50 protein-coding genes, 1 tRNA gene and 2 pseudogenes (2 of these 53 running past the window's edge) are annotated in these 56486 nt (G+C 55.9%); 19 read left to right on the forward strand and 34 right to left on the reverse strand.

The genetic code is table 11. The features are described from left to right. Together ACQUTP_RS19100 and ACQUTP_RS19105 are read right to left on the reverse strand one after the other, a co-directional pair. Positions 1 to 216, reverse strand: the 5' portion of a protein-coding gene (locus ACQUTP_RS19100; RefSeq protein ID WP_004206382.1) for a zinc ribbon domain-containing protein YjdM. It extends 120 nt beyond the left edge of the window; the window shows 216 of its 336 coding nt (coding positions 1-216); it begins with the start codon at positions 214 to 216; its stop codon lies beyond the left edge, outside the window. An 87-nt stretch (positions 217 to 303) separates the two neighbouring features. Then, positions 304 to 573: pseudogene (locus ACQUTP_RS19105) on the reverse strand (hypothetical protein). Positions 574 to 760: 187 nt separating this feature from the next. Here ACQUTP_RS19105 and proP point away from each other — a divergent pair. Next, positions 761 to 2263 (forward strand): glycine betaine/L-proline transporter ProP, encoded by a 1503-nt coding sequence (proP, locus tag ACQUTP_RS19110; RefSeq protein WP_023291673.1) that lies wholly within the window; start codon positions 761 to 763, stop codon positions 2261 to 2263. Between the two features lie 49 nt (positions 2264 to 2312). Here proP and melR read toward each other — a convergent pair whose 3' ends face one another. Beyond that, positions 2313 to 3251, reverse strand: a complete 939-nt coding sequence (melR, locus tag ACQUTP_RS19115) for a transcriptional regulator MelR (protein ID WP_004206385.1) — start codon at positions 3249 to 3251, stop codon at positions 2313 to 2315. A 239-nt stretch (positions 3252 to 3490) separates the two neighbouring features. On the opposite strand from melR, the gene ACQUTP_RS19120 reads away from it, so the two are divergent. The 4 genes from ACQUTP_RS19120 to ACQUTP_RS19135 all read left to right on the forward strand — a co-directional run bounded on the left by ACQUTP_RS19120 (position 3491) and on the right by ACQUTP_RS19135 (position 7964). Next, positions 3491 to 4843, forward strand: coding sequence for an alpha-glucosidase/alpha-galactosidase (locus ACQUTP_RS19120; RefSeq protein ID WP_285755499.1), 1353 nt, complete (start codon positions 3491 to 3493; stop codon positions 4841 to 4843). Between the two features lie 92 nt (positions 4844 to 4935). Further along, positions 4936 to 6351 (forward strand): melibiose:sodium transporter MelB, encoded by a 1416-nt coding sequence (gene melB, locus ACQUTP_RS19125; protein WP_285755497.1) that lies wholly within the window; start codon positions 4936 to 4938, stop codon positions 6349 to 6351. 275 nt (positions 6352 to 6626) lie between these two features. Then, complete coding sequence (parM, locus tag ACQUTP_RS19130) at positions 6627 to 7583, forward strand: plasmid segregation protein ParM domain-containing protein (RefSeq protein ID WP_049004453.1); 957 nt, start codon at positions 6627 to 6629, stop codon at positions 7581 to 7583. Between the two features lie 9 nt (positions 7584 to 7592). After that, positions 7593 to 7964 (forward strand): plasmid partitioning/stability family protein, encoded by a 372-nt coding sequence (locus ACQUTP_RS19135; RefSeq protein WP_049004452.1) that lies wholly within the window; start codon positions 7593 to 7595, stop codon positions 7962 to 7964. 209 nt (positions 7965 to 8173) lie between these two features. Here the strand turns inward: ACQUTP_RS19135 and cbpM are convergent, their stop codons facing one another. From cbpM to ACQUTP_RS19150, 3 genes are all read right to left on the reverse strand, one after another. Then, complete coding sequence (gene cbpM / locus ACQUTP_RS19140; protein WP_002885324.1) at positions 8174 to 8479, reverse strand: chaperone modulator CbpM; 306 nt, start codon at positions 8477 to 8479, stop codon at positions 8174 to 8176. Next, the gene (cbpA, locus tag ACQUTP_RS19145; protein ID WP_023319528.1) at positions 8479 to 9396 is read right to left on the reverse strand and encodes a curved DNA-binding protein; all 918 of its coding nucleotides are present in this window, start codon (positions 9394 to 9396) and stop codon (positions 8479 to 8481) included. Before cbpA ends, cbpM begins: the two co-directional genes overlap by 1 nt. A 145-nt stretch (positions 9397 to 9541) precedes the next feature. Then, positions 9542 to 10225, reverse strand: a complete 684-nt coding sequence (locus ACQUTP_RS19150; protein WP_004206393.1) for a TerC family protein — start codon at positions 10223 to 10225, stop codon at positions 9542 to 9544. 225 nt (positions 10226 to 10450) lie between these two features. Here ACQUTP_RS19150 and ACQUTP_RS19155 point away from each other — a divergent pair, with 225 nt between their 5' ends. Further along, positions 10451 to 11236: a DsbA family protein gene (locus ACQUTP_RS19155; RefSeq protein WP_126065747.1), complete on the forward strand. Its 786-nt coding sequence runs from the start codon at positions 10451 to 10453 to the stop codon at positions 11234 to 11236. Positions 11237 to 11283: 47 nt separating this feature from the next. Here ACQUTP_RS19155 and pgaD read toward each other — a convergent pair whose 3' ends face one another. The 4 genes from pgaD to pgaA are packed head-to-tail and all read right to left on the reverse strand — an operon-like array spanning position 11284 to position 17525. Next, the gene (pgaD, locus tag ACQUTP_RS19160; RefSeq protein WP_032456868.1) at positions 11284 to 11733 is read right to left on the reverse strand and encodes a poly-beta-1,6-N-acetyl-D-glucosamine biosynthesis protein PgaD; all 450 of its coding nucleotides are present in this window, start codon (positions 11731 to 11733) and stop codon (positions 11284 to 11286) included. Beyond that, a complete protein-coding gene (pgaC, locus tag ACQUTP_RS19165; protein ID WP_102005085.1) occupies positions 11730 to 13061 on the reverse strand; it encodes a poly-beta-1,6-N-acetyl-D-glucosamine synthase in 1332 nt (443 codons plus the stop codon). The genes pgaD and pgaC overlap by 4 nt, the downstream gene beginning before the upstream one ends. Then, positions 13054 to 15069: a poly-beta-1,6-N-acetyl-D-glucosamine N-deacetylase PgaB gene (gene pgaB, locus ACQUTP_RS19170; protein WP_100098486.1), complete on the reverse strand. Its 2016-nt coding sequence runs from the start codon at positions 15067 to 15069 to the stop codon at positions 13054 to 13056. The genes pgaC and pgaB overlap by 8 nt, the downstream gene beginning before the upstream one ends. 8 nt (positions 15070 to 15077) lie before the next feature. After that, a complete protein-coding gene (gene pgaA, locus ACQUTP_RS19175) occupies positions 15078 to 17525 on the reverse strand; it encodes a poly-beta-1,6 N-acetyl-D-glucosamine export porin PgaA (protein ID WP_168429903.1) in 2448 nt (815 codons plus the stop codon). A 633-nt stretch (positions 17526 to 18158) separates the two neighbouring features. Between pgaA and ACQUTP_RS19180 the strand changes: the two genes are divergently transcribed. Together ACQUTP_RS19180 and ACQUTP_RS19185 are read left to right on the forward strand one after the other, a co-directional pair. Continuing rightward, a complete protein-coding gene (locus ACQUTP_RS19180; RefSeq protein ID WP_004206400.1) occupies positions 18159 to 18725 on the forward strand; it encodes a helix-turn-helix transcriptional regulator in 567 nt (188 codons plus the stop codon). Between the two features lie 311 nt (positions 18726 to 19036). Then, complete coding sequence (locus tag ACQUTP_RS19185; protein ID WP_004153693.1) at positions 19037 to 19327, forward strand: PerC family transcriptional regulator; 291 nt, start codon at positions 19037 to 19039, stop codon at positions 19325 to 19327. Positions 19328 to 19861: 534 nt separating this feature from the next. Here the strand turns inward: ACQUTP_RS19185 and ACQUTP_RS19190 are convergent. From ACQUTP_RS19190 to aspA, 7 genes are all read right to left on the reverse strand, one after another. Beyond that, positions 19862 to 19937: transfer RNA gene (locus ACQUTP_RS19190), tRNA-Phe, on the reverse strand. 115 nt (positions 19938 to 20052) lie between these two features. Next, positions 20053 to 22140 (reverse strand): DUF1176 domain-containing protein, encoded by a 2088-nt coding sequence (locus ACQUTP_RS19195; RefSeq protein WP_148390331.1) that lies wholly within the window; start codon positions 22138 to 22140, stop codon positions 20053 to 20055. Between the two features lie 67 nt (positions 22141 to 22207). Then, the gene (locus tag ACQUTP_RS19200) at positions 22208 to 22783 is read right to left on the reverse strand and encodes a transcriptional regulator (RefSeq protein ID WP_032426201.1); all 576 of its coding nucleotides are present in this window, start codon (positions 22781 to 22783) and stop codon (positions 22208 to 22210) included. A 35-nt stretch (positions 22784 to 22818) separates the two neighbouring features. Beyond that, positions 22819 to 24615, reverse strand: coding sequence for a protein-disulfide reductase DsbD (locus ACQUTP_RS19205; protein ID WP_285755491.1), 1797 nt, complete (start codon positions 24613 to 24615; stop codon positions 22819 to 22821). After that, positions 24591 to 24914, reverse strand: a complete 324-nt coding sequence (cutA, locus tag ACQUTP_RS19210; RefSeq protein ID WP_004206404.1) for a divalent cation tolerance protein CutA — start codon at positions 24912 to 24914, stop codon at positions 24591 to 24593. Before cutA ends, ACQUTP_RS19205 begins: the two co-directional genes overlap by 25 nt. 124 nt (positions 24915 to 25038) lie before the next feature. Next, positions 25039 to 26340: an anaerobic C4-dicarboxylate transporter gene (locus ACQUTP_RS19215; protein ID WP_017900073.1), complete on the reverse strand. Its 1302-nt coding sequence runs from the start codon at positions 26338 to 26340 to the stop codon at positions 25039 to 25041. 114 nt (positions 26341 to 26454) lie between these two features. Continuing rightward, positions 26455 to 27891, reverse strand: a complete 1437-nt coding sequence (aspA, locus tag ACQUTP_RS19220; RefSeq protein ID WP_002885424.1) for an aspartate ammonia-lyase — start codon at positions 27889 to 27891, stop codon at positions 26455 to 26457. 337 nt (positions 27892 to 28228) lie between these two features. On the opposite strand from aspA, the gene ACQUTP_RS19225 reads away from it, so the two are divergent. After that, positions 28229 to 28705 (forward strand): FxsA family protein, encoded by a 477-nt coding sequence (locus ACQUTP_RS19225; protein ID WP_004206407.1) that lies wholly within the window; start codon positions 28229 to 28231, stop codon positions 28703 to 28705. A gap of 50 nt (positions 28706 to 28755) precedes the next feature. Here ACQUTP_RS19225 and yjeH read toward each other — a convergent pair whose 3' ends face one another. Beyond that, positions 28756 to 30006: an L-methionine/branched-chain amino acid transporter gene (gene yjeH / locus ACQUTP_RS19230; RefSeq protein WP_004206408.1), complete on the reverse strand. Its 1251-nt coding sequence runs from the start codon at positions 30004 to 30006 to the stop codon at positions 28756 to 28758. Positions 30007 to 30239: 233 nt separating this feature from the next. Between yjeH and ACQUTP_RS19235 the strand changes: the two genes are divergently transcribed. The 3 genes from ACQUTP_RS19235 to ACQUTP_RS19245 all read left to right on the forward strand — a co-directional run bounded on the left by ACQUTP_RS19235 (position 30240) and on the right by ACQUTP_RS19245 (position 32829). After that, a complete protein-coding gene (locus ACQUTP_RS19235; protein WP_004152420.1) occupies positions 30240 to 30533 on the forward strand; it encodes a co-chaperone GroES in 294 nt (97 codons plus the stop codon). Positions 30534 to 30570: 37 nt separating this feature from the next. Next, the gene (gene groL / locus ACQUTP_RS19240) at positions 30571 to 32217 is read left to right on the forward strand and encodes a chaperonin GroEL (protein ID WP_002885441.1); all 1647 of its coding nucleotides are present in this window, start codon (positions 30571 to 30573) and stop codon (positions 32215 to 32217) included. A gap of 258 nt (positions 32218 to 32475) precedes the next feature. Then, positions 32476 to 32829: a DUF4156 domain-containing protein gene (locus tag ACQUTP_RS19245; protein ID WP_004206410.1), complete on the forward strand. Its 354-nt coding sequence runs from the start codon at positions 32476 to 32478 to the stop codon at positions 32827 to 32829. 54 nt (positions 32830 to 32883) lie between these two features. Here the strand turns inward: ACQUTP_RS19245 and yjeJ are convergent, their stop codons facing one another. The 8 genes from yjeJ to ACQUTP_RS19285 form a co-directional block, all read right to left on the reverse strand. Continuing rightward, positions 32884 to 33747: a YjeJ family protein gene (gene yjeJ, locus ACQUTP_RS19250; protein ID WP_264976764.1), complete on the reverse strand. Its 864-nt coding sequence runs from the start codon at positions 33745 to 33747 to the stop codon at positions 32884 to 32886. A gap of 13 nt (positions 33748 to 33760) precedes the next feature. Beyond that, positions 33761 to 35884: a peptidase domain-containing ABC transporter gene (locus ACQUTP_RS19255; RefSeq protein WP_017900070.1), complete on the reverse strand. Its 2124-nt coding sequence runs from the start codon at positions 35882 to 35884 to the stop codon at positions 33761 to 33763. Beyond that, positions 35877 to 37166: an HlyD family secretion protein gene (locus ACQUTP_RS19260; protein ID WP_065802834.1), complete on the reverse strand. Its 1290-nt coding sequence runs from the start codon at positions 37164 to 37166 to the stop codon at positions 35877 to 35879. Before ACQUTP_RS19260 ends, ACQUTP_RS19255 begins: the two co-directional genes overlap by 8 nt. A 102-nt stretch (positions 37167 to 37268) precedes the next feature. After that, positions 37269 to 37634 carry a hypothetical protein gene (locus tag ACQUTP_RS19265; protein WP_017900068.1) on the reverse strand — a complete coding sequence of 122 codons (366 nt, stop codon included), beginning with the start codon at positions 37632 to 37634 and terminating at the stop codon, positions 37269 to 37271. Between the two features lie 312 nt (positions 37635 to 37946). Further along, positions 37947 to 38981: a fimbrial protein gene (locus tag ACQUTP_RS19270; protein WP_017900067.1), complete on the reverse strand. Its 1035-nt coding sequence runs from the start codon at positions 38979 to 38981 to the stop codon at positions 37947 to 37949. 22 nt (positions 38982 to 39003) lie between these two features. Further along, positions 39004 to 41547, reverse strand: a complete 2544-nt coding sequence (locus ACQUTP_RS19275) for a fimbria/pilus outer membrane usher protein (RefSeq protein ID WP_117146371.1) — start codon at positions 41545 to 41547, stop codon at positions 39004 to 39006. A gap of 35 nt (positions 41548 to 41582) precedes the next feature. Further along, positions 41583 to 42269, reverse strand: coding sequence for a fimbrial biogenesis chaperone (locus ACQUTP_RS19280; protein ID WP_004206417.1), 687 nt, complete (start codon positions 42267 to 42269; stop codon positions 41583 to 41585). 59 nt (positions 42270 to 42328) lie between these two features. Next, the gene (locus tag ACQUTP_RS19285; RefSeq protein WP_004206418.1) at positions 42329 to 42889 is read right to left on the reverse strand and encodes a fimbrial protein; all 561 of its coding nucleotides are present in this window, start codon (positions 42887 to 42889) and stop codon (positions 42329 to 42331) included. Positions 42890 to 43365: 476 nt separating this feature from the next. Between ACQUTP_RS19285 and ACQUTP_RS19290 the strand changes: the two genes are divergently transcribed. After that, a complete protein-coding gene (locus tag ACQUTP_RS19290; RefSeq protein ID WP_285755483.1) occupies positions 43366 to 44010 on the forward strand; it encodes a winged helix-turn-helix domain-containing protein in 645 nt (214 codons plus the stop codon). A gap of 129 nt (positions 44011 to 44139) precedes the next feature. Here ACQUTP_RS19290 and epmB read toward each other — a convergent pair whose 3' ends face one another. Further along, on the reverse strand, positions 44140 to 45168 hold the full coding sequence (gene epmB / locus ACQUTP_RS19295; RefSeq protein WP_004206420.1) for an EF-P beta-lysylation protein EpmB: 1029 nt from the start codon (positions 45166 to 45168) through the stop codon (positions 44140 to 44142). Between the two features lie 41 nt (positions 45169 to 45209). Between epmB and efp the strand changes: the two genes are divergently transcribed. The 4 genes from efp to sugE all read left to right on the forward strand — a co-directional run bounded on the left by efp (position 45210) and on the right by sugE (position 46746). Further along, complete coding sequence (gene efp / locus ACQUTP_RS19300) at positions 45210 to 45776, forward strand: elongation factor P (protein ID WP_004206421.1); 567 nt, start codon at positions 45210 to 45212, stop codon at positions 45774 to 45776. A gap of 73 nt (positions 45777 to 45849) precedes the next feature. Beyond that, positions 45850 to 45981, forward strand: a complete 132-nt coding sequence (locus tag ACQUTP_RS19305; protein WP_004206422.1) for an entericidin A/B family lipoprotein — start codon at positions 45850 to 45852, stop codon at positions 45979 to 45981. A gap of 157 nt (positions 45982 to 46138) precedes the next feature. Further along, a complete protein-coding gene (gene ecnB, locus ACQUTP_RS19310) occupies positions 46139 to 46285 on the forward strand; it encodes a lipoprotein toxin entericidin B (protein WP_004206423.1) in 147 nt (48 codons plus the stop codon). Positions 46286 to 46428: 143 nt separating this feature from the next. Next, positions 46429 to 46746 carry a quaternary ammonium compound efflux SMR transporter SugE gene (gene sugE / locus ACQUTP_RS19315; protein ID WP_004206425.1) on the forward strand — a complete coding sequence of 106 codons (318 nt, stop codon included), beginning with the start codon at positions 46429 to 46431 and terminating at the stop codon, positions 46744 to 46746. On the opposite strand, the gene ACQUTP_RS19320 is transcribed toward sugE, so the two are convergent. The 5 genes from ACQUTP_RS19320 to frdA all read right to left on the reverse strand — a co-directional run bounded on the left by ACQUTP_RS19320 (position 46743) and on the right by frdA (position 50683). Next, positions 46743 to 47276: a lipocalin family protein gene (locus tag ACQUTP_RS19320; protein WP_004206426.1), complete on the reverse strand. Its 534-nt coding sequence runs from the start codon at positions 47274 to 47276 to the stop codon at positions 46743 to 46745. The two genes, sugE and ACQUTP_RS19320, sit on opposite strands and share 4 nt — an antisense overlap. A 113-nt stretch (positions 47277 to 47389) precedes the next feature. Next, a complete protein-coding gene (frdD, locus tag ACQUTP_RS19325) occupies positions 47390 to 47749 on the reverse strand; it encodes a fumarate reductase subunit FrdD (RefSeq protein WP_002885526.1) in 360 nt (119 codons plus the stop codon). A gap of 10 nt (positions 47750 to 47759) precedes the next feature. Further along, positions 47760 to 48155, reverse strand: a complete 396-nt coding sequence (gene frdC / locus ACQUTP_RS19330) for a fumarate reductase subunit FrdC (protein WP_002885530.1) — start codon at positions 48153 to 48155, stop codon at positions 47760 to 47762. Positions 48156 to 48165: 10 nt separating this feature from the next. Beyond that, entirely contained in the window at positions 48166 to 48900 is a 735-nt protein-coding gene (gene frdB / locus ACQUTP_RS19335; RefSeq protein WP_004177729.1) for a fumarate reductase iron-sulfur protein, read from the reverse strand. Further along, positions 48893 to 50683, reverse strand: coding sequence for a fumarate reductase (quinol) flavoprotein subunit (frdA, locus tag ACQUTP_RS19340; RefSeq protein WP_017900930.1), 1791 nt, complete (start codon positions 50681 to 50683; stop codon positions 48893 to 48895). The genes frdB and frdA overlap by 8 nt, the downstream gene beginning before the upstream one ends. 274 nt (positions 50684 to 50957) lie before the next feature. Between frdA and epmA the strand changes: the two genes are divergently transcribed. Both epmA and ACQUTP_RS19350 read left to right on the forward strand, forming a co-directional pair. After that, positions 50958 to 51935: an elongation factor P--(R)-beta-lysine ligase gene (epmA, locus tag ACQUTP_RS19345; RefSeq protein WP_004206428.1), complete on the forward strand. Its 978-nt coding sequence runs from the start codon at positions 50958 to 50960 to the stop codon at positions 51933 to 51935. A 149-nt stretch (positions 51936 to 52084) separates the two neighbouring features. Beyond that, positions 52085 to 52291: pseudogene (locus tag ACQUTP_RS19350) on the forward strand (glutamate/gamma-aminobutyrate family transporter YjeM); the annotation flags it as partial. 37 nt (positions 52292 to 52328) lie between these two features. On the opposite strand, the gene mscM reads toward ACQUTP_RS19350, so the two are convergent. Beyond that, the gene (gene mscM / locus ACQUTP_RS19355) at positions 52329 to 55658 is read right to left on the reverse strand and encodes a miniconductance mechanosensitive channel MscM (RefSeq protein WP_004206430.1); all 3330 of its coding nucleotides are present in this window, start codon (positions 55656 to 55658) and stop codon (positions 52329 to 52331) included. A 23-nt stretch (positions 55659 to 55681) separates the two neighbouring features. Then, positions 55682 to 56486: the 3' portion of an archaetidylserine decarboxylase gene (gene asd / locus ACQUTP_RS19360; protein ID WP_004206431.1), read on the reverse strand. It continues 158 nt past the right edge of the window; the window shows 805 of its 963 coding nt (coding positions 159-963); its start codon lies beyond the right edge, outside the window; the stop codon is at positions 55682 to 55684.

A 56486-nucleotide genomic window follows, 5' to 3' on the forward strand; every position in this document is an offset into this window, starting at 1 on the left:
CATCGAAGAGCTGCCTTTAACCTTCAGATCCTTCACTACCGTGACGCTGTCGCCATCGGCCAGTAAATTGCCGTTGGCATCTTTAACGATCAGAACGTCGGTTTCTTCCGTGGCTTCGGCAGGGTTCCACTCATGGGCGCATTCCGGGCAGATGTACATGCCGTTGTCTTCATAAGTGTAAGTCGAATCGCATTTTGGGCAGTGTGGCAGTTGCATGACGTTCCTCGTGATGTCGTCGAAAAACAGGACGTTGGTCCTTTAAACAGTGGCTGAGAGCCGAAAGTGGGTGTGATTATAGCGCAATCACCCACTTTTGTCGGGTGTTTTTTTGATAAAAAATAGCCGTGGTGTTATTCCGGGAAGAAGCGAATAAACGCTGAAATTAACCGCCCGAGGTGGAGCAAAATCGACGAAATAATTTCCGGGCGATCGGCAGGAAATGAACTTATTTATTTTTCGACACTCTGTAATTAGGCGGTAAATTTATGTGAAGTTGATCGCAGATATAAACACTGTTAGGGTAAAAAAGGGGAGCAGGTCAATTTCATCAATTATCACGATGAGCCGCTCTATTTATTCACCAGTAGTCAGAGCAGGCGTCAACAGGTTCGGTTGTACATTCTGTCAGCAGACAGTGCAGGCAAACCTGCTACGCTTGAAATGAGGAGCACAGCAATTCACCGCTCCTGACGCACGATGCGAATGGCTTTGCCATTCGGCGAAGAGGCGTGCACTCAAGGCGGAGTAGCAGAGGAAAAATATGCTTAAAAGGAAAAAAATAAAGCCCATCACCCTTAAGGATGTGACCATCATCGACGATGGTAAACTGAAAAAGGCGATCACCGCGGCCTCCCTGGGCAACGCGATGGAGTGGTTCGATTTCGGCGTCTACGGCTTTGTGGCCTACGCCTTAGGTAAAGTCTTCTTCCCCGATGCCAACCCAAGCGTGCAGATGATTGCCGCACTCGGCACCTTTTCCGTTCCATTTTTAATTCGTCCGTTAGGCGGCCTGTTCTTCGGGATGCTGGGCGATAAATATGGTCGGCAGAAAATTCTCGCGATAACTATCGTGATCATGTCGATAAGTACTTTCTGTATCGGCCTTATTCCTTCGTATGCCACGATAGGTATCTGGGCGCCGATCCTGCTGCTGCTGTGTAAAATGGCGCAGGGCTTCTCGGTCGGTGGTGAATATACCGGGGCATCGATCTTCGTCGCGGAATACTCCCCTGACCGTAAACGCGGGTTTATGGGCAGCTGGCTGGACTTTGGCTCCATCGCCGGGTTTGTGATGGGGGCTGGCGTGGTGGTCCTGATCTCCAGCGTAGTGGGGGAACAGAACTTCCTTGAGTGGGGTTGGCGTATCCCGTTCTTCCTGGCGCTGCCGTTAGGCATCATCGGGCTCTATCTGCGCCATGCGCTGGAAGAAACCCCGGCGTTCCAGCAGCATGTGGACACCATGGAGCAGGGCGACCGTGAAGGTCTGCAGGACGGGCCGAAGGTCTCCTTTAAAGAGATTGCCACTAAGCACTGGCGCAGCCTGCTGACCTGTATCGGTCTGGTGATTTCCACTAACGTGACCTATTACATGCTGCTGACCTACATGCCGAGCTACCTGTCGCATAACCTGCACTACTCGGAAGACCATGGGGTGCTGATCATCATCGCCATCATGGTCGGGATGCTGTTTGTACAGCCGGTTATCGGCATGCTCAGCGACCGCTTCGGCCGCCGTCCGTTTATCCTGATTGGTAGCGTGGCGCTGTTTGCCCTGTCGATCCCGGCCTTCATTATGATCAACAGCAACGTGACGAGCCTGATCTTCGCCGGTCTGCTGCTGCTGGCGGTGGTGCTGAACTGCTTTATCGGCGTGATGGCCTCATCGCTGCCGGCGATGTTCCCGACCCACATCCGCTTCAGCGCTCTGGCCAGCGCCTTTAACATCTCGGTGCTGATTGCCGGTCTGACGCCAACCCTGGCGGCGTGGCTGGTGGAGACCACCCAGAACCTGATGATGCCGGCATACTACCTGATGGTGATCGCGGTGGTGGGTATGGCGACGGGCCTGTCGATGAAAGAGACGGCTAACCGTCCGCTGAAAGGGGCGACCCCGGCGGCGTCGGATATTCAGGAAGCGAAAGAAATCCTTGGCGAGCACTACGATAACATCGAACAAAAAATCGAAGATATCGATCAGGAGATCGCCGATCTGCAGGCAAAACGGTCGCGTCTGGTGCAGCAGCATCCGCGTATCAACGACTAACTGTTTTCACTGCTAATCATGCCGCCTGGGGAAACCCCGGCGGCATTTTTTATGCCTCCGGCAAGGCCAGACCGTGACGACGCTGTTGGCTAAGTTTACGGTACTGCTGCGGCGGCATCCCCACGTAGCGGGTAAAGGTGCTGTAGAAACGGCTGCTGGAGCGGAAACCGGCGGTGAGGGCGATATCCAGGATGGTCTTGTCGGTATCGCTCAGCAGCGCCCGCACGTGATTGATACGCATGGCGGTAATGTACTGCTTCATGGTTTGCTGCATCACTCTCTGGAATACCCCCATCGCATAGTTCGGGTTGAGCTTAACGTGCTCGGCGACGGCATTGACGGTCAGCGCCTGGTCGTAGTGGGCGGCGATAAATTCCAGCATCTGGCTGACATAAAACTGCGCATGGCGCGAGACGCTGTTCTTATGGGTGCGCGAGGTTTTGTTGACCAGAATCGGCTGCCAGCCGGCGAGGCTCAGCCGCTTCAGCATCAGGGCGATTTCATCGATCGCCAGCTGGCGAATCTGTTCATTGTCGTGGTTCAGCTCCTGCTGCCAGCGGCGCACCTCGAAGGCGCTCAGCTGCTGGGCGGCGAGGGATTTAATCACCATCCCGTGAGTGACGTGGTTGATCAGCTCCCGGTCCAGCGGCCATGAGAGAAACAGATGCATCGGCAGGTTAAAGATCGCCATCTGCTGGCAATCCCCCGGGCGGGTCAACTGATGCGGCGTACAGGCCCAGAACAGAGTGATATAGCCTTTCTCTATGCGCACCACTTCGTTATTAATCAAATATTCCACGTCGCCATCGAACGGCACGTTGACCTCCACCTGGCCATGCCAGTGGCTGGTAGGCATGGCGTGCGGCGGGCGCAGCTCGATATCCATACGCTGATACTCAGAGTAGAGCGCCAGCGGGCTGCGGCTCTGCTTTTCATCGCTGCTGCACATAAAGGGATCGGGGGGCAGGGAGGTGAAGCGGTATTCCATCGTTAGCGTATTCCTGAATTGTCAGAGTGGCTGCATTTTTCGCCAGAACTGACGACAGCTTAGCGGAAGAATCGGCCCATTTTCTCTCCTTTTTGCGCAATCTGTTCCCGAAAACTCAGATTTTGTGGCGCTTAATGGCCGATCTGAGCTTTCGGGAATGCTCCGGTTGGAACAGGGCAGCGCAACGCTGAACGGCGTGCCACTCTGCAAGGGTTCAATGACCTGATGGAGAGAGCGTAATGACCGCCCCAAAAATTACCTTTATCGGCGCCGGTTCGACGGTGTTCGTTAAAAATATTCTCGGTGATGTTTTCCAGCGCCCGGCGCTGAAATCGGCGCATGTCGCGCTGATGGATATCGATGACACCCGACTGGAAGAGTCGCATACCGTGGTGCGCAAGCTGATGGATTCCGTCGGCGCGAAGGGCGAAATCAGCTGCCATCGCGATCGCAAAACCGCCCTGCAGGGCGCTGATTTCGTTGTGGTCGCCTTCCAGATTGGCGGCTATGAGCCCTGCACCGTCACCGATTTTGAGGTCTGTAAACGCCATGGCCTGGAGCAGACCATCGCCGATACGCTGGGCCCGGGGGGCATTATGCGCGCCCTGCGCACCATACCGCACCTGTGGGCCATCTGCGACGACATGACCGAGGTCTGCCCGGACGCCACCCTGCTTAACTACGTCAACCCAATGGCGATGAACACCTGGGCCATGTACGCCCGCTACCCGCATATTAAACAGGTTGGCCTGTGCCACTCGGTGCAGGGAACGGCGGAAGAACTGGCTCGCGATCTTGACCTCGATCCGGCGGATTTACGCTACCGCTGCGCCGGGATCAACCATATGGCGTTCTATCTGTCGCTGGAGAAAAAGCTCGCCGACGGCAGCTACGTCAGTATCTATCCCGACCTGCTGCAGGCCTACGCCGACGGGCGGGCGCCGAAGCCTAACCTGCACGGCAACCCGCGCTGCGAAAACATCGTCCGCTATGAGATGTTCAAAAAGCTCGGCTACTTTGTGACCGAGTCGTCGGAGCATTTTGCCGAATACACGCCATGGTTTATCAAGCCGGGCCGCGAGGACCTCATCGCCCGTTATAAAGTGCCGCTGGATGAATACCCGAAACGCTGCGTCGAGCAACTGGCCAACTGGCATCAGGAGCTGGAGAGCTATCAGCGCGGCGAGCGCATCGAGGTGAAGCCATCCCGCGAGTATGCCAGCACCATCATGAACGCCATCTGGACCGGCGAGCCAAGCGTGGTGTATGGCAACGTGCGCAATGACGGCCTTATCGACAACCTGCCGCAGGGCTGCTGCGTGGAAGTGGCTTGCCTGGTGGACGCCAACGGCATTCAGCCGACCAAAGTGGGCGCGCTGCCGGCGCATCTGGCGGCGCTGATGCAGACCAATATCAACGTGCAGACGCTGCTTACGGAGGCGATCCTCACCGAAAATCGCGATTACGTCTATTACGCCACGATGATGGACCCGCACACCGCCGCGGTGTTGGGGATCGAAGAGATCTACGCGCTGGTGGACGATCTGATCGCCAGCCACGGCGACTGGCTGCCGTCCTGGCTGCATCGTTAATCTTCTCATGCCGCCGGGGGCAACGACCCGGCGGCGTCCTGCATGCTCTATCAAACACTGAAGGAGGCGCTGGCGACAGCGACCTGTACCCTATGAGTATTTCAATGACAACAAAGCTCAGCTACGGATTTGGTGCCTTTGGTAAAGATTTCGCTATCGGTATCGTCTACATGTATCTGATGTATTACTACACCGATATTGTTGGACTGTCGGTTGGGGTGGTCGGCATCTTGTTTCTGGTGGCGCGGATCCTCGATGCGATAGCCGATCCGATCATGGGTTGGATCGTGAATTGTACGCGATCGCGATGGGGGAAATTCAAACCGTGGATCCTGATTGGCACGATAACCAACTCGGTAGTGCTGTATATGCTGTTCAGCGCCCATTACTTCTCCGGCGGGGCGCTGCTGGCATGGGTGTGGCTGACCTATCTGCTGTGGGGGTTCACCTACACCATCATGGATGTGCCGTTCTGGTCGCTGGTGCCGACCATTACCCTTGATAAACGCGAACGTGAACAGCTGGTGCCGTATCCACGCTTTTTCGCCAGCCTGGCGGGATTCGTCACTGCCGGCGTCACGCTGCCGTTTGTCAGCGCCGTGGGCGGCGCCGACCGCGGTTTCGGTTTCCAGATGTTCACCCTGGTGTTGATCGCCTTCTTCGTGGTTTCCACCCTCGTCACGCTGCGCAACGTCCACGAGGTTTACTCCTCGGATAGCGGCGTGAGCGAGGATGCCAGCCATCTCTCACTGCGCCAGATGGTGGCGCTGATCTATAAAAACGATCAGCTGGCCTGCCTGTTGGGCATGGCGCTGGCCTATAACACGGCGGCGAATATTATCGCTGGCTTTGCGATTTACTACTTTACCTACGTGATTGGCAGCGCGGAGATGTTCCCGTATTACATGTCCTACGCCGGCGCGGCGAACCTGCTGACGTTAGTGCTGTTTCCGCGGCTGGTGAAAGGGCTGTCGCGACGTATTCTGTGGGCGGGAGCCTCGATCATGCCGGTGCTGGGCTGCGGCGTGCTGTTGCTGATGGCGCTGAGCGGGGTCTATAACATCGCGCTTATTTCGCTGGCTGGGGTGCTGTTGAATATCGGTACCGCGCTGTTCTGGGTGCTGCAGGTTATTATGGTGGCCGATACCGTCGACTACGGCGAATATACGATGAACATCCGCTGCGAAAGTATCGCCTATTCGGTGCAGACGCTGGTGGTGAAAGCGGGCTCGGCGTTCGCGGCCTGGTTTATCGCCATTGTGCTCGGTATCATCGGTTACGTGCCGAATGTGGCCCAGTCGTCCCAGACGCTGCTGGGGATGCAGGCGATTATGATTGCGCTGCCGACGCTCTTTTTTGCCCTGACGCTGTTGCTCTATTTCCGCTATTACAAGCTCAACGGCGATATGCTGCGTCGCATTCAGATTCACCTGCTGGATAAATATCGCCGGGTACCGGAAAATGTGGCTGAGCCGGAACGGCCCATTGTGGTACCCAACCAGGTGTAAAAAGCGTTCGAAAACAGCTGACGAAAGAGGGGAGGGATGCTCTCTTTTTTGGACAAAAATGAGCGTTGAAAGCGGACGAAAAGAGAAAACGTATTTCTCTAATTTGTCTCAAAATATTCTCTCTTTAGGTTCATGTGGTTGTTATTTGCTCCAATTATTCTCAATTAAAACTCAGAATTGTCTCTTTTTCGTGCTCTTGCGCTGCTTTTTAACTCTTGCTACTCTTTTTGGGTGTTACATTTTTCTCTTATTTGTCTCAGTGATGGAGCAATGCGATGCGCATTTTTATCGATGATGGTTCAACCAATATCAAAATGCTGTGGGAGCAAGATGGCGAAACTTTCACCCATATCAGCCCCAACAGTTTTAAACGCGGCTGGTCTGCCACCTTCGGTTCCGGGAAGCCCTTTAACTACACCGTGGATGATGAAAAGTACTCATTCGACCTGATCACTCCCGATGCGCTCCCGACCAATAATATTGACTGGCAGTACAGCCCGTTGAACTCCATCGCTGTCCATCACGCGCTGCTGACCAGCGGTCTTGAGCCGCAGGACGTCGAAATCGTCGTGACGCTGCCGCTGACTGAATTTTATGACGAGGATGCGCAATATCGCCTCGACAACATTGAGCGCAAGAAAAAGAGCTTGCTGCGCGACGTTAAGCTGAATAAAGGCGTGGTCTTCAACATCACCAAAGTCACCGTGCGCCCGGAATCGATTCCGGCGGGCATTAGCCTGTGTGATGAACTCAAGCCCTCCCATTCGGTGTTGATTATCGACCTCGGCGGCACCACGCTCGATATCTCGATGGTAGCCGGGCAGATGACCTCGGTATCGCGCATTTACGGCGACCCGAAGCTGGGCGTATCGCTGGTGACCGACGCCGTTAAGCTGGCGCTGGCGCGGGCTAACACCGATACCTCAAGCTATAACGTCGACCAGATCATTATCAATCGCCATGACGAAGCGTACCTGACCGATAACATCAACGATCCGGATGCGGTTTCTGAGGTGAAAAAGGTGATCACTAACAGCATCGAACGTCTGACCACCCGCGTCCTGACGGCTATCGATAGCTTTAAAGGCTACTCGCATGCCATCGTGATTGGCGGCGGCGCGCCGCTGGTGGCCGATGCCATTCGTGAACGTATGGGCCTGCGTGAGGACCGTTTCGTGGTGGCTGAAGAGCCGCAGTTCGCCCTGGTGCGTGGTCTGAAAATTATTGGCTAAGGAGCGTCTATGACTCTGGAACGCAGAAAAGTGCTGATTTACCTGCGCCCGGATATCAGCGCCAGCGAGCGCTTCGCGGACGCAAAAATTGAGGCCCACCATCGCGGCGACCGCGGCGATATGTCGCGCACGGCGCTGCTGGCGGGGCTGGCGTTAGGGGAAGTCGATAGCCGCTTGCCGTCGATGCTGGCGGCGCTGCTGGCGGAAGACACGAAACCGGAAACGCTGCGCAAGATGCTGGCCTCGTTCCTTGAGATCCAGCCGGCCTCTTCCGCCCCGACAGCCGCACCAGCGGCCGCCTCGGCTAAGGCGCCGGAGCCGCCCGCGCCGGTCAGCGAGAGCGTTTCGGCGCGCAACCTCGCCGGTTCGCTGCCGGACTAAGCGCTATTCGCGGTTTGCGCTATCCGGGAAACTCCCCGGCTTGCGCTGCGCTTAGCCGGGCTACTGTTTACACTGTCCGGTAGCCCGGGTAAGGCGGAACGCCGCGACTGGGAAATTCCCCGGCTTGCGCTGTGCTTAGTTTGTAGGCCGGGTCAGGCGTAGCCGCCACCCGGCAGTAAGACGGTACGCCGCCACCCGGGATGTCGCCCCTATCCGTGGGCGAGAAAGCGGGCCAGGCGCTGCTGCAGCAGGCGATTTTCGCGGGTCAGCCGCGCGTTCTCATCCAGCAGGGTCAGCGCCACCGCGATCCCCGGCCAGTCCAGCTCCAGCTCGTTACGCAGGCGCACCGCGCGATGGACAATCGTCACCGCGCTGTCGTCGAACAGCCAGGTGTCCGCCTGCGGCTGGTGCGGTTCAATCATGCCTAAGCCGACAATCTCCGTCAGCTCCTCTTCCGACACCCCGGTACGCAGGCACAATTCGGTAATGGTAAACGTCACTGTTACTGTAGCCATCAGGCTTTCCCCCATGTCTTACGCGGATCGAAGCTGGCTTCGGCGGTCGCCAGCTGTTGCCAGATCTCACGCGCTTTTTCATCTGGTTTTGGTGGCATCACAATTTTAATAACGGCGAACAAATCGCCGGTGTGGGTTTTGCTCACCAGCCCTTTGCCCTTGATGCGCAGGCGCTGCCCTGCCTGGCTACCCGGCGGCACCGTCAGCAGAATGCTCTCTTTCAGGGTGGGCACCGTGACTTTGGCGCCCAGCGCGGCCTCCCACGGCGCCAGCGGCAGGACGATCTCCAGGTTATGTCCCACGATGTCGAACAGCGGGTGCGGGGCGATGTGGATCACCAGCCACAGATCGCCGTTCGGGCCGCCGTTTTCGCCCGGCGTCCCCTGGCCTTTCAGGCGGATGCGCTGTCCATCGGCCACCCCGGCGGGGATCTTCACATTCAGCGTTTTCGGCGTCTCGCTTTCGATCATGCCGAACACGTTATACACCGGCAGGTTATAGCTGATGGTGCGGGTTTGCTCGGCCAGCGTCTCTTCAAGGAACACCGCGACCTCGATCTCCAGGTCGTGGCCGCGCGCCGCGTGCTGGCGGCGACGCTGATGCGCCTGCTGGCCAAACATGGAGGAGAAGATGTCGTCGAAATCCTGCTGGCTGTAGCTCTGCTCGTGGGTCTGCTGCTGGCGACCGAACCCGGGATCGTTGCGATGCTGCCAGAGCTGATCGTATTCCGCGCGCCGTTGCTCATCTTTCAGGACTTCCCAGGCTTCGGCGAGATCCTTAAATTTGGCTTCGGCATCGTTTTCTTTACTGACGTCGGGGTGGTACTTGCGCGCCAGGCGGCGGTAGGCGGTCTTGATGGTTTTCAGATCGTCGGTTGGTTGCACCCCGAGAATGGCATAATAATCCTTCAATTCCATGCTGTTATCTCATCTATGCTCAGTGCGGTGGTTACATATTCCCTGGATCAGGCGTCTGTATAAAGCGTAGGGCAAATGCGCCCTGAAGGAGAAGAAAAGTGGCGGAAACTTGACGCCGTCGGGGTCAACGGCGTCTTAGGCAAGGCTAGTCTTTCGCCTGCGGCCGCTGACGACGGCGCCAGCCTGCGAACAGCACCAGCAGCGCGCCGATGGCGCCGGCCAGGCGCGCCATGCCCTCGCCGGCAGTGGGAAACAGCTGGCGGAGGGTAGGGTCGCTGACTAGCATTGAGCCGGCAATCCAGCCGATGAGCATCCCGCCCAGCAGCACCACCGCGGGAAAGCGGGTGAGCAGGGCCAGCACCAGTTTGCTGCCGGCGACGATAACCGGGATGCTGATCGCCACGCCGAGGGCGACCAGCGCAATGTGTCCTTTGCCTGCGGCAGCCACCGCCAGCACGTTATCCAGCGACATGATCACATCCGCTACGGTGATGGTGATTGCGGTGCGCCACAGGCTGCCTGAGCTGGCAACCTCGCTCTCGTCCTCCTCATCACTGACCAGCTTGATGCCAATCCACAGCAGGAGCAACGCGCCGACTATTTTCAGCCACGGCAGCGACAGGAGATACAGGGCGATCGCCAGCAGCAGGATGCGCGCCAGAATGGCTCCTACGGTGCCGATGACGATCGCTTTGGTGCGTTTTTGCGGCGGCAGTTTGCGACAGGCCATGGCGATCACCACGGCGTTATCGCCGCCCAGCAGTAAGTCGATGGCGACAATCTGCAGCATAATCACCGCCATGTCCCATTGTTGAAGAAACGCATACATATTGAGAGAAACCACCTGAAATAAATACCACGAAAAGCCGCTGCGCAGGGGACTCCGCCCGGTGAGCGTTGACCGCTGGCGCCGGCCCGCGCCAACGCGCGTGGAACCTGAGCCTGAAAAATAAAGTTACGAATCAACGCGCCGTCGGGCAAGGCTTCGGCGAAAAAGGGTGATATTTTGTCATACAGACACACCTGCCGTTCACTTATCGCAAGGATCCCCACTATGTCTGGCTACAAGAAATACCTCTCTGTCGCCCTGCTGAGCGCTGTTTTATTGCCGGCGATGGCCTCTGCCGCTGACTCGCCGGCGACCTTCACCCCGGAACAGGAGGCGCAAATCGGCAAAATCGCCGCCGATTACCTGGTCGCCCACCCGGAAGTTCTCCTGCAGGCAAGCCAGAAACTGCAGCAAATTCAGGCTGAGCAACAGGCCAGCGCGGCTACCCAGGCGGTGCTGAAGAATGCCGCCTTGCTGACCCAGGATAAAAATACCCCGACTTACGGCCCGGCCAACGGCAAAGTCACGGTGATTGAGTTCTTTGACTACCAGTGCGTCTACTGCAGCCGGCTGGCGCCGGTGATGGAGCAGGTGATTAAAGCGCATCCGCAGACCCGCTTCGCTTTTAAAGAGTGGCCTATCTTTGGCGGCCGCTGGGAAAGCTCGCTGGAAGCAGCGAAAACCGGCCTGCAGATCTATCAGCAGAAAGGGGCGGATGCCTATCTGACCTACCATAACGGGATCTACGCCACCGGACATAACGAAGGCAAGCTGACGACGGCGGATATCCAGCAGCAGGCGAAGAAAGCCGGCTTTGATGCGAAGAAGGCCAGCGACGTCGAACCGGTACTGCAGAGCATTAACGACCTGGCGCAGGAGATTGGTCTTAGCGGCACGCCGGGCGTGATCGTGATGCCGACCACCGGCGCCACGGAAGCCAGCATCACCGTCTTCCCGGGACTGGCGGATAAAGCCTCGCTCGAAGCCGCGATTAAAAAAGCCGGCGGCTGATCGGCGGCGTCGTTACCCGGTCAGGGCCGCCGAGGGCGGCTCTGCTATCATTCATGATCCCTTTCCTCGTTCGGCGGCGGCAGCGCGTGGCTTTTTAAATCAATAATCTGGCCAATGTGATCGTGGTAAACGGTCAGCAAATTATAGCGACTCATCTCGGAGATGATCTGCGGGGCGACGTTAAAGCTGCTGGCCAGCTCCTCATCCCGCAGAGTAAGCACCGCGGTGTGACGCCGGGTGTGGGCGCGGCGTCGGTTATAGTGATACCAGAGGATCAACAGCCAGCCGTTCAGCGCGGCAAGCAATAAATACACCAGCGCCGTATTCAGGGAGTCCATCAGCGACGACCAGCGCGGGGAGGGCGGCGCGATGAACTGCATCAGCAAATTGGCGTAAAGAAAGAACAGAAAACCGAGCCAGGCCAGCAGCGTTAAGCCGGCGTCCACCAGCCGGGGCAGCACGCGGTGTTCGGTTAAGATGAGCGTATTTTCATTCATCGCAGGCTTCCTTTTCCCCGGTCCGGGCTCACCCAGCGCGCGCGGGAACGTTGACGTTTCAACATCACCTTCGGAAAAGCGACCAGCGTGGTCAGCAGGCCGATCATCCAGTAAACCATCGGGAACCAGATCACCCAGAACAGGGATTTGGCCACCTTTTTCTCATAGCGCCGTTCGATATACAGGCTGGCGACGAACTGCAGCAGGCACATCAGGCCGAGCAGCATGCCGGTGAACTCAGGCGGAAACAGACTGTGCACGGTCAGGTTGTCCGGCAATGGCATCAGGCGGCTGAGGATAAACAGCAGGATGGTGACCGCGTAGGCAAAGGCCCACAGCGTGGAGCAGGCATACTCCAGAAACAGCGGCCACATCCGATGATGCTGCCAGTGAAACAGACGGCGCAGGTTGACCAGAAAGACTTCGGCCCCGCCCTGGGCCCAGCGCAGACGCTGCTTCCATAACCCTTTGAGGGTCTCTGGCATCAGGATCCAGCACAGCGCCCGCGGCTCGAAAAAGATGTCCCAGTGGCGGAGCTGAAGCTTCCAGCTGATATCAATATCTTCAGTGATCATATCCGGGCTCCAGTAGCCGACGTCCGCCAGCGCCTGACGCCGGAAGGCGGCGATCACGCCAGAGACGGTAAAGACCCGGCCATAGATCCGCTGCGTCCGCTTGATAAGCCCAATGATCGACGAGAACTCCCCGACCTGAATGCGGCCGATCAGCGTGGATCGGGTGCGGATCCGCGGGTTGCCGGTGACCGCCCCGACGTGCGGGTAGTGGATGAGCGGGGCGACCAGCCAGGCCGCGGTATCCCGGTCCAGCAGGGCGTCGCCATCGATGCAGACCAGCAAATCGCCGCGGGCGGCGGCGGCGCCCGCTTTGAGCGCCACCGCTTTTCCCTGATTGGCGGCCAGGTGTATCACCCGCAGCCTCGGCTCCTCCTGCGCCAGCTGCTGCAGCACCTGGGCAGTGTTGTCGGAAGAGCCGTCGTTAATCGCGATCACTTCGAGATTGGCGTAACGCTGGGCCAGCGCTGCGCTGATGGTCTCCCGGGCGTTTTTCTCCTCGTTAAAGCAGGGGATCAGTATCGAGATCAGCGGATTGCCCGGCAGCGTCGGCGGCGGGGTATCCTCGCCCCACGGCCAGTGGCGCTCCAGCTGAAACCAGAAGTACAGACCCCCGGTGATCCATAGCACCGACATAAACAGCGGCCAGAAAAAGACAAAGTCGAGGATAAGCTCGCCGGTAAACGCCGCTGCGACGCCTAACGGCAGCCCGAAAACGAGGCATAAAATGCACAATGCGATAATGCGATCAGTCATGGTCAGGGTACCACCAGGAAGAGAATTGCGGTCTGATACGGGAGATATCAGGCTGATTGTTAATGAAATCGTCTGGGTAGTAGCCGTAGTTTTTGACGCCGTTTAGCCGCAGCAAACGCATCCAGTCCGCCAGCTGTTGGTCAGGAATGGCGTTGTGCTGGCGTCGGCTCCAGTCTCTGGCCTGTAGCTCAAAGATGGTTTTCTTCAGCGCGCCCGGGTGGCGGGCAACGGTCTGCACCAGCCGCGTCAGCCAGGCCTGGCTGGCGTCGATCGGCACGGACTCCATCAGCGGCATCGCCATGGGCACCGTCCAGTCATAGGCGGCAAGGAAGTCATCCAGATTTTGCGCAAACCAGGCTTCGCTCTGCGGCTCCAGGATCGGCAGGGCGAAGAGATTACGCGCCGTTTTTACCTGCGGGCCGCGGATGGCCTGCACCGCCTGGCGCAGCTGCAGAGTGAAGCGGGTCAGGGTTTGGCTTTTGAAACGCATCCATGCTTCACGCTCCTGCGGACGCTGGGGCACAGGGCCGGCATCGCGCGCCAGGCCACTCTGCCGCCAGGCGGCGACCGCCTCCGGGCTCACGTCTTCAAAATCGGTCAGCACGGCGTCGTCGTGGAACAGAATCCCGCTGAAGCTGGCGTGTCGGGCCAGATCCTCATAGATGTCGGTGATCTGCTGGCGAACCCGCGGATCCCAGGGCGACAGGCGAACATAGGGCTGATGGGCAAGCAACGCCTTCCCGGTTTGCGGATCCCAGCGCTGAACGCGCGGCAGATCGGACGAGAGATCGAAGGCCAGCACCGGCATCCAGGCATAAACCTTCACCCCGCCGCGGGTCTGCAGCTGCCAGGAGACGAAGTTAAACAGGTCGGCGCGCATCGGCAGCCAGCGGTTGGGGAAATAGAGCGACTTGACCGTGCCGTCGCCCTGCGGGTCGGAGAAGGCCTGCAGAAAGACGTGGCTGATTTTCATGTCATAGACGCGCTGTATCAGCTTATCGATATTCTTTGCCTGCTGGACGGGATTGGGGTCATAGACATAGTCCAGATCGACATGCATCACCCGAACAGGATCGGCTTCCTGAATCTGCGTCACTGCGTTGGCAAAGGCCTTGATCGACGGGTTACCGGCGATCAGCATGCGCGGAATATTGTCCAGATCCTTCACGTTGCCCAGGCCGTCGTTCAGCGTAAACGCCAGCTGATACCCCTGCTGTTTGGCGATGGCCAGAGTGCTGCCGCTGGCGGCGCCGTAGGGCCACACCCAGGCGCGCGGCGCTTTCCCGGCGACGTCGTGGATTTTCGCCGTTACTTTCTGCACGTCATCGGTCATTCGCCGGGTAAACTGCGCGTCGCTTTCATAGCGGCCGGTGGTTTTATCCCAGCCTCGGTTGGCGGCGGCGGGCTCGCGGCTGCCTTGCGGATTGGCCGGCAGGCCGTAATGCGAGGCCCAGGTGTGCGCGCCGATCTCCACCAGCGGCGAGTGGCTGAGCTCGCGCACCATCTCCCAGGTGGCGAAGCGATCGCGCGGCGTCATCAGGCCACCAAAATTAACGGGCTGGTTGGCGGGGGTGTCCACCCAGCTGCCCACCGGCGCCCACAGCGCCGGAACGTTCCAGGCTTTAAGCAGCGGCCAGACGCGGGTATAAAAACTGCTATAGCCATCGTCGAAGCTGAGAAGAAAAGCCTTAGGCGGAAGCGACTTAAGGCCATGATGCGCGTCCAGAATGTCCTGAACGCTCACGGCATGGTAGCCATGATGCAGCAGCCAGGCGATCTGCTCATTAAGCGCGCTGGTCCGCACCGAAAGATAACGCTGGTCGGCGGCGTCGTCTTCGACGTCATGATAGGCCAGCACCAGAAAGCGATCCGCCGGCCAGGGTTTATTGGCCTCCAGCTGGGGTCGTTGCTGCGGGGCGAGGAAGGGGACCTCCTCAGCACGCACGCTGAAGATAAGGCACAGCCAGCCGAGAAGCATCAGGCCGTTGCGCAGGGTCGTGTTCAGCATGGTCATCCTTAAAACCGTATGTTTGCATCAACAGTGATGGCGAGGTTGTTTTCACGTTTACCGTCGTAGGGGCGTTTGTCCCAGTTCAGCATCACCCCGGCATCGACGAGGTTGTTCCAGCGCAGACGCTGGCCGTAGCCCAGCGTCGTTATCGCGCCGGCGGCGTGATTTTTTTGCCAGTAGCTGCCGCCGCCGGCGAGCAGCTGCTGACTCCAGACAGTGTCATACCGCTGGTAAAGCGTGTGATCGACGGTCAGCGCTGCGGTGGCCGCGAGGTCGCGGGCCGGACTGTAATACGCGGTGTCAGTGCGGCTATTGGCGCTGGCCGCCAGACCGGGCTGCAGATCCAGCGTTAACCACGGCGTCTGCCAGAGGCGCTCTTTACCAGAGAGGGTGTACTCCTGACGACGGTTGTGGTCGGTAAAGCGGCTGGCGGCCACGCTGACGCGGTACTCCCGGCGCTCGTTTTGATACCATCGCAGCCAGCCTTCGCCGCGGTTGGCGCTGACGCCGTTGCGTAACGCGCGCAGCGGCGTCTGCTGCGAAATCCGCTCCAGTTCGCCGCCCAGCTGCCAGCGATCGTTGACGTCGTGCGCGGCGGAAAGGCGGACGCCGGGCTTATTCTCGCCGTGAAAATTGACGCTGGAGAGTTCAAGTTCTCCCCAGGCGTCGCGCGGGCGCCATTCAATACCGGCGAACAGCTGGCGACGGCTGCCTTTCCCCTCTTCAAAATTGCCTTTGGCAAAGCGGTGGCCGCCAAACAACCGCCAGCTGTCGGCTATCGGCGGGCTGTAGATCGCCGTCTCAAAACTGAGGTCGTGGGTACCGCTCACCGGGTTGTCGGAATGCAGCCCTTTGCCGACGCTCAGGCGCAGCTCGGAGAAATGATGGATTTCGCGGGCTTTGGCCAGGCGTTGGGTATTTAGATCCCGTGGCGAGCGGGCGATAACGTCGTCGGTCAGCAGATCCATCTGCCGCCACTCCTGCAGATCGAGAGCGACCCAGGCCTGCTGGCGCTCCAGCTGCAGGCTGGCGGGCTCCAGGGCTTCCGCCGCTTTCAACTGGCGTTCGGCAGCCCGCGGCAGCCCTCTGTCCTGCAGCACGGCGGCATAGTCGATCTGCAGCCCCTGGTTGCCGGGGGCCGTCGCCGCCAGGCGCTGCATGCGGGCTTCGGCCTGCGGCAGGGCGTTGGTGGCGGAAAGATAGTGCACGTTAAGCGTCTGCGCGGTGAGCCAGTCGTCGTTCGGCTGGGGCGTCGGCGAGCCGTAGAGATGACGAATATAGGGTGCATTCCGGGTGAGTCTGGCGACATACCGTTGCGCCGCTGGGTACTGAGCGGTGTCCAGCAGGGCGTAGAAAAGCTCATGTTCTTCATTCTGTTGGCTTGTCAACCACGAGGGATGCTGATGAATGAGCGTCAACGCAGGTTCAATCTGCTTGAGGGCGATATAAGAGGAGATGACCCAGCCGATGGCCCAGTCGGGAACCACCTGCTGCTGCGCGAGCAGGCTTTGGTATTCGCGGATGATCTGCGCGTAGTCTGCGTTGGCGTACAGCGCGCCCAGACGGTCAATGCGCGCCCGGGTGATGTCCGGGGCGGCCTGCGGATCGGGACGCCAGGCGGCGATCATCGCGTCGTATTGCGCCAGTGCCGTGCGGGCCAGCGCGTAACGCGCATTTTCTTCACGGGAAGGCGTATCGGCAAGGCGCACCAGCTCGGCGGCGGCGTTCAGCTGCAGGTTGCGCTTTTCCGCGGGCGTCAGTTCGACGCTATTCGCGAGGCCGAAGGCGGGTGAGTCGATCCGGTTGCGGGTCAGGGTCGCCATCAGGCTGGCCAGCGCGGCTTTGTTCTGCGGTTCGCGATCGAGGATCTGCGTGTCCACCAGCAGCTGGTCCCAGCTTTTGCCAAGCCGCAGGTAGACATAAGAGAGGGTCTGCAGGTGAGCCACGCTCGCCTGCTCCGCCACCAGGCGACGCGCTTCGCTGAGCGCCTCGCCGTCCTTGCGGGCATCGGCCAGCGTCTTGATATAGCCGATACGATAGTCGTCACTGTCAGGGGACTGGCTGAGAGCCTGCTGCCAGAGGAGGAGCGAGGCTTGCCACTGTTTCTGGTTGCGCAAAGCCTGCGCGGCGGCGGCGGTGCCCCGTGCGGGAAGCGGCATATAGACCTGATAGCGTCGCCAGATTTTCACGACCTCATCGTCCTGGCCGGCCCAGAGGGCTACCTGCAGCCAGTCGGCTACCTGAGAAGGGGTTAACGCATGCCGTAGCTGGTACTGCTGAAGATATGAGAGAAAGGGGGCGTACTGGCCCTGACGCGCTTGCAGGATCTGCTGGTCATAGAGCGAGTCCGCTCCCTGAACCAGCGTCGGGAAGAGCAAAAGCACGCCGATTGATAGCGAGAGTTTCGTGTTGCGATTAAACAATAACGTATTTGAATAAGGTGATCTTTCCATTTCTATTTGCCATATGTTCATCAAGAATCCATTGCACAACACGACCGTCCTTTGACGGTGAGTGAAAGGATGAGGATGGTCCCATTTAGCTGACTGGCACTGCGGGTGAAGGACTTATTGCAAACTAATAAACCTATCTCCTGTGGATAATTGAATGGATAATTTATACCCGATACCGCGGCGGATAAATATGGTTAAATGACGAGCTGAGTTTTAAGATAAATCTGTAAAAATGGTTTAATTCGAATCGCCATGTTGAAGTCAATGTCTTTAACTTACTGAAATAAATAAAAAATGAATCTGGCTGGAATTTTGTTTCAAATTTTCCTGGTGGCTTATATTGCTGTGAGGGGAAAGATTTTATATAGATATTTAAGATGATTTCTGACAAAAATTCTTAATAGCAAAAAAAGCATCTTTTCTGTGGGATTTTTTTATTTATAATTAATCCGTTTATTTTCTGTCCGAACCCTGGGAGGTTTTTCACAGCCAGATTCAGATGCCGCGCTAATGATAAATCACAGATCTCGTTATTTTTACCGCCATGCGGAGCGATCCACAGGGGCAAGGATAATGTCTGGTTGACGAGAATTTGTTGATTAAATGTTAAAGGGACGACTTGTGGCAAATTCAATGATATTAGTTACCCAGGATCACTATCTTTTTCAAGGTGTTAAGAATTTCTTCCCTGATATCATTCAGTTAGATTCTAGCGGAAAAGCGATTTTAGATAATGAGGTTGATGAACTCTCTCTGCTGGTTGATAGCCGTTCGCCGCTTTGTCATTACGATTATCTGGTGATGGAGGCGGCACAATCCAGAAAGCGAATATGCTGTATTGTCCTCGATATGCGCCATCGGGAAGAGCATTTACTCAGCCTGAAATCGTTTTTAAACATGTCATTATCACCCGCCGATATGGCGACCTTATTTGGGCTTTTCCTGGAGATGAAGAGTAATCGGCTGACCAAAGAGTGGTTCGACAATCTGCGCTTAAGTATGACAGAGCAGCTGATGCTGCGTTTTCTTGGGGCGGGGATGACAATGGAGGAGGTGGCGTTGAATCTTAATACTTCGCTAAAAAGCCTTTACCGCAAGCGGACCGCACTTTATGAACGACTGGGGTTAGATAATTTTAATGAAGCCTGCTTATTTATCTTCAAAAATAAACTGCTGGACCAGTCCGGTCGATCGCCATGAGGGCTGGTTGTACAGGAAATGGGTGATATCGCAAGGTATGTAATGATGGAAATGTAATAAATTAAATAGATATTGATAGGTACAACCGTCGATACCGGTCGGTATCCAGGGTGGCGCCCGGCATATAATTCCGGAGCTCTTTGGAAGTAATTACCGCCATGGCGGTTTGCTATGCACAGCGATTATTATAATGAATATATTCCTTGCGCCGCAGAGGAATAGTTTTGTCATAAATTAACTTTACCATGGTATTCCGGCTCACGTGTCGGAATACCATGAGATATCGTGAAAGCATCAGAGGAGCGAGGTGGATGAGAATAAGGGACAGTATTGCGGAGCGGTTAGAAGCCTGCGGGCTCTACCGTCGGGCGGCATCCAGATGGATTGAGGTGATGCAGCGTTGTCTGGACGATGAGGACCGAGAGTGGATCCGTCACCATCGCAATCAGTGTCTGAAAAAGGCGCAACGTCCGCCGGCGCCGAAAGAGGAGTTTGCCGATCTCCACCAGGCGGCTAAAGAGACGCAATATCGCATGGGCATTGCTAAGCCTTATGGCGAAGCGTTCAGACTACCCGGCAAAGGGAAAACCGCCGCCGAATAATACCTTTCTTTATTGCGTTTGCCTGACGGCCTGCGTTTGCGCAGGCGTTTCATTGTCCGTAGGCCCACGCAAGCGCAGCGCCGCCTGGCGATATGCATCAGACGCCGTACCCGCGGTTGTGCCGGATGGCGGCATAAATGCCTTATCCGGCCTACGGGTCCTCCCGCAGGCTCAAACAGCGTAGGCCCGCGCAAGCGCAGCGCCGCCGGGCGATATGCATCAGACGCCGTACCCGCGGTTGTGCCGGATGGCGGCATAAATGCCTTATCCGGCCTACGGGTCCTCCCGCAGGCTCAAACAGCGTAGGCCCACGCAAGTACAGCGCCTGGCGATATACATCGGATGCCGTACCCGCGGTTATGCCGGATGGCGGCATAAATGCCTTATCCGCCTACGGGTCCTCCCGCAGGCTCAAACAGCGTAGGCCCGCGCAAGCGCAGCGCCGCCGGGCAGGGATCATAGAGTGGAGTTCGATGAAAAAGTCCGGATGTAGAAAAGCAAAAACCCAGCCATAGGCTGGGTTCTCTGAATAAGTGGTGCCCGGACTCGGAATCGAACCAAGGACACGGGGATTTTCAATCCCCTGCTCTACCGACTGAGCTATCCGGGCAACGGGGCGCATTAAACCGTAATCCGCCCACCCCGTCAACCAAATTTCTTAAATTACTTGTCGATTGCTTATCTTTGCGGCAATTCCGCGTTCAAAGGCGCATTTTGACTCAATATCACTGCATGCCGTTATCGCCTTGACGGCTTTTCCAGCCGCTGGTGACGGAGATAACGTGACGCAACCCGGAAATCAGGTAATCACCAATCACCTCTTCATCTTCCCGCGGCGAGCTCAGCGTGATTTCCGCATCCACGCCGTGACGATAGGCGCCATGATGGCTGAAAATGGTGCCGATATAACATTTTCCGTTCAGCCACACCGGAATATAGGCCACCGTCTCATAGATATAGTTGACGGCAACGCCGCTGTAGTAGTTGTCCGCCTCGTCGGCGGAGGTGCCGGGCGGAATGGGGCAGATCGGTGCATCGTTGTCGCTGGCGGGCTTATCTTTCAGCAGGTTGCCCTGCATAACCTCCAGCGAGCGCAGCAGATCCGCTTTATCGCCGTCGCTCAGGCTGGGGGTCAGCGGTTGGTCTTTCTCCGGGGAGCGGATGCTGTTCAGCGTATAGCGATAGCGAACCGTCACCGCGGGCGTCTGGCTGGCGGTGCTGAACGGGCGCAGCAGGTAGAGATTATCTTCGCCAAACTGGCCGTTGTACCACAGGGCATACACCTGGCCGTTGATTTTGACCCAGTGGTTCCACTGGTTAGCCCCGCGGCCATTAATGGAAAAGAGGGCGCCGGGCACCCCGGCATCGAAATCGTCGCCATTATCACTGTCGCTACCGTCGACGGCGGCAAAATCATCCTCGCCGCGCCGGAGCACCCCGGTGTAGCTGAAGAGCCCGGTGCCGCCCACGTAGCTGTCGATGATCAGATCGCGTTTGCCGTCGCCGTCGAGGTCGATAAGCGTAAAGCTGACTTTGCCGTTTTCTGAATCTGCGCTAATTGCGGAGCGCAGAAACGCCTGCCACTCGTCATCGCTGATATCCGGGGACGGTTTGCTGGTCGTCACCAGGCTGTCATCGGCGTAAGTGAGGGTGAAGTCGGTAATATGGCCGGTTAACGGAAACTGCTCGGCGACCCGGTTCAGCGCCAGTTCGGGATCGCTTTTTTGCGCCTTCAGCACCGCGTTATACAGCGTTCGCAGGGCCAGGTTATCCGCCTCTTTCTGCTGCTTCGGGATCACCTGGCTGACAAAGGTCGGCAGCATCCAGGTACCGCCCGGGGTGATTTCCCGGCACATACCGGTGCTGTACTTCAGACTGGGAACGAAGGTCTTACCCTCCCAGACCCGCGTCTCGCCGGTTACGCAGTCGGCCATGCCCCGCTCTTTATGCAGGAAGACCAGCGTGCCGTTGGCGTAGCTGGAGGCCTCGGTAGTGAGCAGCCGCGGTTTGCTCAACTGGGCGTTATCGACCAGCCACAGGGCATAGCCGTCGTTATAGGGCGCTCGCCAGCAGAGCGCCTGCGCCAGCGAATGGGTTTTATCCAGCGCGGTAAGGGTAATCTGGCGCTCTGCCGCCGGAATGGCCGGGTTCTGCCAGTCTTCACAGCGCTGATTCAGCAGCGGCGTCAGGGAGGGCAATAGCTTCTGGCGCTGGAGCATGTTTAGCGGTACAGGCTGCGCGTTGTGGATCACCGGCGCGGCGATGATTTCCGGGGCGGGGGCGGTGGGCAAAATGGCGTCGTCGCCCGCATCGCCTTTATCCAGCAGCGCATCGGCGGTGCCGGTTCGTCGCTGAAACGCATCCATTTTACGCAGCACTTCGCGGCTGCCAGCGCTGGAAAGCAGCATGTGCTGGCCGTTAAGGGCGAATTCGATTTTACGCTGGTTCGCCAGGGCCTGCAGCACGGCGGATGTCTGATCGCTGTCCAGACGGAAGTGGCTGTCATCCACGGCATCCAGCGAGCCGAGGTCCCGGTCGTCGATCAGCAGGCTGGCGGTGGAGTCGGCGGGGATATCGTGTTCGATCTGCGCGAAGGTGACCGTGGCGGTGGGATGCTGTTCGCTGCCCGCGTTGCGGGTCAACAGCACGCTAACCTCGCCCATGCGGTCGCCGTAACCCGCCGCCCGGCAGGTGCCGGTGTTATCGCAGGCGAGCTCCCAGTCTTTTTGCGCAAAGGAAAAACCTTGCAGGGGAGCCGCCAGCAGGGGCGTAGAACACAGCCCCAGCCAGACAGCCCAGAAGAACGCGCGCATATCAATCCCTGTCAGCAATCAGTGAGGGGGAAATTATAGGCGCGACATGGCGGTTAGGATATCAGAATCAGGTTAATGCCCCGCCCATACGGCACTGGGCGAAGCGCAGAATATCTTCTGCCAGCCGCCGCGCCGTATCGACATCCGTCTGGCTACGTTTGATCAGCAGACGGCTCAGACAGCCCTCGACAATCAGCTCCATCTGCTTGGCGACCATTTCCGGATCATCCACCTCCAGCTGGGTCAGCAGCTCATGGGTGTAGGCCAGCGAAGCCTGCTTCTGCTGTTCCGCCAGCTGGTGAATCGGGTGCTGGGCATCCGGATAGAAGGTGCAGGCGGCGATAAACAAACAGCCGGGGTAACGCTGATTGCTGACGCAGGTGGTGAGTGCGCTATAGCGTGCCAGCAGCTTTTGCTCTGCGCTTAAGGTGTCGTCCAGCAGCAGCTGACGGCGCCAGGCATCCACCTGTTGGCTCAGATAGCGAAGCGCGTCATACAGCAGCGCTTCACGATCGGGCCAGAAGCGTTTCAGGTCGCTCGTCGGACAGGACACGCGCTCAGCGACCATCTCCAGCGACGTGTTGGCGATACCTTCAATTTCAAGAATTTTAATGGCTTCTGCCAGGACGTCTTCACGCAGCACGGTGTTCTCCTCCATCTTTCCTCCTAAAGTGTCGCTCACGCTTGCCAATCGCGCAAATGGGCGCTGAATGCCGCAGCATCCATAAAGCCGGTGACTCGCCGGTCGGGCTGTTCCTGACCCTGCGCGTTGAAGAACAGGATCGTCGGCAGACCGAGCACCTGCAGGCGCTTCAGCAGCGCGGCGTCTTGCGGACTGTTCGTCGTCACATCAACCTGTAATAACACGACGCCTTTCAGCGCCTGCTGCACGTCAGGTGAGCTAAAGGTGTATTTTTCAAACTCTTTGCAGGCCACGCACCAGTCGGCGTAGAGATCGAGCATCACCGGCTGACCTTTTGCCTGCGCCAGCGCCCGGTCAAGCTCGGCCACCGAGCTGACGCGGGTGAAGGCCAGGTGCGCCTGCTGCTCGAGCGCCGGGGCGCCAAACACCCAGTCCTGCAGGGGACGGGCGCTGACCAGCGCGGCGGCAAGAAGAATGATTTGCACCAGCCGCATCCACGGCCGGGTGGCGCCCAGCGAGGTGATAAACGCCCAGCTGAAGAAGGCGATACCGAGCATTGACCACAGACGTAATCCCCACTGGTCGCCGAGTATGCGCTCCAGCAGGAAAACGGGCAGAGCCAGGATCACGAACCCGAAGGCGGTCTTCACATGGCCCATCCATGGCCCGCTCTTCGGCAGCAGACGGTTGCCAAACACGGTGACGAGGATCAACGGCAGGCCCATGCCCAGCGCGTAGAGGTACAACGTGCCGCCGCCCAGCCACAGATTACCGCTCTGGGCGATATATAACAGGATGGCGCTCAGCGGCGCGGTGGTGCAGGGGGAGCAGATCAGCCCGGCAATAGCGCCCATCGCAAAGACTCCGCCGGGCGATCCGCCCTGGCGTTTATTGCTGAGCAGCGCCAGCCGCGTCTGCAGCGAGGAGGGCAGCTGCAGCGTAAACAGGCCGAACATGGAGAGGGCCAACAGTATAAACACCGCCGACAGACCCACCAGCACATACGGGTGCTGCAGGGCCGCCTGGAACTGCAGCCCGGCGGCGGCCACCACCAGCCCCAGCGCGGTGTAGGTTAAGGCCATCCCCTTGACATAAATAAAGGCCAGCAGCAGGGCGCGCGCGGTGGAAAGCCGCTGTTTGCCGCCCAGCACGATGCCGGAAATCAGCGGGTACATCGGCAGCACGCAGGGGGTGAAGGCGATACCAATGCCTATCAGCAGCGCCCACAGGGCGGTGAAAGGCAGGCGGGCGGGGGCGTCAGCTGGCGGCGCAGAGGCAGGCGCAGGTGAAGTGGCGATCTCCGGGGACGGACGCGGCTCAACCGGCAGCGGCGGGTTGAACACCGGACGACTGCTCGTCGGCGGCGCAGGGTCAATGGTGGACGCCTGGCCATCTGCCGAAGCCGCCAGCACGGCGCTCAGCGGGATCACTTTGGTCTCCGGCGGATAACAGAATCCGGCATCGGCGCAGCCCTGCCAGGTGACGGTGAGAGTGGCGTCTTTGTCCGCCTGCTTCACCGTGACCGGAACGGTCAGGCGCTGGCGAAAGATCTCGCTTTTGCCGTAAAACTCATCCTCGTGCCACTCGCCCGCCGGCAGTGCCGGTTCGTCGAGAGTCGCCCCGGCGGCGCGGAAGGTAAACTGTTGACGATAAAGATAATAACCATCCTTGATTTGCCAGCTCAGGTTGAGGTCATGCTGTTGCTGCTGAAAGTCAAAGGCGAAGGCCTGGTCAGCAGGCACGAAGTTCGAGCGCCCCGGTGCGTCGAATAACCCGGCGGTGGCTGACGCGCTGCACAGCAGCAGGATCAGCGTAATGATGCGGTAAGCCATGAGAGGTAATCGTTGTCTCCATACGTGACGGGCAGAACCAGCAGTTCAGGGGTTTGATACGGGTGGTGAGACTTCAGGCAGTCCAGCAGCGCCTGCTGATGGGCAAGATCGGTTTTGAGCAGCATCTGAACTTCATACTCCTGCTCCAGCTTCCCTTCCCAGTAATAGAGCGAGGTGGCCCCCGGCAGGAGCGTGGCGCAGGCGGCCAGCTTTTCCGCCAGCGCTTTCGCCGCCAGATCCTGGGCGGTTGCTTCATCCGGCGCGGTACAGAGCACAACAACAGCATCAGGCGTAGTCATCATGAACCTCGTATCAGCGAAAAGAGGCACTATAGCATGCAAGATGCGGGGATATTAGCGTCACGAGCGGGGAATGGGAGGGAAACGTGCAGCGGGCCCGCGCGGGGCCCGCTGCCGACGGCATTTACAGCATAATCCCGCCGAAGATGAAACCCAGGATCACGCACAGGGTGATAGCGATAACGCCGGGGATCAGGAAGGCGTGGTTAAAGACATATTTACCAATGCGGGTTGAGCCGGTGTCGTCCATCTCCACCGCCGCCAGCAGGGTCGGGTAGGTGGGCAGGACGAACAGCGCCGAGACCGCGGCAAAGGAGGCAATCGCCGTCAGCGGGCTGACGCCCAGCAGCAGCGCGGCGGGCATCAGCGCTTTGGTGGTGGCCGCCTGCGAGTAGAGCAGCGTGGCGGCGAAGAACAGCACCACCGCCAGCAGCCACGGGTAGTTTTGCAGCAAGTCGCCGGCCACGGCCTGGATGTCGCTGATATGCGCTTTAACGAAGGTATCCCCCAGCCAGGCGACGCCGAGCACGCAGACGCAAGCGCTCATCCCGGACTTAAAGGTACTGGCATTGAGCACTTCGCCGGTGTCGATTTTGCAGGTGATGCTGATCAGGGTGGCGATGGTCAGCATAAACACCACGATCGCCTCGTTACGCGGTAGTACAGGGTTTTTGATCAGGCCGACGGTATCGCTGATGGCCGTAGCGTAGAACATCACCGCCACGATGCCGATCAGAAACAGCAGAACGGAACGTTTGGCGTGCGGCTTCAGTTCAAATACCTGGCTGCCGCGTAGACTGACTTCACCCTTGGCCAGCCGCTCCTGGTAAACAGGATCGTCTTTCAGCTCGCAGCCGAGGAAGTTGCAGACGATAGCGGTGAGCATTACCGCCAGCAGGGTGACCGGAATACAGATGGCCAACAGCATCAGGTAGCTAACGCCCAGCGGCTCCAGGATCCCGGCAAAGAACACCACCGCGGCGGAGATAGGCGAAGCGGTGATCGCTATCTGGGAGGCCACCACCGCAATCGACAGCGGACGGGACGGACGGATGCCTTGCTCTTTGGCCACTTCGGTGATCACCGGCAGCGTGGAGAAGGCGGTATGGCCAGTGCCGGCGAGCACGGTCATAAACCAGGTCACCAGCGGGGCAAGGAAGGTAATATATTTCGGGTGGCGACGCAGCATCCGTTCGGCGAGGCTGACGAGGTAATCCATCCCGCCTGCGACCTGCATGGCGGCGATAGCGGCAATCACCGCCATAATGATTTCAATAACGTCGAAGGGGATCGCACCCGGTTTAATTTGAAAAATAAGCGTCAGGACAAGGACGCCAAGGCCACCGGCAAAGCCGATACCGATGCCGCCGAGCCGGGCGCCGAGATAAATCGCCAGCAGGACAATAACCAGTTCTGCACCAAACATATATGCCTTCCTTGTTTTTTAACAAGTTGATATTGGATTGTTGTATTTTAGTAAAACTAAAAAGCAAAAAGGCATGTCATCGCTGACATGCCTTTGAATGACTATCCGGAAAGATTACTGTTCGCTTTCATCGGTATAACGCTTCGCTTTATAAGCAGGATGCATCAGGTTTTGCGCGGAGAAAATGTCATCCAGCTCCGCCGCCGTCAGCAGCCCACGCTCCAGCACCACTTCCCGCACGCTCTTCCCGGTTTCGGCGCAGATCTTGCCGACGATATCGCCATTGTGGTGGCCGATAAACGGGTTGAGGTAAGTAACGATACCGATGGAGTTATAGACGTAACCTTCGCACACCGCTTTGTTGGCGGTAATGCCGTTGACGCATTTCTCCAGCAGGTTGTAGCAGGCGTTGGTCAGAATATGGATAGATTCGAACATCGCCTGGCCGATCACTGGCTCCATTACGTTCAGCTGCAGCTGCCCGGCTTCGGAGGCCATGGTTACTGTGGTGTCGTTGCCGATCACTTTAAAGCAGACCTGGTTGACCACCTCCGGCACCACAGGGTTAACCTTCGCCGGCATAATAGAAGAACCAGCCTGCAGCTCAGGCAGGTTGATTTCGTTGAGGCCCGCGCGCGGTCCGGAAGAGAGCAGGCGCAGGTCGTTACAGATCTTGGACAGTTTCACCGCCAGGCGTTTCAGCGAGCTGTGGACCATGACGTACGCCCCGCAGTCCGAGGTGGCTTCAATCAAGTCTTCCGCCGGAACGACCGGGAGGTTGCTCACTTCCGCCAGCTTCTGTACCGCCAGCTGTTGATAACCGTCCGGGGTGTTGAGGCGGGTGCCGATGGCGGTTGCGCCAAGGTTCACCTCCAGCAGCAGCTCCGCGGTGCGCAGAATGCTTTTGGTCTCTTCATTGAGCAGCACATTGAAGGCATGGAACTCCTGGCCGAGGGTCATCGGCACCGCGTCCTGCAGCTGAGTGCGGCCCATCTTGAGGATGTCCTGGAATTCTACGGCTTTCGCCTGGAAACCTTCGCCCAGTTGCTTAATCGCATCGATTAGTTTGAGGATGGAGGCATACACCGCGATGCGGAACCCGGTCGGGTAGGCATCGTTGGTGGACTGACATTTGTTAACGTGATCGTTTGGGTTCAGATACTGGTATTCACCTTTCTGGTGACCCATCAGCTCGAGGCCGATGTTCGCCAGGACTTCGTTGGTGTTCATGTTTACGGAAGTGCCGGCCCCGCCCTGGAAGACATCGACCGGGAACTGGTCCATGCATTTGCCGTTATTCAGGACTTCGTCACAGGCGGCGATAATCGCATTTGCCGCGCTTTTGGGAATGGTTTGCAGCTCCTTGTTCGCCAGCGCCGCGGCTTTCTTCACCATTACCATGCCGCGCACGAATTCTGGTATGTCGCTGATTTTGCTGTTGCTAATGTAGAAGTTTTCAATCGCTCGCAGAGTATGAACGCCGTAGTAAGCGTCCGCGGGAACTTCCCTGGTGCCCAACAGATCTTCTTCGATACGAATGTTGTTTAACATGTGAACCTTCTTTTCAAGCTGCCAATGAATTCACCAAATACACAGAATATCCAGTATTCAGTATATTTTCTGGCCGACGATTATTTCCTTAACCGGCCCGGTGCCCAAGATCATATGCTGATGATAGCGAATATCAGTAAGCTTGATCACTTATTACATCGCGGGTGTGAGAAGATTTATTAATCTGTGAAATGGGTCACCGCTTTCCTATTCCTGGAAAAAATAAGCATTTCCGCTGATTGAAAAGCCGCTCAGCATCCCCATCTTAGTGGGATGCAATCAGCAAATTGATAACTACGGGGGCCGAACTCGGTGCCTGTCGATGAAGGAGACGCCGGTGCGTTGGATTCCGTTTATTGCCTTTTTTCTTTACGTGTACATTGAGATATCGATCTTTATCCAGGTCGCGCACGTGCTGGGCGTCTTTATGACGCTGATCCTGGTGATCTTTAGCTCGGTGGTGGGGATGTCGCTGGTGCGTAACCAGGGCTTCAAAAACTTCCTGCTGATGCAGCAGAAGATGGCCGCGGGCGAGAGCCCGGCGGCGGAGATGATCAAAAGCGTCTCGCTCATTATCGCTGGCCTGCTGCTGTTGATCCCGGGGTTCTTTACCGATTTCCTCGGCCTGCTGCTGCTTTTGCCCCCGGTGCAGAAGCACCTGACGATGAAGCTGATGCCGCATTTGCGCTTCAGCCGGATGCCGGGCGGCGGCTTCAGCGCCGGGACTGGCGGTGGAGAGACCTTCGAAGGGGAATTCCAGCGCAAGGACGAACAGCGCGACCGTCTGGACCATAAGGACGATCGCCGCGATTAACTTTTATCGGCCCGGTCAGCAGACGCGACCGGGCCGCTTTCTTATTGCGCCTATACGCTGCCTGTCGCCAGCTTGCGTCTCGGTAAAAACAACCACAGCGCCGCCAGCATCACCAGCGCGTACAAACTCTTCCAGCCGACCATCGCCAGCAGCAGCAGACAGAGAATGCTGCCCACCGCCGCCAGCAGCCGATAGCGCCCGCGCAGCAAACGACAGCCCGCCAGCATGCACAGCAGATAGATCATGATGAAAATGCCGTTGGCATAGACGATCAGCGCGTCCAGATTGATATCGAGAAAATAGATACACAAGGTGCTGACCACGCAGGAGCCCAGCACGGCGTTGAGGGCGTTGCGCGGGATCTGCCGCGGCGACAGCCTCGCGAGGTAGCTCTGCGGCTTATGCTGCGCCTGCGACCAGACCAGGCGGGCGAAGCTCTGAATATAGATGTTAAGGCTGGCGAAACAGGCGAGATAGCCGATGACGCAGGCCACCCACAGCGCTTCGACGCCGAACAGGCGGACCACGATATTCGGTAAAGACGCGGCCGCCGCCATCTCCTCGCCAAACGCGTGGAAGTGCAACACCAGCACGGTACAGGCCCAGTAGACCGAGCCGGCAAGCAGCAGGCCTATCATCAGCGCGCGGGGAAAATCGCGCTCGGGATGTTTAAACTCCGAGGCGAGATGGGCAAAGGCTTCCAGCCCGACAAAGCACCAGAACATCACCGACAGCGCGGAGAAGAGCTGGCCGCGGTCGATCGCCGCCGGGGCGGGGAAGGGGATTTGCGCCGGGCTTATTCCGCCGCGCCACCAGACGGCGACGATCAGCGCGACAATCAGCACGGCAACCAGGGTCTGCAGGTTGGCGCTGGAGCTGGCGCCGCGTGAACCGACCCACCAGACGATGGCCAGGGTACCTAGCTCCGCCAGCAACAGCTGCGCATCATGCCAGCCGAACAGCGCCTGGCCGAAGCCAGTGGCGATGTGCAGCGCGGCGGGGAGCCCGACCGGGATAACCGATAAAAATAACCAGCCGGTGACGCTAGCCAGACGTGGGCCAAAGGCCATATCGACAAAGTGGGCCACGCCGCCCGCGCTGGGGAAATGGCGGCCCAGCAGGGCAAAGACGATGGCAATCGGAAAAACAAGGAGGATGAGCAACGGCCATGCCCACAGGCTGTTATCGCCAGCGACCAGCGCCGCAAGCGCCGGGACGGCGAAAACGCCAGTGCCCAGCAGTGAGGTGGAAAGCAACCCGACTCCCTGTCCCAGCCCTAACTCCTGTTTTAAACCACTCATGATTCCATCCTGCGCCAGTAAAAAGAAAGAGAGTATCACAATCGCTTTTCCTTATGACCGGTTGCCCGGTGACGCCGCTTTTTGCGTGCCAGCGCAAAGGTAAAAATTTTTTTTTAATTTTGCCCTTGAAGCCGGAAATGGCCATCCCCATCTCTCTCTGCACTAGCCGGTAAACCGCGTTCGGCCCGGCGTCACCCATAACTGATAATGACTTTCTCGAAGGAGAGCTATCAATGAGTATTCGTCCGTTACATGATCGTGTGATCGTCAAACGTAAAGAAGTTGAAACCAAATCTGCGGGCGGCATCGTTCTGACCGGTTCTGCAGCAGCTAAGTCAACGCGTGGCGAAATCATCGCTGTCGGTAAAGGCCGCATCCTGGAAAACGGGACCGTGCAGCCGCTGGACGTTAAAGTTGGTGACATCGTGATTTTCAACGATGGCTACGGCGTGAAGACTGAAAAGATCGACAACGAAGAAGTACTGATCATGTCCGAAAGCGACATCCTGGCAATTGTTGAAGCTTAATTCGCACGACCCTGAACGAATTTGAGGAATATAAGAAATGGCAGCAAAAGACGTAAAATTCGGTAACGACGCTCGTGTAAAAATGCTGCGCGGCGTAAACGTACTGGCAGATGCAGTTAAAGTGACCCTGGGCCCGAAAGGCCGTAACGTGGTTCTGGACAAATCCTTCGGCGCGCCGACCATCACCAAAGATGGCGTTTCCGTTGCTCGTGAAATCGAACTGGAAGACAAGTTTGAAAACATGGGCGCGCAGATGGTGAAAGAAGTTGCCTCTAAAGCGAACGACGCGGCAGGCGACGGTACCACCACCGCAACCGTGCTGGCGCAGGCCATTGTGAACGAAGGCTTGAAAGCTGTTGCTGCAGGCATGAACCCGATGGATCTGAAACGCGGTATCGATAAAGCGGTACTGGCTGCAGTAGAAGAGCTGAAAGCGCTGTCTGTTCCGTGCTCTGACTCCAAAGCTATCGCTCAGGTAGGTACCATCTCCGCTAACTCTGACGAAACCGTAGGTAAACTGATCGCGGAAGCGATGGACAAAGTCGGTAAAGAAGGCGTGATCACCGTTGAAGACGGTACTGGCCTGGAAGACGAACTGGACGTGGTTGAAGGTATGCAGTTCGACCGTGGCTACCTGTCCCCGTACTTCATCAACAAGCCGGACACCGGCGCCGTTGAGCTGGAAAGCCCGTTCATCCTGCTGGCTGACAAAAAAATCTCCAACATCCGCGAAATGCTGCCGGTTCTGGAAGCTGTAGCGAAAGCGGGCAAACCGCTGGTTATCATCGCTGAAGACGTTGAAGGCGAAGCGCTGGCGACCCTGGTAGTTAACACCATGCGCGGCATCGTTAAAGTGGCTGCGGTGAAAGCGCCGGGCTTCGGCGACCGTCGTAAAGCCATGCTGCAGGATATCGCTACTCTGACCGGAGGTACCGTTATCTCTGAAGAGATCGGTATGGAGCTGGAAAAAGCAACTCTGGAAGACCTGGGCCAGGCGAAACGCGTGGTTATCAATAAAGACACCACCACCATCATCGATGGCGTTGGCGAAGAGTCCGCAATCCAGGGCCGTGTTGCTCAGATCCGTAAGCAGATCGAAGAAGCAACCTCCGACTATGACCGTGAAAAACTGCAGGAACGTGTCGCTAAACTGGCTGGCGGCGTGGCAGTAATCAAAGTCGGTGCAGCTACCGAAGTTGAAATGAAAGAGAAAAAAGCACGCGTCGACGACGCCCTGCACGCAACCCGTGCTGCGGTTGAAGAAGGCGTGGTGGCTGGCGGCGGCGTAGCGCTGGTTCGCGTTGCTGCGAAACTCGCTGGCCTGACCGGTCAGAACGAAGATCAGAACGTCGGTATCAAAGTTGCGCTGCGCGCAATGGAAGCGCCGCTGCGTCAGATCGTGTCCAACGCCGGTGAAGAGCCGTCTGTTGTCGCGAACAACGTGAAAGCAGGCGACGGTAACTACGGTTACAACGCGGCAACTGAAGAATACGGCAACATGATCGACTTCGGTATCCTGGACCCAACCAAAGTAACCCGTTCTGCACTGCAGTACGCGGCTTCCGTGGCTGGCCTGATGATCACCACCGAGTGCATGGTGACCGACCTGCCGAAAGGCGACGCGCCTGATTTAGGTGCTGCTGGCGGCATGGGCGGCATGGGCGGTATGGGCGGCATGATGTAATCGTGCGCTATACAGCATAAAAAAGCAGAAACCCCTGGCCAGCAATGGCTGGGGGTTTTTCTTTTGGTGCGCTTTTTAGTATAAGGCTTATACATAAAATCATTTAAGCTGTATCAGAGCGGCAAGCACCTTCGTATCGGAAGCGACTGACAAGCGCGACCGGGTAAGGAATGAAAGCGGCTCATGCCGACGCAGTTTGAAGGATGACAGGTTTACATCCGGGCCAGTGCGTCCAGCTCATCGATCATGGGGAATAACATGCAGGTAAAATATTTAGCAGGGATTGCCGGCGCAGCCTTACTGTTAGCAGGTTGCAGTTCCAGCAATGAATTAACCTCTGCCGGCCAGAATGTGCGTTTTGTACAGGAGAAGCCGGGCGCAGAGTGTCAGCTGTTAGGGACCGCGACGGGTAAACAGAGTAACTGGCTCTCCGGCCAGAATGGCGATGAGGGTGGCTCCATGCGCGGTGCGGCTAACGCCCTGCGTAACCAGGCGGCAGCCATGGGCGGCAACGTGATTTATGGCGTCAGCAGCCCGACGCAAAATCTGTTGTCGAGCTTTGTGCCCACCGACAGCGAGATGAACGGCCAGGTATATAAGTGCCCGAACTGATGCGCGATGCCTCTCTCTGCGAGCGTAGAGAGAGGCGTGACCGGTAGAAGAGGGTCAGGCGTTAAGCTCCGCTTTCTTCTCCAGATAGAAGGCATGCAGGGGACGCAGACACTCTTCCAGGCTGAGCATTCTTCCTGGCTGGGAAGGAATAATGGTACTGAAGATTTGGCATGGCGCCAGCGCCGCGTGCATCGCCTTGAGCTTGGGGCTTTTCTCAATAAGGCGTACTACCACGCTGTTTTCCATTTCAGATAAATGTGGCGCACTGGTTTTTACCACCGCTCCGGAGACAATTTTCTTGCCTTCGTCCGTCTCGCAGCAATAGAGCACGCCCAGATAATGGGAAAACAGGTTTAGCTTCCATTCTTCCTGGGGATACTGCTGGTAATCAATATTGGGCTGGGTGGTTAAGTCCACGGTGTAGCACATCAAAAAATCAAAACTTGAAGTTAAATACCGCATAAGCTCTTGATCATCAATAGTTTTTAACGCTTGCTGAATGCCTGTAAGTAATGCCTCTACCTGCCGGTCTTCAATGCATAATGTGCAAATTTGCTCATTCTGCAGAACCAGAATGAGGGCCGATTCAGTTTCGCCTGGTTTAAGAGTAATCGACATAATACGCCGCTCAGGATTCGGCTGCTGAATCTCCGCCATCTCTACGGCAGGGATGTTAGCGATCAGCGATTCATTATAAGCGATAAGCTCTTCTTTATAGGTTTCCCCCTGTTCGTGTAATCGCTTATACGTCACAAGCAGACGATTTTGAAGTATGAGAAGAAGATCGAGTAGTATGGGCGCTTGCAGATAATATTGCTGACAGAGCCCATTTTGCTGCTTTATTTTTAATAACAGCGCCAGAAATCGATCTTCAAAGGTAATACCTGCGGTATTAAATCCAATAAATGTTCCTTGCATCATTTTTTCCTTTTTAAGCAGGCGCCAAGGTTTTAGACTGCGACAGGTCGATAACGCGATCGGCGGAGGCAATCGTGGATGGCCGGTGGGCAACAATAATCCGGGTAATGCTTAACGCTGAGATTGACTGATTGATAACAGATTCATTCTGTAAGTCGAGGTGGCTGGTGGCCTCATCCATAAACAGAATGCTTGGTTTACGATACAGCGCTCGGGCAATTAGAATACGTTGTTTTTGTCCGCCGGAGATCCCCAGGCCTAGTTCGCCGACGATGGTTTCATAACCCATCGGCATCTTTATAATCTCGTCATGGATGTTGCAGCGTTTGGCACACTCCATGACAAAATCAATATCGGCGTTATCTTCAAAGCCGCTGATATTGTCGATAAGCGACCCGGAGAAAAGGCGATCCTCCTGCAGTACGCAGGCGGTGCCAAGTCGATAATTATTGAGACCAATTTTAGTGATATCAAGATTATCGGCTAAAACATCGCCACTGGTTGGTGAAAGCAAACCGCACATTACTTTTAACAGCGTGGTTTTACCAACGCCTGAAGGACCGATCAGGGCCACGGATTCACCAGGCTCAACCGTAATATTTAAATTTGAGAAGATTGGCTGAGAAAACGGATCATATTGATAACAGAGGTTTTTGACCTCCAGTCTGGCGCCTGAATCAGGGGAAAATACTTCCCGCGCGGGGAGCTCTTTTTCCGGCTCACTAAAAACAATCTCTGACAGACGTTCGTTATGTAAAGAGAGCATTCGCAGCTGCATACACAAATCGACCAGGCTGGAGGCGCGCTGTGAGAATTGACCACGGTAGGCATTAAATGCCATAAACATACCGAGGGTCATATTATTATCAATAACCATGATGGCGCCCAACCAGAGGACTGCGACCTGATCGATAGTGGTAATAAAGGTGTTCACTCCTCCAAACATCATATCGAAACGGGTTTGTTTAATACCGGCGTTGCAGGCTTCAATATTAATATTGAGCCAGTGCTGGGAGCGCCGCTCTTTGAGATTTAGCGCTTTGATGGTCGAGATACCGTACAGAGACTCCATAAAGTGCGAGCTGGACCGCGCCCCCTTAATAACCTGCTCTTCCGCCACGCGACGATAGAAATGATAAGTTGCCAGACGCATAATCGCATAGCATAGGGTAAAGCCAACGACCACCCATGTTAGCCAGCCTCCGTACAGCGTCAGCATGATCAGCAGGCCAATAGTCATGATCGAGTCAATAATGCCGCTGACGATGCTGTTAGTAAACGTTGAGCGAATGGTATCCAGGGAGGAGAAACGTGACTGAATATCCCCAAGATGACGCTTTTCGAAAAACGATAGCGGCAGGCTGGTCATATGATCGAAAAGGGTGGTTTTCCACTGAATATTTGTTAGCGTATTCAGCGTCAATGAGGTCCAGGCACGCAGCATACTGATGAAAGTGCGAAACAGCGTAAAAAAGACCAGACCGATACAGATGACTGACAGCAGACTTTGGTCGTGCGCCATAATTACATGGTCGGTAACCAACTGGGTACCTATCGGCAGCAGTAAACCAATCGCTTCAACGACCACTGAGAAGGCAAAAATTTTCAGTAGCGCTGACTTTAATCCGACAATATTACGCATCAAATCCAACAGGCGTAGGCGGGACTTAGCTTTTTCCTGCTGAAAGTTTTGATCGGGCCAGAGTTCCAGGGCGATACCGGTAAAATAATTGGACATCTCCTGATTACCAATGATGCGCTTGCCTAGCGCTGGGTCGTGCACCACAAAGCTGGATTTACGTACTTTGGTCAATACCACATAGTGGTTCATCCCCCAGTGCAGGACACAGGGGAGTTTAAGCTGGCGGATCTCATCCAGATCCAACGACAGCGCCCGGCTTTTTAAACCAGCATGTTCCGCCGTTTTGCTCAAGGACATCAGCGTGACGCCCTGCGAAGGACTGCCAAAGCGCTGACGGAAATTAAACAGATCGATATCAAGGCCATAGTGGCCGCAAACCATGGCCAGACAGGCGATCCCACACTCAGCGGCTTCCGACTGTAATATAACAGGCGTTTTCTTCAGGAGAGAAAAGTTAATTTTTGCGATGATCTTTTCAAAAAGTTCGTTAGTCATTGATCGGGCCGCTCACGCTTTGAGTAATCTTATAAACTGGGGTAAACATCCACATATAGAGAGGGCGTTCTTCAAGGAATACAACGGCCTGAGCTTTGAGCCCATTAGACAAACTTAACTTTTTACCGTCATATTCGAACTGTTTATCTTTAATTTTGACAATTGCTTTGTATAGCGCCAGTTCTTGCTGTTGGTTGACAGCGTTATTGACGTTTGTGTATTCAGACATTTCTTGTCGTGATGCAGGCATAGAAGATATGGATACTATCTCGCCTGGGAATTGACCAAACTTATCTGAGGGAAATGCATCATAGCGAATATTGATGGTATCCCCCGTTCTTAAATAGGGTATCGTATTGTTTGGTAACCATAGGACGAGATAATATTCAACATTACCGGTCGGCTTGATCTGGGCCAGACTACTGCCATTATCAACCGTCTGCCCTTGTGTAGCTGAAAGCGACTCAATTCTGCCATCACTGGTAGACTTGACAATAATATTACCGTTAGCATTGGATTCGACCAGCTGGTTTTTATAATCATTGGATTGGTTATACTGACTGGAAATTTGGTTGTCAAAATCAGCCGCTTTAGTGATTCGATCACTATTAAGTTGAGTGATTTGCGATTCCAGTTGCATTTTTTGGCTAACCAATGATTGGTAGGCACTCTGCTGCTGGAAATACAAAGAGTGCTGATAATTATATTGGTCTTTCGTTATCAGGCCATTGTTAAGATATTTATCATAACTGGAAAGATTATCGTGCATTTTTTTCAGGCCAGCCTGAGTATTGACCAGCATACGGTTGGTCTCTTTCAGGGAGTCGGTGGTGGTTTTTAACTGCGCATTTAGCGCGCTTAATGTCTGATTTTTATTATCTTCCAGCTTTTTGATGATATTATCAGAGTTGGCAATCTTTTCATTGATGACTTCTATTTGTGCTGCGCTGACATTACCACTGGTGGTGCTGCGGGAAACATCAATTTCGTAGAGTGGTTGGTTTTTTTTAACTACATCACCGATTTTGACGAATTGCTTAACAATAAATCCTTGTTGAGGCGCAAACACGTTAATAGAGTGAGGAAGGGTAATGACTTCACCCTTTACATCAACTCGTTGGGTGAATTTGCAGAAAATCAATGCGCAAACAAGCGCAGTGAGAAATAGTGCCGATAACGAAAGAACTAACCAGGAAGGTAAGCCAGCGAGTAATAACGCTTTCCCTTTCCAGTGATGCCTTTTGTATTCGACCGCTTCCTTGCGATAGAGGTTTTTTGACATGTGTACCGCTTTTTATTTTAAAAAAGGTCTGAATAATCAGACCTTTGTTAACATTTCGAATATGAACAGATTAACTATAAATCAATTACTTCGGGAGACCTATTAAGCCCAAGGTGTGAAGGTACCGTTATTCCAACCTTCCAGCAATCCCGTGGTCAGTTCCACAGTTTTGTCCCACCCTAGCATGGCGGCGGTAATCGCACCACCGATCGCACCCGCTAACAGTCCCCAAACCCCCCCGACCATCATACCGAGAGTACCAAAACCTAAGGAACCACCGCCATTGCCGCCATGGGCGCCACCAATGACGGACCCTGTCATAGCATAAACGGCGCCACCTAATAAAGCGCTGAGAGTGAGCTCAGCTCCATTTGATACAATTGAGGTGAGTGCAGAACCGAGAGATGAAAAATCCCAAGAGTAGCCACCCGAGATTTCTTCCATTTCAAAAACGGTTAGTTGTTTCATTACTATTATTCCCTTAAATTTAAATAAATATTAGATGTTAAATGTTCCGGGAGAACTAATCGCCCGGTGCAAAAATATAGGGGAATGTTTTACGAGGTTCAATACAATAATCATGAATTGTATGTGAAACATTTGATTTAGAATCCATTTCATATTGTTTCATGTGTTTTTTTCTCAAAAAATAAAGTGGCAAGATCATGTAGGGTTTCCTTGGGGGTTCTTTGGGGGGCATAAAGCTGTTTTTGTTTTTTTTGTTGGGCTCGGTTTGAACTTTTCATGGGGAGTTAATCATCCCCATGAAATGAGAGTGAATTAATCTTCCTGAATCACAACCTCCATCATCCCTTTAACTAGACCCATTGTTACATCGCTGCTGCTATCACTTTGTCGATAATAATCAGCGGTCAGATTAATGGTTTTATTGAGGTCGTTAGTGGTGTTTATTTTATAATTATAACTGTCAGTGTCATAGAAAACTACAGGACTGTTCGACAGCTTGAATATAATTCCAACTTTGTTAGCAGCGTCACTACCGGTAAGCATATTGTCCACGATTCCATCCCCAGAGGCGCTTATCCCACCTACTGGATTAAACCAGTAGGTGACGGTATTACCTACAGAATCATTCGGGCAACTAATATCCATTGCAATGGTTTTCTGCGCTGGCGTTGTTGCACCGCGAGCCAGTGACATGAGTTGTCCTTTGTCGATACGATTCAGTGTCACCTGCGACCGTGGCGTAGTGATGTTACAAGATGTAGTACGATAATTGATGTTTTTAATTTCAATAGAAATTGCTTCGTATAAGAGCCTGTCGTTTGCGATCGGGTTGCTTTTTAAATTTCCTGCCGAAAAAGAAACAGAAGGGTTTGAGCTAGACTTAGTGCTGGTATCAATTATGGTCTTAGTTTTGATTAGCCATACAGTGATAAATTGATAGCTATACACTGATGAATTTGTCATCGGCACCAGGGTTGAACCTGCCTCGGCAGGGACCAGAGAACCATTTTTACTTCGTAAAATGTCGGAGACCTGAAACCCAATACCATCAATCCCCGTTTCATATACGGTACCGCCCTGAATACCGGTGACGCCTGAAACAGCGGCGGCCCCGATATCAATAATATATTGGTCATCGGTATTTTTATCACAAATAAATGTTTTATACGCGCCAGTACCAAACTTACGGCTATACAATACCGTGCCCACCGGAATGGAAGTATCCGTTGGGATTTTGACATTGTTCAGCGTTAAGGTTTGGCGTTTGGTACTACCGCCGTATGTACATTTCGCCGCAGCTTCGCCACCAATCATTAATAATGTTATTAGAATAATTATTCTTTTCATCAATATATTCCCCTATGGATGCCTAACGGCAAACCGTTTCGATTTGACTGATGCCAGACGCTTTGCCTTCCCTGGCCGGTAAAGTAAAGGAAGCATTGCATTGCTGCGCCGCGCTTTTGCCCCACTGGACGTTAAGGATCCCGGTCTGTTGCAGGCCGGACATATAGACCATACCGGCGTCGCTGACGATGCCTGGCTGCGACTTGCTGTCGCCGGCGAGCAGGACCATCGCGCCATAAGGCACGTCCTGGCCGCTGGCCGTTTTCAGATGGACAAATGCACGCTGGCCGATATTACCGGCATAATTGGCCCGCACGATGGCGCCGCGCGTCGGAACGACGCTTTGCGTGGTTTCCGGCAGCTCCATATCTTCGCCAAGCGTGGTGCTGTCCAGCGTAATATCAGTACGACGGTAAGGCGTAACGTATGGGACGATGGCGTAGCCACGATAGTCAGTGGAAATGGTGTTGTCGTTAGCGAGTCTGACGTTATCCAGTCCTGGCGCTTTAACCAGTACGGCGGCGTCGGTGATGTCCTGACCTAGTGTGATGCCATCAGCATGGGCAAGGATGCTGCCGTTGGCTCCGTAGTCAATGCGTTCGCTATCGCGATCGTAACTGTAGCCGGCATTGACGCTACCGCGGGAACCGTTATAGGTCGCGCGCATATCGCCACTGTAGTATTCCCGGTTGCTATACCCTTGCTGCAGGCTCCACTCCAGGCTGTCGTTCTCAAGCGCGTTACCACCGATGGAAACGGACTGATCGGTAGACCCCGGATTGCTGTTGGTTAACTGATAGCTGGTATAAGTGCCCGGTAGCCAGTTGCTCAGCGGCACGGTTACGGTCAAAGTGATGCGCTGATCGTCCTGGGCGTCTTTTCCGGAGTTATCCCCACTCCAGGTATAGCGGTTATAGCTATAACCCAGGTAATAGTTCACATTGCGGAAGCCGCCGTTGTACCCCACGCTGATCGACTTGTTGGTGCGCTTATCGTCCCAGTAATCTTCAATCAATCCGCTTATCGAAAGGCTACCAAGACCTTTACCCAGGCTTTGGTTCAGCGTCAGGTTGGTCCGGTTGCGTAGCGAGCGAGGAGTGTAGTTGCCATCATTGGAATAGCTATCCAACACTTCAGAGAGCGTATTAAATCCGCGGGTGGAATAGCGGTAGCCAGCGATAGTCACGTTAGTACCGGTTTCGATAATATTTTTCCCGTAACGGACACGCCATGACTGTCCTGAGGTCTTTTCGTCGTCTTTCATTTTTGACCAGGCCTGGGTGACGTCTGCCGAGGCGGCGCCAAGCTCGCCGAGGTTATAGCCGAGGCCTGTTGACAGGGCCTGATAGCGCGATGCGGCCTGCACCCCGCCATAAAGCGTCAGGCTGCTTGAGACACCGTAGGTCGCGGTAGCTTGCGTAAAGGGCGTTTCATCGACCCCGCCGTCGTAAGGACGATATTTACCAGACGTAATTTCATATTCCAGCTGATCTTCACGGACCATCACCGGCAGCGTAGCGAACGGTACGACGAACTCCTGCTTAGAACCGTCGGACTCTTCCACGGTGACGTAAAGGTCGCCGCTACCGCCGCTCGGGTACATATCGGTGATTTCAAACGCGCCAGGCGCCACGTAGGTCTGGTATACCTGGTAGCCGTTTTGTTTAATGAAGACACGGGCGTTGGTTTTGGCGATACCACGGATAATCGGCGCATAGCCGCGCATACTTTCCGGCAACATTGATGTATCGGTGGCCAGTTGAATACCGGTAAACGGTACACTGTCAAAGATGCCTGAGAGTGACGAGCTCTCACCCATCACCAGGTTACTGTTGATGGGACGAATGCTGCGCTGCATGTAGAGATAGGCTGAGTCCCAATCACCCGCATCGCCGTTGTTTTTATTCCAGGTGCTGAGGTTACGGATACGCCATGGGCCAACGTTGAGGCCAGACTGCAGGTTCAGGCTGTAGTATTCGTCATTGGCCTGCATGTCGTTTGAGCCGCTGAACTGATAGTTCACCAGCAGGGCGTTGATGCCGTCATCAAACTGATCCGGTGGAATATATCCCTGCGCGGTGGTAGATAGTGCCGCCTGCGGAATGGATATATTCAAGCGCTGGACGGTAAAGTCGAAATCCGCTTTGGTATCCGGGATGACTGAAAGATTGGCGCAGCCGTTTTTATCCTCGAGCAGTTCGGGAAAGGCTTTAACCCGTACGCCATACTCTGCCAATGTTTTCAGGCTCAAACAGGGCACCAGGGCGGGCTCTCGATTATTCCCAGTGGCACGGCTATTCGCAACAAACTTCATTGTCCTGGTATCCAGATAGCGACCATTAAACATGATATCTACCCGATAATCCCCTGGCGCCTGTGCGTTCTGCGTCTGGAAAATAGATAAGTCGGGAGTGGTTGATGGATCGCTACCATTCAATGAGCTAATGAATGAGGGATCGAAAAAGTCACGTGCTTGCGCTTTATTATTCAAACCAGAAAGCAATGCCGGAAGCATTGCGAGGAAGACCGCGGATAGTTTGAATAATCCATTATTCTTATTTGGCATAGACACATCCCTATAATGATAAAATAAAATTCTTATTACAGCGATGAGGAATAGAGCGATCCTGCTCCGCCATAATCATTAACTACTTTCCAGTTGACGCTGGAGGCATTAATATTTTCTTTTAATGTCACTTCTTTGGTCGTCATTGGAGCGACCGAGTTGACTTCCGGCTTCACTTCTTTGCTACCAATCTGAACACTATGGAAATAGAAGAAAAACGGTGTCGGATTTTTAATCGTCAGTTTTGTGCCTGATTTCCGCCATTCGAGTTTTTTGGCTTCAATGTTTGGAGAAAGGTCGAAAAGTGCTTTTGGACGATAGACCAGACGCATGCGGTGGCGGACCGCCAGTTGAATAGTATTGGCGTTGGCTTTCTCATCGTCCGCCGGCGGGATGGCCATCACGTTAAAATAGTATATGGATTCCCGGTCGTTCGGGGCATTGACGTTTCCGGTAGAAAATAGACGCACGGTATTCTGCTGCTTACCCTCAAGGCGGAATAACGGAGGTGTAGCCATAAAAGAGGGCGTTTTCCCTGCCGGCGCTTCAACCCAGGATTTAATCAGATAAGGGATGTCATCTTTATTTTCGATTTGCGCGGTGATTTCACGCGCACCTTCTTTATAGAGGTAGCGGGTGGACTCAATCACAATACCAGCATGGGCAATACTACTGAGGAGTAATGCACAGGATGCGGTGATATTTAATAAGTTCCTGAACATGGTTTTTCTCTGAATGCGAAAAAGGGCCCGCCGTGAAGCGGAGCCCCTTCGGGGAAAAATTAGAGGGTATAATCGATAGTAAAGGTCGCAACACCTTTAACCGGACCTTCGGTAACCGGAGTCGCGGAGTTCACTTTCACATAACCAGTGGTGTACTTCAGCTGAGTGCCGCCAGCTGCAGTGTAGCTTTCGGTCATGAGGTCAGAACCGTCGAAACCTACGCGGTGTGCATCACGTACGCGCTGGATACCGATACCAATGCCGGTAGCGCCGCCAGGTGCGGTGTTGTCCAGGATGTTAGCGTTGCTGGAGGCACCGGTCACATTGACGGTTACAGCAGTAACCGGAGTGGCGCTACCCTGTGCGCAGTCTTTCACGTCAAAACCGAAGTCCTGAGTTTTAAACAGAGCACCAGCCGCTTCAGCATTCGCTTCGGTAGTGGTCACGGTCATCAGCTGAACGATACCGTTGTTCAGGGTACCCGTCGGAGTCACGACGCAAGAGTTAGCTGCATCAGAGACTTCACCCAGTACAGTTACCTGAGCGGTGTTGGTTGCCATTACCTGAGCACTCAGAACTGCAGAAGCAGCGACCATTACAGCTACGATTGTCTTTTTCATTTAATTAATCCATATATAGATACTTAGTCCTGTGTAGAATCGATAACAGTTATCATGGGAATGGAATATGCATTCCTATTGATATTGAAAATAAGCGCCAGCATTCCTTATATAGTGCTGAAACCTACCCTCCTGTGAACGACGCTACAATATCACTTGCCATAGCGAACCATGGAGAAGCGGGGGTAATTTAAAAGTCTGGTGCAAAAAATGCTTGTGAATTCTTGATGAAGCACACGTGAATTTAATAATGACCTTTTCTAATGAGATATTGAGTTAGGTTGAGATAAATTTAATCTGAAAATGTGGCTTTTAAACAAGATAACTATCGCTTGTCATTTTTTATGCGGTATCCTCAAAGCTGAAGTTCAATGTGAACTGACCCCGCTTCTGTCTGAAGCGATAATGTTCACGCCATGGTTTGGCTGGGATTATTTATTTTTGTTATGGATAATAGGGTTGCGTGGGGCAAGGATATGGATGATATTGCATTATTTAATGGCTGTATAATTAATCAGGAAATTATATTTAATGCCAATATGAATGAGCTGCGACCGCTTGCCGGGAATGGGGAGAGCATCAGCCTCAATGCGCCTACCTCCAGATGCTTGCTGCTGCTATTGCAGAATTGCGGCAAAGTGATTTCTCGGGATGAATTTCTGGCGGCTGTATGGGAAACACGGGGTGTGGTAGTTTCGCAAAATACATTTTATCAAAATATCTCTTTGTTGAGAAAATCGCTGCTCAAAGCCGGACTATCTGAGGATATCATTATCACCGTCAGACAAAAAGGCTTTAGCGTCGCCCCGGATACTTTAATTATCCCGCTCTCGGATGAAGAGTGCGAGAATATGAATCGGGAAAGATTAACGCATTTTCACAGTAGTAAAACTGCTGATGTCATTTTCAATGATACGGGGAAAATTGACCATAAATTAAGTCTTCCACTAACAGTGAATTTAGCAATCCAGGAGAATGATAGGCGGGAAAATAGCGTGAAGGTGGCAGAGAAACTATCGGAACGATTACATATAACCTTTAAAGTTCCCACCTGGTTAATCGCGCTGATTGTCGTGATGATAGTTATCAATGTTATCGTACTGATCGTGTTACATCGATAATACGCCGCCGCTGGGGTTTATATCGAGAAGGTAACGGTAAAGTGGATTGCCGAGTATGTTAGTCCCAACCTGGCTGTGTATTCATATTAAGATGTCTGCCAGCACGACCTGGCAGACAAGGGAGGGGAGCTAACGCTGCTTCAGTCCTAAATCCAGCGGCGTCTTGCTGGGTTCGCCGCCGATCTCTCGCGCCAGCTTCGGCACCATATAGCCGGAGATGAGGGTCAACAGTTCACGCATGATTTCACGGGCTTCATCATCGCTGACCATAAAGTGTGCCGCCCCTTGTACCCGGTCCAGCACGTGCAGGTAGTAGGGCATTACCCCGGCATTGAACAGCGCATTGCTGAGATCGGCCAGGGTTTGCGCGTTATCGTTCACCCCGCGCAGCAGCACGCTCTGGTTAAGCAGCGTGACGCCCGCCTGACGCAGCATTGCCATCGCCGCGCGAAACTCGCCGTCAATTTCATTAGCGTGGTTGACGTGGTTAACCAGGATCACCTGCAGCGACGAACGGTGGAAGCGGCTGGCCAGCATCTCGGTGATGCGCGCCGGGATCACGATCGGCAAGCGGCTGTGAATACGCAGACGCTTAACGTGCGGAATGGCTTCCAGCTGGGTCATTAGCCAGTCAAGCTCATGGTCCTTCGCCATCAACGGGTCGCCGCCGGAGAAGATGATTTCATCAAGCTGCGGATGCTCAGCGATATAGTTCATTGCCGTCTGCCAGTTGCGCCTGGTGCCCTGATTTTCGGCATAAGGAAAGTGGCGGCGGAAGCAGTAACGGCAATTGACCGCGCAACCGCCTTTCACCAACAGCAGGGCCCGGTTGCGATATTTGTGCAACAGGCCGGGCACGACGCTGTGCTGTTCTTCCAGCGGATCGGTGGAGTAGCCGGGGGCGACGATAAACTCCTCTTCGGCGGTAAGTACCTGACGAAGCAGCGGATCGTCAGGGTTGCCTTTCTCCATTCGGGCAATAAACGCGCGCGGGACTCGCAGCGGGAACAGGCGTCTGGCCTCATGTCCGGCCAGCAGTTTTTCATCAGCGTCTACATTTAAAAGACGCAGCAGTTCATCAGGACTGGTCACAACATTGGCAAGTTGCGTTATCCAATCTTCTCTGGATGGGGTATTTAGGGTTACAATATGCGCCATTTTGTGGCTTAGCTACCAGTTAAACAATTTCAGAGGGCCTTATGGCGACTTACTATAGCAACGATTTTCGTGCTGGTCTTAAAATCATGTTAGATGGCGAACCTTATGCGGTAGAAGCCAGCGAATTCGTTAAACCAGGTAAAGGTCAGGCGTTTGCGCGCGTTAAGCTGCGCCGTCTGCTGACCGGCACCCGCGTTGAGAAAACCTTCAAATCTACTGATTCTGCAGAAGGCGCGGACGTTGTCGATATGAACCTGACTTACCTGTATAACGACGGTGAGTTCTGGCACTTCATGAACAACGAAACCTTCGAACAGCTGTCTGCTGACGCGAAAGCGATCGGTGACAATGCCAAATGGCTGCTGGATCAGGCTGAGTGCATCGTGACCCTGTGGAACGGCCAGCCGATCGCGGTCACCCCGCCGAACTTCGTTGAGCTGGAAATCGTTGAAACCGACCCAGGTCTGAAAGGCGACACCGCGGGTACCGGTGGTAAACCAGCGACCCTGTCTACTGGCGCTGTGGTTAAAGTGCCGCTGTTCGTCCAGATTGGCGAAGTGATCAAAGTGGATACTCGCTCTGGCGAATACGTATCCCGCGTGAAGTAATTTCACGTCATGATGACTGGCGCAGCCTCTGTGCTGCGCCGCTCTTTCTGTACTGGCACGACGAGCACGACACATGAAGCGCAGCGTAAAACTCCTGGCGTTACTGTTTCTGAGCAGCGCACTGCTGTCTGGCTGCAATACCGCCCGCGGTTTCGGTGAAGATATTCAGGGCCTGGGCCACGCCATCTCTCGCGCTGTAAGCTGACTTCCTTCCGTTTCGCCTGCCGCGCTCGCCTTCCGGTGCGCCTGCTTCCTTCACGAATACTCCTTTTCTCTTAAAAAACGCAAAGATCCCTTCATCTGTGGACGGTTTGTCTATGCTTATAGGGCATGAAAACAAAACTGACACTAAGGATGACATTATGGTGAAAAAAACGATTGCAGCGTTCTTTACGGTTTTGGTCCTCTCTTCAGCACTGACCGCTTGTAACACCACGCGCGGTGTGGGTCAGGATATTTCAGAGGGCGGCAGCGCAATCTCTGGCGCAGCAACCAAAGCTCAGCAATAACAGCCTTCGACGGTACGGTTTTGCGCCGTACCGTTCTTCACTTCCCCCATTCTGTTGGATATACTCACTACGACTTTTCATCCACCTTACGGGACGACCCGTAAGCGTTTCTCATCCGGGGACGGCCCCAGCAAAGGAGCCTTATGTCCTGGATAGTCTTATTTATCGCTGGCCTGCTGGAAGTGGTGTGGGCCGTCGGCCTGAAATATACCCATGGCTTTAGCCGCCTGGTTCCCAGCGTCATCACCATCGTCGCGATGGTCGTCAGCATGGCGCTGCTTTCATGGGCGATGAAAACCCTGCCGGTGGGTACCGCTTACGCCGTCTGGACGGGGATCGGCGCCGTGGGCGCCGCTGTGACCGGTATCGTACTGTTAGGTGAATCCGCCAGCGCTATGCGTATCGCCAGTCTTGTCTGCATCGTGGTCGGCATCATTGGCCTGAAGATCAGCGCGCACTAGTTGTAGCGCTGATTGACCCAGACCAGTTTGCTGATATCAAAACCCTGCCGGGTGGCAATATCCAGCATCTGCTGCCTGACTTCCGGGGCGATGGTGGGGGCTCGCGCCAGTAGCCAGAGATAGTCGCGGTCGGGGCCGCAGACCAGCGCGTACCGATACTCCTTATCCAGCGCAATGACGTTATAGCTGCCATAGAAGGGGCCGAAGAAGGAGATCTTCAGCGCGGCGCGGCTGGGTTCGCCGGTAAAATACGCCACCCCGTCCGTTTTCTGCCACATGCCGCGGTCGGGGTTATAGCCTTTATTGACCACGTCCAGACCGCCGTCATCGCGCGGCTGCCAGGCGATCGTGACCTTTTCCAGCCCGCTTTCAAAAGGATGGTCGAAGCGGGCGATTTCGTACCAGGTACCCAGATAGCGCTGAACGTCGAAGGGGGTGACCACGGTGACGCCTGGCGGCGGGGCAGGGGTGCTGCAGGCGACAGACAGGAACGAGACGGCGACCGCGGTGATTATCGGCAGGATACGCATGGTATGCTCCTTGCTGGCTTTTAAGCTAAGTGTAGAGTCCGGCAGGGCAAAGGCGGCAAGATTTTTCTATGAAGCGAGCCCGGTAGCAGAATTGCTGCCGGGCTCTTGCAGGATCAGATAAACAGTACGCCAACCAGAGTAATGACGCTGAGGATCGCCGCCAGACCGTAGAAGACCCATTTGCCGTTTGGCACATGGATTTTCAGGTCGTGCATGGCGTGGTGAATACGATGCAGCCCACACCACAGCGGCAGGACAATCATCAGAAAGATGAACGCGCGGCCGATAAAGCTTTGGGCAAAGGCCAGCACGCGCTCATAGCTGAAGGCGTCGGCGGGGGCGAGCCCCAGCGGCAGCAAAATGCCCACCAGCAGCACCATCACCGGCGCGACAATCGCGCCCCACATGCCGCCAGCGCCAAACAGCCCCCAGAAAACGGGTTCATCGGAACGTTTCGGATTGGGATTAATCATCTCAGCCTCCTTACCAGAACAGGGCGACAAACAGGATCACCACGGTGACCACCGCCGTCACCACCCAGAGACCTTTAATCACCGGCTCTGGCCCCATTTTTTCGCCTTTGATGATGACGTTGGCGGCTTTCGGCGCCAGCTCGAACCAGGTTTTGGTGTGCAGCAGCGCCGCCGCCAGGGTGATCAGATTGAGGATCACCACCACTGGATTTTGCAGGAATCCGATATATCCCGCCCAGCTTTCGGCGCCGTGCTTGAGGGCAAACAGCCCGTAAATCAGCACAATGCTAAACCAGACCGTCGGTACCGCCGTGCCTTCCCGCACCATGTAGAAGCGATAAAACGGCAGCTTTTTCCACCAGGTGGAGGTCATCGGCCGCACGTAGGGTTTGCGTTTCGTCGTCATAATGCACTCCTTAGCGTGGTTTCAGGGTGGCGATAAGAAAGTCTTTCGAACTTTCCACCTTGCCCTGCTGGATCGCGGCCGCCGGGTCGACGTGCTTCGGACACACTTCCGAGCAGTAGCCCACGAAAGTACAGGTCCAGACGCCGTTCTGGCCGTTAAGCTGCGCCATGCGTTCCTTTTTGCCGTGGTCGCGGCTGTCTTCGTTATAGCGGTGGGCGAGGGTGATCGCCGCCGGGCCGATAAACTCCGGGTTCAGGCCGAACTGCGGACAGGCGGCATAGCACAGTCCGCAGTTGATACAGCCGGAGAACTGATGGTATTTGGCCATCTGGGCCGGCGTCTGCTTGTTTGGTCCCTGGTCCGGGGTGCGGTTATTGCCGATGATGTACGGCTTAATGGCCTCCAGACTTTCGATAAAGTGGGTCATATCCACCACCAGATCGCGCTCGATCGGGAAGTTGGCCAGCGCTTCAACCTTGATGCCTTTGGTGTAATCCCGCAGGAAGGTTTTACAGGCCAGCTTCGGTACCTTATTGACCATCATGCCGCAGGAGCCGCAGATCGCCATCCGGCAGGACCAGCGGTAGCTCAGGTCGGGCGCCAGGTTGTCTTTAATGTAGCCCAGCGCGTCCAGCAGCGAGGTCTGCTCATCGTAAGGCACGTCATAGAACGCGCTGTGCGGTGCCGTGTCGACCTCCGGGTTGTAACGCACCACTTCGACTTTCAGGTTTTTCATCTCAGCCATGGGTGGTCTCCTTCTTCTCAGCCGCTTCCGCCTCAGCGCCATAAACACGTTTCGCCGGCGGCAGCGTGGTGATCTTCACATCGCCATATTCCAGGCGGGTGGTGCCATCAGCCTCGCGGAAGGCGAGCGTATGTTTGAGGAAGTTGACGTCGTCGCGTTCGGTACAGCCTTCATCCAGACGCTGGTGCGCACCGCGCGATTCTTTACGGGCGATGGCCGAGTGCGCCATACATTCGGCAACGTTTAAACCGTGTCCCAGCTCAATGGTGTAAAGCAGATCGGTGTTGAATACGCTGGAGTTGTCGGTAATGCGCACGCGCTTAAAGCGCTCCTGCAGCTCAGCCAGCTTGTCGATAGTTTTCTGCATCAGCTCTGGCGTCCGGTAGATGCCGCAGCCTTCCTCCATCGAGAGCCCCATTTCGTCGCGGATTTTCGCCCAGTTTTCGTTACCCTCCTGGTTGACGAGATCTTTCAGACGACGCTCCACATCGGCAGCTTGCGCATCGAGGGCGGAGCCGTTCATTTCGCCCGCTTGTGCGGCGCGCCGCATGGCCTGTTCCCCGGCCAGGCGGCCGAAGACCACCAGCTCGGCCAGCGAGTTGGAGCCCAGGCGGTTGGCGCCGTGCAGACCAACGGACGAGCATTCGCCCACGGCAAACAGCCCTTTGATGCGGGTTTCGCACTGTTGATCGGTTTCGATGCCGCCCATGGTGTAGTGCGCGGTCGGGCGTACCGGAATCGGTTCTTTCACCGGGTCGACGCCGACGTAGGCTTTCGCCAGCTCACAGATAAACGGCAGGCGCTCCAGCAGCTTTTTCTCGCCGAGGTGGCGCAGATCGAGGTAGACCACGTCGCCGCGCGGCGTGGGAATGGTGTTCCCTTTCCGCCATTCGTGCCAGAAGGCCTGGGACACTTTGTCGCGCGGGCCCAGCTCCATATATTTGTTCTTCGGTTCGCCGAGCGGGGTTTCCGGGCCCATGCCGTAATCCTGCAGATAGCGATAGCCGTTTTTGTTGACCAGAATCCCGCCTTCACCGCGGCAGCCTTCGGTCATCAGGATCCCGGAACCCGGCAGACCGGTCGGGTGATACTGAACGAACTCCATATCGCGCAGCGGCACGCCGTGGCCCAGCGCCATACCCATCCCGTCACCGGTAACGATGCCGCCGTTGGTGTTGTAGCGATAGACGCGTCCGGCGCCGCCGGTGGCCAGCACCACCGCGTTGGCGCGGATCTGCACCAGCGTGCCTTCCATCATATTCATCGCCACCAGGCCGCGGGCCTGGCCGTCATCGACCAGCAGATCAAGGACGAAATGTTCATCAAAGCGTTGAATTTGGGGAAACTGAAGGGAGGTCTGGAAGAGGGTATGCAGCATGTGGAAGCCGGTTTTATCGGCGGCAAACCAGGTACGTTCGATCTTCATGCCACCGAAGCGCCGGACGTTAACGCTGCCGTCAGGGCGGCGGCTCCACGGGCATCCCCACTGTTCCAGTTGGGTCATTTCCGTCGGGCAGTGGTGAACGAAATAGTCGACGACATCCTGCTCGCACAGCCAGTCGCCTCCGGCGACGGTGTCGTGAAAATGGTACTCAAAGCTATCGTGATCCTGGGCAACGGCTGCGGACCCCCCTTCTGCAGCGACCGTATGGCTGCGCATCGGATAGACTTTAGAAATCAGGGCGATTTTGGCATTGGGGTTGGCCTGGGCGGCGGCGATAGCGGCGCGAAGGCCTGCCCCGCCGGCGCCAATTACGGCGAGATCGGCTTGAAAAGTGTGCACGACATTCCTCCAGTTTTAGTGTATTTCGCCGCCGGGCTGGCGAAAAAGTATCACTGCTCCTTTATAGGTACAGGAGTATAGCCGTAGGGTCAGTATGGAAAATTGACGTGTTCGATTTTTTTATCGATATGTGCGGTTATTTATCAGTGATATTTATGCATTTAGGTTAACGATAGATTAATGGCATGTAATCTGCCGGGGATTGCACAAAATTTGTTTCACTCGCCGGTTGCGAGTAGACTTCGTGCCCTTGTTTGCAATCGGAGAAAGTACCATGAGCGAGACGGCAACCTGGCAGCCGAGCGCACCCATTCCCAATCTGTTGAAACGCGCGGCGGTGATGGCGGAAATCCGCCGGTTCTTTACCGATCGCGGCGTGCTGGAGGTGGAGACGCCTTGCATGAGTCAGGCGACGGTAACGGATATCCATTTGTTCCCGTTTGAAACCCGTTTCGTCGGCCCGGGCCACTCACAGGGACTCAATCTGTACCTGATGACCAGTCCGGAATACCATATGAAGCGCCTGCTGGCGGCGGGCTGCGGCCCGGTTTTCCAGCTTTGCCGCAGCTTCCGTAATGAAGAGATGGGGCGGCATCACAATCCGGAATTCACCATGCTGGAGTGGTATCGTCCGTGCTATGACATGTATCGTCTGATCAACGAGGTGGACGATCTGCTGCAGCAGGTGCTGGAGTGCCAGCCGGCGGAAAGCCTCTCCTATCAGCAGGCGTTCCAGCGTCATCTGGATATTGACCCGCTCTCTGCCGATAAAGCGCAGCTGCGCGAAGTCGCGGCGAAGCTGGATCTGAGCAATATCGCCGATACTGAAGAAGATCGCGACACGCTGCTGCAACTGCTGTTCACCATGGGCGTGGAGCCGCACATCGGCAAAGATCGGCCGACGTTCATTTATCATTTCCCGGCGACTCAGGCCTCTTTAGCGCAGATCAGCCCGGAAGATCATCGGGTCGCTGAGCGCTTCGAGGTCTATTACAAAGGAATTGAGCTGGCGAATGGTTTCCACGAGCTGACCGACGCCCATGAGCAGCGCCTGCGCTTTGAGCAGGACAATCGCAAGCGGGCCGCGCGCGGCCTCCCGCAGCAGCCCATCGATAACAACCTGCTGGCGGCGCTGGAGGCAGGTCTGCCGGACTGCTCCGGCGTGGCATTGGGCGTTGATCGCGTGGTGATGCTGGCGCTGGGCGCTGAAAGCATCGGCGAAGTGATCGCCTTTACGGTCGACCGCGCCTGATGGCGCTGTCACCTCCCGCCGCCTGCGGGCGAGGGAGGTGACAGGTCTGCCCTGATTCCCCCTCCCTCATGCTATCCCGGCTTTCGCCCGAATATCCACAATCTCCTTCGGTGCTCTTGCTACTATCCGCGCTCGTTTTATGAGGCCAGGCGACGCTGTTGGCGACCGGCGTGGTGTTGCTGATGGTGACCTTCGCCAATATCTTCACCATCATTCAGCCGGTCATCGACAGTGGGGACTGGAGCAGCACCCTGTGGATGGTCGGCGGGCCGATCTTCTTCTCGCTGCTGGCGTGGGGAATTTACGAAAGCTACCGTCGGCGCCTGGCGTCCGGCGCGCTGGTGATGGAGAGTTAAAGAACCTGCCCGGCAGTGCCGCCGGGCAGGCTATGGCTTAAAGGCTGCCAGCCGTACGTCGGCTGGTTTTTCCGGCCGAGGTCATGGTTTTACTGCTTTGCCTGCCGTCAATACTTTCCAGACGCATCTGGAACGGAGGGAACGGCATATCAATGCCATGCTCGCGGAAGCCCGCCAGGATCAGCTGATGCATCTCATGGCGCAGCGGCATGCGGTGCCCCATCTCGGCGGCAAAAATACGCAGCTCGAAAATCTGGATCCCCTGCTGCAGGTCGACGAGAAACGCCTCCGGCGCCGGGGTATCGATGACCAGCGAACAGCGATGCGCCGCGGCGATGAGGATCTTGGTCACCTCTTCGGTATCGGCGTCCACCGGAGCCGGCACCGTCAACACCACGCGGGTGACCGAGTCCGACAGCGACCAGTTGATAAACTGTTCGGTGATGAACGCCTTGTTCGGCACGATAATCTCTTTCCGGTCCCAGTCGCTGATGGTGGTGGCGCGGGTATTGATGCGGGTGACGCTGCCCGTCAGGTCGCGGATGGTGACCGTATCGCCGATGCGGATCGGTTTTTCAAACAGGATAATCAGGCCGGAGATAAAGTTAGCGAAGATCTCCTGCAGGCCAAACCCGAGACCCACACCCAGCGCGGCGACCAGCCACTGCAGCTTCGACCACTCAATGCCGATCATCGAGAAGCCCACCAGCCCACCGACCAGCATCAGCAGATACTTGGTGATGGTGGTGATGGCGTAGCCGGTGCCGGGCGTTAAATCGAGGTGCTGGAGGATCGCCAGCTCCAGCAGCGCCGGCAGGTTGCGCACCAGCTGAGTGGTGATGATCAGCACCAGAATGGCAATCAGCACTGCGCCAAGGGTGATGGGCTCGAGGCTTTCCACCCCCTGCACCGTCGAGGTGACGTCCCACAGCGAGATATTCTCAAGGAAGCCAAACGCCGAGTGAATTTCCGACCACAGCACGATGACTGACAGCAGCGCGATCAGCATCAGCAGAGAGCGCACGAGACGCAGCGACTGGGTACTGATGGCATCGAGATCGACCTCGCTGACCTCCGTCTCCACCGATCCTTCCGGGCTGCTGACGTGAACAGGCTCATCTTCGCCGCGGGCGCGCTGGGCGAGAATTTCCGCGCGACGATGGCGGGCCCGGTCGAAGGCCAGTCGGCGCCGCTGGATCAGCATCCAGCGGCGGATAATGTGATAGACCACCAGCAGCAGGAACCAGATGGCGACGGAGGTTTCCAGACGCGCCAGCAGCGCCTGAGCGGTGGCGAGGTAGCCGACGGCGGCCGCCAGCATGGCCACCAGCGGGGCGCCAAGCATCAGGTTCCACAGCAGGCGGTTCACCATGTTGTCGCCATTCCCCTCTTTATCCAGGTAGAGCGGGATGCCGGCATGCTTAAGGCTGAGGGTGACCACCGCCAGCGCGCCGCAGATCAGCAGGAAGCACAGGCGGCCCAGCGAGGCGGAGAACTCGCGGTCGTTAAGATTATCGAACATGATCAGCGCCATAATCAGCGGCACAATCAGCCCGATGCTCATCAGGTAGTAGCGCATCGCTTTCGCCACTCGGCTACGCGGCCAGCCGAAGTGGGCGATAAACAGTCCGTTTGGCCGGGCGAAGGTGGCGCAGATCATCACCACCCACAACAGAGGCACCGTCGCGGTGACCCCATCGCCAATCGCCACCGCCAGCGGGAATGGCCAGGCGGACTGCAGACCATAGCCGAGCGTCATCCATAGCACCGGCAGCGGCGAAGCCACCAGTATCGACCAGAAGACCGTACGCAGCGTCAGCCAGAAGTGATCCTGGGTGACTTTCCCCACCCGAGCGCTGGAGCGCTCAAGGAAGCGGGTGAAATGGCGCCGCGAGCTGATGCTGAAGCCAACCAGCAGCAGGGCGGCAAACAGCGGTAGCAGGGTCTCTTTGCTGGTGAGCATCATCGCGCTGGCTTTACCCAGTTCGCTGATGGTATCCAGGGAGATCAGGCGCCGCAGATCCTGGACGATCTCCAGCGGCCAGGAGAAGCCGATGGGGCTGACGTCCGAAGTCCAGAACAGATAGCGGTGGGTGGCTTCGTTGATCTCCTTCAGCGCGTCTTCCAGCTGGCCGTTGGCGACCTTCAGCTTAGTGAGCTCCAGCATCAGGGTATCGCCGCCGCGCAGCAGCGAGTTCAACAGCTCGTTCTGCGTGCGCAGCTGCGCCTGCAGGATCTTGTTCTGCTCGCTGGTCAGCGGTTCGCCGTCGGCCTGGCGGATCTGCCGCAGCTGCGGCTGCTTACTGAGTAAATCCTCAAAGCGCAGACGCTGCACGCGCAGCTGCGCCATCTCCGTATCCAGCTGCTGCGGGCGAGGGCGCTCCGGCAGCCGCGCCACCTGGGCGCGCAGGGCTTCGCCCAGCAGATTAGAGGAGCCCAGCCACTGCGACTGCTCGCGCAGGGTGTTTAACGCCTGGCGCACCTGCAGCGTTTGATTCGTCGCCTGCCGCTGCTGGGACGCCACCAGATCCATACGCTGCGCCTGCTGGTTCAGCGCCTGGGAGAGTTCGCGGTTGACTTTAAACTGGGCGGTGATGTCCGGCGGCAGGTTTTCACTGTTCTCCGCCAGCAGTTCGGTACTCTCCAGTGCTTTTTCCGCCTCACGCTGGCGCTGGCTGTTCTGCAGATTACGCAGCGCCTGCAGATAGGCATCCAGCTGCTCGCTCTGCTTTTGCGCCAGTTCAGAACGGGCGCGCGACAGCTCCTGGCGGTTATTGGCGGAGAGCTGGGCGAGGTCGAGTTCATCCACCAGCGCCTTCAGGCGCGCCGATTCCGCCTGCAGGGCAAGATTTTGCGCCTGGGCGAGAGCATTGTTGCCGGTTTGCGTGCCGATGCGGCGCTCAACCTCATTGAGCTGACGCCGGGCGTCGGTTTGCTGCTGCGGCAGCTGGTTCAGGGAGTCGGCGATTTCACGCGCGCGATCCTGCTCCTGTTGCGCCTGACGGCTTGACTCCAGCAGCTGGCTGCTGACCTGGAGGATCTCCTGGTTCAGCGCATCGGCGGTCAGGCCGACTGGCACCTGGCGCGGCTCTTCGCTCAGATTGTTGAGCTGGGCGCGCAGGCTTTGAAACAGTTTGGGGAAATTGTCGATAACGTCCTGATACTGACGGGCGCGCTCGAGAGACGATTTTCGCTCCTCAAGCGCGTTCAGGGCGGACTGCAGAACTTCAACGGTTTCAGGCTGGGCGGGCTTTGCCGCCTTCGCCTGTTCCAGTTCCTGGGTTATCTGTTTAGCATCCGGGGCTGTCGCAGCGTACGCCCCGAAACTGAGGCTCAAGGCCAACAGGAAAGTGTATATCAGGCGCACGGCATAACCCTTTTGCTGAAGAATTAACCTTGGTCTTGTTTATCGTCAACCAGCGGGCTGGCGCGATGTTCGGCGCGGATCTCTTCTTCCGGTAACGGCGCCGGTTCAGCGGCGGTGGTTGCTTCCACCGTTGTCGCCAGCGGTTGGCCGATTTTAGTCACGGACAGGCTTTGCAGCGTGTCGACCAGCTTCACCTGGCCCGGGGCAAACAGGTTGATCACGGTGGAGCCCAGTTTGAAGCGGCCCATCTCCTGGCCTTTCAGCAGGGCGACGGAGCCTTCGCTGTCGCCAGCGGGCCAGGTCCAGCGTTTAATAATGCCTTCGCGCGGCGGGGTTACGGTGCCGGACCACACGGTCTCGATGCTGCCGACGATAGTCGCGCCCACCAGAATTTGCGCCATCGGGCCAAACTCAGTATCAAACAGGCAGATGACGCGCTCGTTACGGGCGAACAGGTTTGGCACGTTCTGCGCCGTCAGATGGTTAACGGAGAACAGGTCGCCAGGAACGTAGATCATTTCGCGCAGGATACCGTTGCACGGCATGTGCACGCGGTGATAGTCGCGCGGCGACAGATAGGTGGTGGCGAAGCTGCCGTTACGGAACAGGTCGGCCATCTGGTAGTTGCCGGCCAGTAAGGCTTCCAGGCTGTAGTCGTGGCCCTTGGCCTGCAGAATTTTATCGTTCTCAATGGCACCAAGCTGGCTGATCACGCCGTCGGCCGGCATCACCAGTACGTTAGGATCGGTATTCAGCGGGCGAACGTCGTCGCGCAGCGGGCGCACAAAGAAATCGTTGAAGGTGCGATAGGCCGCGGTATCCGGCTTC

The organism is Klebsiella sp. 2-CIP_Kleb. (assembly GCF_050378715.1).
Taxonomy (GTDB): domain Bacteria; phylum Pseudomonadota; class Gammaproteobacteria; order Enterobacterales; family Enterobacteriaceae; genus Klebsiella; species Klebsiella quasipneumoniae.

What these genes read in the sequence shown, in the direction of transcription:
- ACQUTP_RS19280 (WP_004206417.1), bottom strand. Translation starts at nt 42,269, where the DNA reads ATGTTCAGGAACTTATTAAATATCACCGCATCCTGTGCATTACTCCTC.
- ACQUTP_RS19205 (WP_285755491.1), bottom strand. Translation starts at nt 24,615, where the DNA reads ATGGCTTACCGCATCATTACGCTGATCCTGCTGCTGTGCAGCGCGTCA.
- pgaD (WP_032456868.1), bottom strand. Translation starts at nt 11,733, where the DNA reads ATGAATGAAAATACGCTCATCTTAACCGAACACCGCGTGCTGCCCCGG.
- ACQUTP_RS19270 (WP_017900067.1), bottom strand. Translation starts at nt 38,981, where the DNA reads ATGAAAAGAATAATTATTCTAATAACATTATTAATGATTGGTGGCGAA.
- aspA (WP_002885424.1), bottom strand. Translation starts at nt 27,891, where the DNA reads ATGTTAAACAACATTCGTATCGAAGAAGATCTGTTGGGCACCAGGGAA.
- ACQUTP_RS19195 (WP_148390331.1), bottom strand. Translation starts at nt 22,140, where the DNA reads ATGCGCGCGTTCTTCTGGGCTGTCTGGCTGGGGCTGTGTTCTACGCCC.
- ecnB (WP_004206423.1), top strand. Translation starts at nt 46,139, where the DNA reads ATGGTGAAAAAAACGATTGCAGCGTTCTTTACGGTTTTGGTCCTCTCT.
- ACQUTP_RS19150 (WP_004206393.1), bottom strand. Translation starts at nt 10,225, where the DNA reads ATGTATGCGTTTCTTCAACAATGGGACATGGCGGTGATTATGCTGCAG.
- yjeJ (WP_264976764.1), bottom strand. Translation starts at nt 33,747, where the DNA reads ATGCAAGGAACATTTATTGGATTTAATACCGCAGGTATTACCTTTGAA.
- groL (WP_002885441.1), top strand. Translation starts at nt 30,571, where the DNA reads ATGGCAGCAAAAGACGTAAAATTCGGTAACGACGCTCGTGTAAAAATG.
- ACQUTP_RS19180 (WP_004206400.1), top strand. Translation starts at nt 18,159, where the DNA reads ATGATATTAGTTACCCAGGATCACTATCTTTTTCAAGGTGTTAAGAAT.
- ACQUTP_RS19235 (WP_004152420.1), top strand. Translation starts at nt 30,240, where the DNA reads ATGAGTATTCGTCCGTTACATGATCGTGTGATCGTCAAACGTAAAGAA.
- epmA (WP_004206428.1), top strand. Translation starts at nt 50,958, where the DNA reads ATGAGCGAGACGGCAACCTGGCAGCCGAGCGCACCCATTCCCAATCTG.
- ACQUTP_RS19265 (WP_017900068.1), bottom strand. Translation starts at nt 37,634, where the DNA reads ATGAAACAACTAACCGTTTTTGAAATGGAAGAAATCTCGGGTGGCTAC.
- frdB (WP_004177729.1), bottom strand. Translation starts at nt 48,900, where the DNA reads ATGGCTGAGATGAAAAACCTGAAAGTCGAAGTGGTGCGTTACAACCCG.
- sugE (WP_004206425.1), top strand. Translation starts at nt 46,429, where the DNA reads ATGTCCTGGATAGTCTTATTTATCGCTGGCCTGCTGGAAGTGGTGTGG.
- ACQUTP_RS19260 (WP_065802834.1), bottom strand. Translation starts at nt 37,166, where the DNA reads ATGTCAAAAAACCTCTATCGCAAGGAAGCGGTCGAATACAAAAGGCAT.
- melR (WP_004206385.1), bottom strand. Translation starts at nt 3,251, where the DNA reads ATGGAATACCGCTTCACCTCCCTGCCCCCCGATCCCTTTATGTGCAGC.
- parM (WP_049004453.1), top strand. Translation starts at nt 6,627, where the DNA reads ATGCGCATTTTTATCGATGATGGTTCAACCAATATCAAAATGCTGTGG.
- ACQUTP_RS19290 (WP_285755483.1), top strand. Translation starts at nt 43,366, where the DNA reads ATGGATGATATTGCATTATTTAATGGCTGTATAATTAATCAGGAAATT.
- ACQUTP_RS19275 (WP_117146371.1), bottom strand. Translation starts at nt 41,547, where the DNA reads ATGCCAAATAAGAATAATGGATTATTCAAACTATCCGCGGTCTTCCTC.
- ACQUTP_RS19245 (WP_004206410.1), top strand. Translation starts at nt 32,476, where the DNA reads ATGCAGGTAAAATATTTAGCAGGGATTGCCGGCGCAGCCTTACTGTTA.
- ACQUTP_RS19215 (WP_017900073.1), bottom strand. Translation starts at nt 26,340, where the DNA reads ATGTTTGGTGCAGAACTGGTTATTGTCCTGCTGGCGATTTATCTCGGC.
- frdD (WP_002885526.1), bottom strand. Translation starts at nt 47,749, where the DNA reads ATGATTAATCCCAATCCGAAACGTTCCGATGAACCCGTTTTCTGGGGG.
- ACQUTP_RS19285 (WP_004206418.1), bottom strand. Translation starts at nt 42,889, where the DNA reads ATGAAAAAGACAATCGTAGCTGTAATGGTCGCTGCTTCTGCAGTTCTG.
- ACQUTP_RS19135 (WP_049004452.1), top strand. Translation starts at nt 7,593, where the DNA reads ATGACTCTGGAACGCAGAAAAGTGCTGATTTACCTGCGCCCGGATATC.
- melB (WP_285755497.1), top strand. Translation starts at nt 4,936, where the DNA reads ATGAGTATTTCAATGACAACAAAGCTCAGCTACGGATTTGGTGCCTTT.
- ACQUTP_RS19185 (WP_004153693.1), top strand. Translation starts at nt 19,037, where the DNA reads ATGAGAATAAGGGACAGTATTGCGGAGCGGTTAGAAGCCTGCGGGCTC.
- epmB (WP_004206420.1), bottom strand. Translation starts at nt 45,168, where the DNA reads ATGGCGCATATTGTAACCCTAAATACCCCATCCAGAGAAGATTGGATA.
- pgaC (WP_102005085.1), bottom strand. Translation starts at nt 13,061, where the DNA reads ATGACTGATCGCATTATCGCATTGTGCATTTTATGCCTCGTTTTCGGG.
- ACQUTP_RS19120 (WP_285755499.1), top strand. Translation starts at nt 3,491, where the DNA reads ATGACCGCCCCAAAAATTACCTTTATCGGCGCCGGTTCGACGGTGTTC.
- yjeH (WP_004206408.1), bottom strand. Translation starts at nt 30,006, where the DNA reads ATGAGTGGTTTAAAACAGGAGTTAGGGCTGGGACAGGGAGTCGGGTTG.
- ACQUTP_RS19155 (WP_126065747.1), top strand. Translation starts at nt 10,451, where the DNA reads ATGTCTGGCTACAAGAAATACCTCTCTGTCGCCCTGCTGAGCGCTGTT.
- pgaA (WP_168429903.1), bottom strand. Translation starts at nt 17,525, where the DNA reads ATGGAAAGATCACCTTATTCAAATACGTTATTGTTTAATCGCAACACG.
- ACQUTP_RS19320 (WP_004206426.1), bottom strand. Translation starts at nt 47,276, where the DNA reads ATGCGTATCCTGCCGATAATCACCGCGGTCGCCGTCTCGTTCCTGTCT.
- cbpM (WP_002885324.1), bottom strand. Translation starts at nt 8,479, where the DNA reads ATGGCTACAGTAACAGTGACGTTTACCATTACCGAATTGTGCCTGCGT.
- frdC (WP_002885530.1), bottom strand. Translation starts at nt 48,155, where the DNA reads ATGACGACGAAACGCAAACCCTACGTGCGGCCGATGACCTCCACCTGG.
- ACQUTP_RS19305 (WP_004206422.1), top strand. Translation starts at nt 45,850, where the DNA reads ATGAAGCGCAGCGTAAAACTCCTGGCGTTACTGTTTCTGAGCAGCGCA.
- efp (WP_004206421.1), top strand. Translation starts at nt 45,210, where the DNA reads ATGGCGACTTACTATAGCAACGATTTTCGTGCTGGTCTTAAAATCATG.
- pgaB (WP_100098486.1), bottom strand. Translation starts at nt 15,069, where the DNA reads ATGCTGAACACGACCCTGCGCAACGGCCTGATGCTTCTCGGCTGGCTG.
- cbpA (WP_023319528.1), bottom strand. Translation starts at nt 9,396, where the DNA reads ATGGAATTGAAGGATTATTATGCCATTCTCGGGGTGCAACCAACCGAC.
- ACQUTP_RS19255 (WP_017900070.1), bottom strand. Translation starts at nt 35,884, where the DNA reads ATGACTAACGAACTTTTTGAAAAGATCATCGCAAAAATTAACTTTTCT.
- cutA (WP_004206404.1), bottom strand. Translation starts at nt 24,914, where the DNA reads ATGACTACGCCTGATGCTGTTGTTGTGCTCTGTACCGCGCCGGATGAA.
- proP (WP_023291673.1), top strand. Translation starts at nt 761, where the DNA reads ATGCTTAAAAGGAAAAAAATAAAGCCCATCACCCTTAAGGATGTGACC.